Consider the following 54,779-nt stretch of genomic DNA (forward strand, 5'->3'; position numbering starts at 1 on the left):
ATGGCTATATCGTGGTCAACAGTGGGTTACAGGGTAATGCTACCCAGACCAGCGTAGAAGGTGTGTACGCCGCGGGTGACGTCAGCGACCACGTATACCGGCAGGCCATCACCTCAGCCGGCACCGGTTGTATGGCCGCACTGGATGCTGAAAAGTATCTTGACGGCCTGAAGATGGAACAATAAGTTTGGTTGGCGGGCCTAAGCCCGCCTTTTTATATCGTCAGTCATACCGTTTACTACCATGATCGAGTTGCCGTATCTTCACGAATCTACCCCCTTCCCCAATGTGAACACTGCGCTGGAAGAGCCCAATGGCTTATTGGCATTCGGAGGTACCCTCGATGTAAACCGGTTATTCAATGCTTACAGTAACGGTATTTTTCCCTGGTTTGGCGAAGACGAACCAATATTGTGGTGGTCTCCGGATCCACGGTCTATCATTCCCTTAGACGCGTTTTACGCAAGTCGCAGCCTGCGCAAGCTGGCAGCAAAACATCTTTATCGCATAACGCTTAACTACGATTTCTCGCAGGTCATCAGAGCCTGTGCGTCCATTCCCCGTAAACATCCGGGCAGTGACGAAATCAGCGCCGACACCTGGATCACAGACGATATGCAGCAAGCCTACACAAACCTGCACCATGCAGGCCTGGCCCACTCAGTGGAGGTGTGGGAAGACACCACCCTGGTGGGCGGCTTGTACGGCGTTGCCATTGGCGAGGTATTTTGTGGCGAGTCCATGTTTCACCGCAAAGCGAATACCTCCAAGCTGGCTATGCTGGCGTTGGTACAGCATATGCGTGCGCATAAACTGGCATTCATTGACTGTCAGTTACCCACGGACCACCTGGCATCACTGGGCGCCACTACTTTGCCTCGCAGCGAGTTTCTCGATCGCCTTCACCAGCATGACGAGACCCTGGACGAAACGGGTAGCCTGCGGGCGTCATACCAGGAGTGTTGGTCCAAACAGGACATTACCCCATGAGGTTTGGCATCACTCAGCCGGCAGCGTGCAGCTACCTCGCGGATCAACAGGAGCAGTTGCTGGTCTTTGCTGAAGAGGAGACGGAGCTGGGGCGACGTTACGCTCAGTTAATTCAGGCAGGATTCCGCCGCAGTGGCGACCAGATATACCGTCCCCACTGCCCGCTATGCCAGGCCTGTGAATCTATTCGACTGCCGGTATCTGAGTTTCAGCCTTCCCGAAGTCAGCGTAGATTATTAAAGAAAAATGCCGCGCTACGCTCGGTATTTACCCGCACGGCCGGTACTGATTATTATCCCTTGTATGCGCGCTATATTAACGAACGTCACGCCGACGGGACCATGTATCCGCCGTCACCAGAGCAATTTGAAGGCTTTATCCATTGCACCTGGAACCCCCCGGCTTTCGTTGAGGCATATGATGGCGAGACGTTGATCGCAGTGGCGGTTTGCGACGTATTAGACGACAGCACAAGCTGTGCAATGTCAGCGCTGTACACGTTTTTTAACCCCGACTACGGGCACGCGTCTCTGGGCACCTGGATGATACTGCAACAAATTCATCATGCGCAGGAACAAGGGATGAAATACGTTTACCTTGGTTATCAGGTCGACAGCTGCCAGAAAATGGCGTACAAGGCGGATTTTTTCCCACACGAGCGTTTTCGGCACCACCAATGGCATCGCGTTGACAAAAAAAATCGGTAATTGCTTTACACTGAGGTGTAGATTGGTTACTGTCTGCGCGGCAAAAATTTTGACTTATTTGAGGTAACTGCTTTACATGGCGAAAGAAGATTGTATTGAAATGGAAGGAACGGTACTGGATACCCTTCCTAACACGATGTTCCGCGTTGAGCTTGAGAACGGTCACGTGGTGACCGCACACATCTCCGGCAAAATGCGTAAAAACTACATCCGGATCTTGACCGGTGACAAAGTAACGGTAGAGATGACACCGTACGACCTGACTAAAGGCCGTATCGTGTACCGTGCAAGATAATTCGCCAGACAGCGGTCCCCGCTACAAAAAAAGCCCGATATAATATCGGGCTTTTTTGTGTCTTGCTGAAAGAGACGCAATCAGTTTGACTGCGTCTCTGCTTTTTCTGCATTTACTCCCGCGTAAGTAAACTTCAGCTTATCGTCCTTCATATGCACTTTCACGCTACCGCCTTTGTTAAGCTCACCAAAGAGCAGTTCGTTGGCCAGCTCCTTCTTGATTTCATGCTTAATAAGGCGAGCCATTGGACGTGCCCCCATGGCTTTGTCATAGCCTTTCTCGGCCAGATAAGCACGGGCGGCAGAGGTCACCTCCAGTGACACCCCTTTCACGTCCAGCTGAGCCTGGAGCTCGATAATGAACTTGTCCACAACTTGCAGAATAATCTCTGAGTCCAGGTGATTGAACCAAATGATACCGTCCAGCCGGTTGCGGAATTCCGGTGAAAACACCTTATTAATTTCACTCAGGGCATCATGGCTGTGATCCTGCTGCTTAAAGCCAATAGATTTACGCACCGTTTCCTGCACACCGGCATTGGTGGTCATTACCAGCACCACGTTACGGAAATCGACTTTACGGCCGTTATTATCGGTCAGCGTGCCGTGGTCCATCACCTGCAACAGAATGTTGTAGATATCGCTGTGCGCCTTTTCAATCTCATCAAGCAGCACCACCGAATACGGGTTTTTAATTACCGCATCGGTAAGCAAGCCCCCCTGATCGAAACCTACATAGCCCGGGGGCGCACCAATTAGGCGACTAACCGCATGCCTCTCCATGTACTCAGACATATCAAAGCGCACCAGCTCAACACCCATAATTTTTGCCAGTTGCTGGGTCACTTCGGTTTTACCTACCCCGGTAGGACCGGCAAACAGGAAGCTGCCAATAGGCTTTTCTTCCGCCCCCAGCCCTGAGCGGGACAAGTGAATTGAATCGGTCAGGTTCTCGATAGCATCATCCTGTCCGAACACCACCATTTTCAGGTTGCGAGACAGATTCTTCAGCACTTCTTTGTCTGACGCAGATACCGACTTCTCGGGGATGCGGGCCATCTTCGCAATGATTTGCTCAATATCGGTTACATTAATCGTTTTCTTACGCTTCGACTGCGGTAGCAGGCGCTGGCTGGCGCCAGCCTCGTCCATCACATCAATGGCTTTGTCTGGTAAGTGCCGTTCATTAATGTACTTGGCAGAAAGCTCTGCCGCTGCCTGCAAGGCTTTCTGTGTAAACCGGACACTGTGGTGTTCTTCATAGCGCGATTTCAGACCTTGCAGAATTTTGGTGGTATCGCTGACGCTGGGTTCTGTAATATCCACTTTCTGGAAGCGGCGCGCCAGGGCACGGTCCTTTTCAAAAATACCCTGATATTCCTGATACGTGGTCGAGCCAATGCAGCGCAATTCGCCACTGCTCAGCTTAGGCTTCAGCAGGTTAGACGCATCCATCACACCACCAGACGCTGCTCCGGCGCCTATGATGGTATGAATTTCATCAATAAACAGAATCGCATCTTTGTCTTTGCCCAGCTCACGTAAAATGGCTTTCAGGCGCTTCTCAAAATCACCCCGGTATTTGGTGCCGGCGAGTAGGCCGCCCAGATCTAAAGAGTAGACTGTACTGTCGGCTATTACATCAGGCACGTCGTTATTAACAATCCGGTAGGCTAACCCTTCTGCAATGGCAGTTTTACCCACGCCGGCTTCACCCACTAACAGCGGGTTATTTTTACGGCGCCGACACAGGATCTGAATAGTGCGCTCAAGCTCAGAATCCCGGCCAATGAGTGGATCGATCTTGCCATCCTGGGCCTGCTTATTTAAATCAGTGGCGTATTTGCTCAACGCCGAACTGTTTTCATCACCTTCGGCATTTTCTTCATTCACCTCAGGGGCAGCAGACTCTTCATCATCCACTTTACTGACACCGTGACTGATGTAATTCACTACATCCAGGCGGGTCACATCAGCTTTCTTAAGGATATAGACAGCCTGGGATTCCTGCTCGGAGAAAATGGCCACCAACACATTGGCACCGGTCACTTCGTCTTTACCCGATGATTGCACGTGAAAGACCGCCCGTTGCAACACACGCTGAAAACCTAGGGTGGGTTGTGTCTCACGCTCGTTCGCCTGGTCTTCCAGGATCAATGGTGTGGTGTCTTTGACGAACTCTATCAGTTCACTTTTAATGGCATCGATGTTCGCGCCACACGCTTTCAACGCATCCCGGGCAGCGGAGTTATCCAATAATGCCAGGAGCAGGTGCTCTACCGTCATAAACTCATGGCGGTGCTCACGGGCAAACACAAACGCCTCGTTCAATGTTTGCTCTAATTCTTTATTCAACATATCGCTCGCCCTCTACTGGTTGACTTACGCCTGCTCCATGGTGCACATAAGCGGATGATGATGCTTACGTGCGTACTGATTGACCTGCATCACTTTCGTCTCTGCAATCTCTGCAGTGAATATGCCGCAAACCGCTTTACCATGGTAATGTACGGTCAGCATGACTTGATTGGCCTTCTCAGCATCCAAATTAAAAAAATGCATGAGTACTTCGACCACGAAATCCATTGGCGTGTAGTCGTCATTATTCAGTAATACTTTGTACATCGGGGGCGGTTGCGCCTTCTTGCGAACCGCGTCTTTCTGTTTTTCCTTCTCTATACCGATCGCGTTGTCTTTACTCATAATTTAATGATAGTGCCTTCAGCAGCAATGTCGCGGAATTTTTACAATTTAAAGAAATTACGCAAAATGGCCTTGACATAAGGTGGTTAAAATATCTACAGTTTGATTATGGTCATGTGAAGTGACGCACATACCATTGTGCCCTAACCTTTATTGTGGGGGCATACAAGTGTGAGTTCAAGGATTAAGAGGAAGTCGAAGTATGGCGGTTGGCAAAGTTAAATGGTTTAACAACGCAAAGGGTTTCGGATTTATCGTTCCTGAAGATGGTGGCGAAGACATTTTCGCGCATTACTCTACAATCCAGATGGAAGGTTACCGGTCATTAAAAGCAGGTCAGGAGGTCACATTTGACGTCCAACAAGGCCCCAAAGGGCTACACGCAGAAAATATCGGTTTTATAGAAGAGCCAGAACGTTAATTCGATAATCTGTTATCGAGTCAACAAAAGGGTCTATTACTGCAGTACAGTCAGTAGTGGGCCTTTTTTATGCGGATAAGAATCCCGCCCGTCTCACACAAAAAAGCCCGGCACTTGGAATGCCGGGCTTTTTTAGTCAGTCACTAAGCGTTAGGCGCTAAGCACCTTATGCAGAGTTGCACTTGGTGACATCGCCTTAGCCAGTTTTTCAGTATCCGGGTAGTAGTAACCGCCGATATCCTGCGGCTTACCCTGAGTAGCATCGATTTCAGCCATAATGGTGTCGATGTTCTCAGACAACTGCTCGTACATAGGACGGAACAAATCAGCCAGTTCTTTATCTTCTGTCTGATCAATCACTTCTTTCGCCCAGTACATGGCCAGATACACGTGACTACCGCGGTTGTCCAGCTGCCCCGCTTTACGCTGTGGCGATTTGCCGTTATTCAGCAAGGTTTCCGTCGCCCGATCCAGCGCTTGTCCGATAATTCTCGCACGCGGGTTATCGTGCTTCAGCGCAGCATCTTCCAGCGACACTGCCAGCGCCAGGAACTCACCCAGTGAATCCCAACGCAGATGCCCTTCTTCAACAAACTGCTGTACGTGTTTAGGTGCAGATCCACCGGCACCGGTTTCATACAGACCACCACCGGCCATCAGTGGCACGATTGAAAGCATTTTCGCACTGGTACCCAGCTCCAGGATCGGGAACAGGTCAGTCAGGTAGTCACGCAGTACGTTACCGGTAACAGAAATTGTATCCAGGCCACGAATTGCCCGCTCCATGCTGTAGCGAATAGCGCGTACCGGCGACATGATTTCAATATCCAGGCCGTTAGTATCGTGGTCTTTCAGGTACTCATTCACTTTTTCAATCAGCTGACGGTCATGGGCACGTTCATCATCAAGCCAGAAGATAGCCGGCATACCCGACTGACGGGCACGGGTCACTGCCAGTTTCACCCAGTCCTGAATTGGCGCGTCCTTGGTCTGACACATGCGCCAGATATCGCCCTCTTCTACATCATGCTCAATCAGCACAGTGCCGTCCTGATCGACAATTTGTACGGTACCATCGGCTTCGATTTCAAAGGTTTTGTCGTGCGAGCCATACTCTTCCGCTTTTTGCGCCATCAGGCCCACGTTCGGTACTGTTCCCATCGTAGTCGGGTCAAAGGCACCGTGAGTTTTACAGAAGTTGATCGCTTCCTGGTAAATCGTCGCGTAGGTACTTTCCGGAATAACCGCTTTGGTGTCGTGTGGTTTTCCATCCGGTCCCCACATTTGCCCTGAATTACGGATCATGGCAGGCATCGAGGCATCAACGATAACGTCGCTGGGCACATGCAGATTTGAAATACCTTTATCAGAATTTACCATCGCGATGGGCGGACGGTCTGCATAACAAGCGTTAATATCACGTTGAATTTCAGAGCGTTGCGACTCCGGTAACGAGGCAATTTTATCGTAGACACTGCCCAGACCGTTATTCGGATTTACGCCCAGCTCTTCAAACAGCTCACCGTGCTTATCAAACAGTTGCTTATAAAATACTTTGACACAGTGACCAAATACGATGGGGTGCGACACCTTCATCATGGTGGCTTTTACGTGCAATGAGAACAATGTGCCCGTGTTCTTCGCATCTTCAATTTGTTCTTCGAAGAATTCACACAGCGCTTTTTTGCTCATGAACATGCCATCGATAACTTCACCCGCCAACAGGCTGACTTTCGGCTTCAGGGTCTTTTTGGAGCCGTCTTTACCGGTAAATTCAATGCTAACAGCAGTGTCGTTAGGCACGGTAGTAGACTTTTCGCTGGAGAAAAAGTCACCGCCACGCATGTGTGCTACGTGTGAGCGCGAGGCCTGGCTCCACTCGCCCATGCTATGAGGGTGTTTGCGGACATAATTTTTCACGGCAATGGGGGCGCGGCGATCTGAGTTACCTTCACGCAATACCGGATTTACCGCACTGCCGAGGATTTTGCCATAACGCTCGCGGATTTCTTTCTCTTCATCGGTTTGCGGGTCTTCCGGAAACGCGGGCACATCATACCCGGCGGCATTCAGTTCTTTAATAGCAGCACGTAATTGTGGAATTGACGCACTGATATTCGGTAATTTGATAATATTCGCATTTGGGTTTTGGGTGTAGTCACCCAGCTCGGTCAGCGCATCCGCGACTTTTTGGTCGTCTTTCAGGAAGTCGGGGAAATTTGCCAGAATACGACCGGCCAATGAGATATCACTGAGTTCTACGTCGATGTCAGCGGCACCAGCGAAGGTTTTGATAATCGGAAGAAACGAGTATGTCGCCAGCATGGGCGCTTCGTCAGTTTTGGTGTAGATGATTTTCGACTTGGCTTTGGTCATTATATACCTCAATGTTGTCGGTAGCTGACTACCTGAATTAAGTCCATTCGCGCGTTATCCAATAACTACGCCTGTGTGCCGGGTACCCGTTGTTAAGCCGGGTTGCCGGATCTGTGTAAGGTTCTCAAACGCCAGACTTACCGCGTATCAATGCCGTATTAACGAACCAGGGCAAAGAAAGACGAACAGCAGTCAGGCTGCGCATACACAAACGCGTCGCGCACAATAGTATAGGGTCGATTAGAGCAGTTACAAGTCATACCATTGCTGTAAGTGGAGGGATCACTTTACGTTTGCGTCAAGATTAGTCAGGAACGGTGCAAAATCCCGCCGCTTACTGCAAGCACGAACAGTGCAACCTTGTTATACTAGACTGCTCTATGAAGTAATCAGGTAAACACCATGGCATCTCCCTGTATCGTATTGTTCAACAAACCTTTTCAGGTATTGTCTCAGTTTACTGACGGCGAGGGCCGCCAAACACTGAAAGACTTTATTGATGTCCCGGACGTGTATGCTGCTGGCAGACTCGACCGTGACTCAGAAGGCCTGCTGGTGCTCACCAATGACGGCAAGCTACAACATAAACTCGCCCACCCGGAAGCCAAAACCAGTAAAACCTACTGGGTTCAGGTGGAAGGCGAGCCTAATTATGCGGCAGTGAACAGCCTTGCTCGGGGTGTGGAATTAAAAGACGGCATGACCCTGCCAGCCAAGGTGAAGCGTATCGACCCGCCACCGGTGTGGGATCGCTACCCGCCAGTCAGATTTCGCCAGTCTATTCCTACTTCCTGGCTGTCGATCACTATTACCGAAGGCAGAAACCGCCAGGTACGCCGCATGACGGCGAAAGTGGGTCACCCTACCCTGCGTTTAATTCGCTACCGGGTAGGCAGCTGGACCATTGATGGTATTGATAATGGTCAGTATCTCACCGTCCCGCTGTAAGGGTCTGAGCGACTTGTTAAGCTGCTCTGCTTCACATTGCTTACGACTGCAATGAGGTATAAGCCATAGCTGTATTGATCGTGAAACGGGCAAGGCTTTCTGATAAAATCCGCGGCCTTAACTACAGCAACCAGAGAGATTAGAGCAAACGGTGTCTGAATCAGCCTCCCCAGCCAGCAAAAAAGTGATCGTCGGCATGTCCGGCGGTGTGGATTCTTCCGTCTCAGCCTACCTGTTGAAAGAGCAGGGCTATCAGGTGGAAGGCCTGTTCATGAAGAACTGGGAAGAAGACGATAATGATGAATACTGTGCGGCTGCCGAAGATTTGCAGGATGCGCAGGCGGTAGCCGATAAACTGGGTATTGAGCTGCATACCATCAATTTTGCCGCGGAGTACTGGGACAACGTTTTCGAATATTTTCTGGCTGAATATAAAGCGGGCCGCACCCCAAACCCCGATATCATGTGTAACAAGGAAATTAAGTTTAAAGCATTCCTTGAATTTGCTGCCGAAGACCTGGGTGCTGACTACATCGCCACGGGCCATTACGTGCGTCGCCGGCATCAGGACGACCACTGGCAAATGCTGCGTGGCCTAGATAACAACAAAGACCAAAGTTATTTCCTTTATACGCTGGGTGAAGAGCACATCGCCAAAACGCTGTTTCCGGTAGGGGAACTTGAGAAGCCACTGGTACGCAAAATAGCTGAACAGCAAGACCTGGTGACTGCGGATAAAAAAGACTCTACCGGGATTTGCTTTATTGGTGAGCGCAAGTTTAAAGACTTTCTGTCGCAATACCTGCCCGCTCAGCCAGGCAAAATAGAAACCGCCGAAGGCGAAGAAATCGGTACCCATGAGGGTCTGATGTACCACACCCTGGGTCAGCGCAAAGGCCTGCATATCGGTGGACTGAAAGATTTCGGCGATGATCCCTGGTACGTGGTAGATAAAGACGTCGAGCGTAACGTACTGATTGTCGGTCAGGGCGCCGACCATCCTCGCCTGTATTCAGACGGTCTGGTGGCCAAGCAATTACACTGGGTGGACCGAACGCCACTGAATACCCCGGTTAAAGCCGTGGTAAAAACCCGTTATCGTCAACAGGACATCCCCTGCACTATCACCCCGCGTGGAAATGACGAGGTGGAAGTGATTTTTGATGAGCCGCAAAAAGCCGTGACCCCGGGCCAGTCAGCTGTATTCTACCAGGATGAAGTCTGCCTGGGCGGCGGCATTATTGAGAGTTATATCCGCTGATGCTAGAGCCAGAAATTGAACAAACCCTGGCGCTTGCCGGGGTGTGTCAGGCAGCCACACTGGTACAGCAGCTGGCACGCAAAGGTACGGTAGACAAAGAGGCGTGTGAAGCCTCGCTCTCCAGTATTCTGGTGACCGACCCGGAAACCCCGCAACATGTGTATGGGCAGCTGAGTAACCTGAAAGTAGGTTACCGCACCTTGGTTACTCAATTGTCAGACAAACCTGCGGCCAAAGACACCGAGCTTACCCGTTACATCGCCAGTATTCTGGGCCTGGAACGCAAACTTGCGAAAAAGCCTGCCGCGCTGAGTGAGCTGGGTGAACGTATTTCTCACGTGCAGCGGCAACTGGCTCATGTAGAGTTTGATAACGTGCAGATTGCCTCGTCGCTGGCCAGTATTTATTCTGATGTAATCAGTCCCCTTGCCCCCCGGATCCAGGTCGCCGGCAATCCCGATTACCTTGGCCAGCCGGTGCATCAGCACCGGGTGCGCGCACTGTTACTGGCCGGCGTGAGATCCGCTGTTATGTGGCGCCAGATGGGCGGCCGCCGCCGTCAGATCCTGTTTAAACGCAAACACATTTTACATAGCGCAACCCAAGCGCTCAGATTAATCAATTAGTTGAGGAGCTAAAGGTGGAACTGACTCAGTTGACCGCAATTTCCCCTGTCGATGGTCGCTACGCTGGCAAAAGTGAAGCATTACGCAGTATTTTCAGTGAGTACGGATTGCTGAAATACCGGGTGCAGGTAGAGGTACGCTGGCTGCAAATGCTGGCCGAACACGACCAGATTGCAGAAGTTCCTGCCTTCAGTAACCAGTCAAACCAGTTGCTCAATGATATCGTCGCCAACTTCTCGGTGGACGATGCCATGCGCATAAAAGAAATCGAGCGTACGACTAACCACGACGTCAAAGCCGTGGAATACTTCCTGAAAGAACAGGTCGCCGATAACAGCGAACTGAATGCCATCAGCGAATTTATTCACTTTGCCTGCACCTCAGAAGACATCAACAACCTATCCCATGGACTGATGTTACGAGAGGCCCGGGACGAGGTGTTACTCCGCTACTGTGATGAACTGATTGACGCTATTACGAACCTGGCCAGAAAATATAAAACTGTGCCTATGATGGCCCGTACCCACGGTCAGCCGGCCTCGCCCACTACCATGGGTAAAGAGATGGCCAACGTGGTAGTACGCTTACAACGTCAGCGCGAGCAAATTGCCGCAGTGCCTTTGCTGGGCAAAATTAACGGTGCGGTGGGTAATTACAATGCCCATTTATCGGCCTACCCAAACATCGACTGGCATGCGACCTCAGAAGCGTTCGTCAGCAGCCTGGGACTGACCTGGAACGCTTACACCACGCAAATTGAGCCCCATGACTACATTGCCGAGTTATTCGACGCCGTGGCGCGCTTTAATACTATCCTGATTGATTTTGACCGGGATATCTGGGGCTACATTGCGCTGGGCCACTTTAAGCAGAAAACCGTCGCCGGTGAAATTGGTTCATCCACCATGCCGCACAAGGTGAACCCCATAGACTTTGAGAATTCCGAAGGTAACCTGGGGCTGGCCAATGCGATTTTTGATCATCTGGCTGCCAAACTGCCTGTTTCACGGTGGCAGCGCGACCTGACCGACTCAACTGTACTACGTAACCTGGGTGTGGGCGTGGGCTACGCCGTCATTGCCTATCAGGCCACTCTGAAAGGCGTGAGCAAGCTGGAAGTCAACGAGCAAAGCCTGTTAAACGAGCTGGACAGCAACTGGGAGTTGCTTGCCGAGCCTATTCAGACAGTGATGCGCCGTTACGGCATTGAAAAGCCTTACGAGAAGCTGAAGGAATTAACCCGGGGCAAACGCGTCAATGCCCAGGCTATTGCCGCCTTCATCGATGCGCTCGATATGCCAGAAGCAGCGAAAGACGAGCTCAAAGCTTTGTCGCCAGCCACCTATATCGGCCAGGCAATCCGGCTGGTAGATCAGTTATTAGCTGACTAACTTCCCGGTACACTTCCGGTAGATGTCCAGCCTGGGCACTACCGGAGCTATCATGTACCAATCACCGGCACGCAGTGCCACCGAACGCCATATTCTCAATCAGATACAGGCCACTACCCGACTGGTGCTGATTTGTTTGTTCCTGCAACTCCCCTTTGCCGTTTACCTGCTACTCGCCAGTACCCCTTTAGCGCTCTTCAATTTATCTGTGCATTGTGCCGCTCTGGGGGTGACATACTGGCTCTGCGTCAGACAGCTGTGGCGTCCTGCTCGTGACTTGCTGCTAACTGGTTTTCTCACCTTCATAACATGGGCCACGCTTATCTGGCCGGCGGGATTGGCCATCCCATACTTTTTACTGTTAGGCAGCGTAACCTGCGGCTTCTTTTTTCGAAATTCAGAGCGTCTGCCCCAGCGGGTGTGGGCAGTAACGTTTGCTAGCGTGTTTGTGGCGCTGAGGATACGCCACATTGAGACCTCCCACGGGCTTTACCACATAGTTACTATTAGCAATACGGTGTTGCTGGCTGTAGCCAGCCTGCTCATCTTACATTGTCTGCAAACCCACACGTCGCGACGCTGGCAAAGTATGGCTAGCCGGCAGCAAGCCCTGCAGGCGCAGCTGTCCGCGCTGTTACCCCCTTTTTTAACCACCCGGGGCAACACCTGTGAACCAGGACAGTCCCGGCCGATGGACTCGTGTGTGGTGTTGTTTGCCGATCTTACCGGTTTCCGGCAACTCACCGATCAGCTCGGTGATGAAGGCGTGTTTGCTTTATTACATACCCTATACCGACGCTTCGATGAACGGGCACTACATGCCGGCATAAGACGAATAAAAACCAATGGCGACGAGTACATGGCCGCCATTTCTCCTGAGCTTACAGGCTTGCCCGAAGAACAAACGACGACACTTACCCGACAAATGCTTAGCTTTGCGCGGGGACTGCTACATGACTGTGAATACGTGGCAGCGAATACAGACATTCCGGTCAATATTCGTATAGGCGTTGCAGCAGGACCAGTAAGGGCAGGAGTCATTGGAAATCAGCGCTCTTCTTTCGATATCTGGGGGCGCACCGTCAACCTGGCGTCCATGCTGGAACAGCTCTGTGAACCCAACCGGGTATTATTAAGTGACAGCGCCTACCACACGTTACCGCCCCTGCCCTTTAACCTGAAACGGCGGGCGGTATTCCTGCCCAACGGGCCGGCGAGAGCATGGCAATTCACCGCGGCTGCCATTGATGCACTGGGCAATTGCCGCCATAATGCAGCCTGATTTCTCCAGATATTTTTTTATGACTTTTTCTGCTGACCAATTCCTTCAGGATCACTGGCAAAAATCGCCGGTGGTACTACGTAATTTCTACCCTGATTTTGACGACCCTTTAGATGAGCATGATTTAGCGGGCTTAGCACAGGAAGACGACGTTGACAGCCGAATAATCCGCGAAGTGAATGGTAACTGGCATCTTGACCAAGGGCCGTTTGATGACTTTAGTGAACCCTGCCAGGGTCACTGGACGCTGCTTGTGCAGGACGTGGACAAGTATATTGCCGAGGTGGACGGGCTGACAGAGGCATTCCGGTTTATTCCCAACTGGCGCGTTGACGATGTCATGGTGAGCTTTGCGGTGGCGGGCGCCGGAGTCGGCTCGCATGTGGATCAATATGATGTTTTTCTGGTGCAGGGCAAAGGCAAGCGTCGCTGGCGGGTTGGTCCGCCTGGCAACTACCAGGAAGTGTTTCCCCACCCTTCGTTACGACAGTTAAGCAGCTTTCCCACACACTTTGAGGTAGAGCTGCAGCCAGGTGATGTGTTGTATATTCCCCCCGGCTGGCCTCACGAAGGCGTAACCATTAAAGATAGTCTCACCTACTCGGTGGGCTTTCGTGCGCCTACTACCGCCGACATTACTCAATGCCTAACCGACGCCCTGGATAGCTGCCAGCTGCCAGTAACACGTTACACAGACCCGACACTCGCCCGTGCTGTGCATCCGGCCAGCGTGCCACTGCACACCTTAACCGTGTTGAAAGAGCAACTTATCGACGCCATTCACAGCGAAGCTTTCGATGAGGCTTTGTTACGACTGCTGTCAGATCAACATCTGCCAGTGGATGTACCCGATGAACTTTTGACGGTGGATACGCTACGTCAACATCTGGATGCCGGTACCAGCTTCGGGTTAGCCGCGGGGTGCCGACCTTTATTCTGCGATGAAGACTCAGCTTCCGAGTTTTCGTTTTACGTAAATGGTGAGCGCTTTGCCGTTTCACGCCAATATGATTGTGTATTTAAAGAGCTTCTGGATGGAGCCTTGCTCGATCTTGCCATGTACCAGCGAATAAAATCTTTTGCAGAACTGGAAATCCTGACTACACTGATAAATAAGAGATATTGGGTTTTATGGGATCACGATGACTAAACCGGCCCCTTTTAGCACCACAATCACGGGCCATCAGGTACAGGATAACGGTGAGATTCATGACGTTTCGAGTAGAAAACGTCGATTGGTTGAGAGGTAAAGATCGACTAGCAAAGTTACGCGAGCACGTTTTCGTGCTGGAATGGCGCCTCCCGCGGGAGGCCGAATTTGACGAGCACGACGCCACGGCATTTCACATCCTCATTGTAGACAATGAGGATAACCCCATTGCGACAGGCCGATTAACCCAAAGCGGTGAAATTGGCCGTATTGCGGTTAAACGAAAATTCCGCACTTTACCCGTGTACCGACAGCTATTCACCGCGCTGGTAACGCTGGCAAAGCAACATAATGTGCCATTAGTGCACGTAAGTTGCGACCTTGATAGCGTGAACTATCATCAGAAGCTGGGATTCACGCCGAACGGGCCGGTTTTTATGGAGGCCGGCATTCCCCGCCAGAAAATGGCCTGCTCCGTAAACCAGTTCACCCTACCCGACGTGACCCATATGCATTAAGCAGTGAGATTTCTCACTGCTGCCATAACTGGTCTTCCGCTTGCATACTGAAGAGACTCTCAGCCCGGCTTTGCAATAAGTTGGCAAACGCCAGTTGCGTGTCGTCGCTCCCCTGCCCCTGACGGATATTTTCTGCTTTGAGCTGCCAGTGCATGGCAAAAAACTTGATTGCATCCCGGGCAGTCGCTGCATTGTCCGACAAAGTAAAATCGACAGGCAAGTCGCCGCTCATTACCCAGTATTGCTTGTTATCCAGCGCTTTAATTTTCCATAACGCCACATAGGGAACCAGATAACGGCTTTCAGAGGTTATGACCGAGTCGTATAACACGCCGTTTTCAGCCAGGTGTTTGTTCGCCCGTTGAAATTGCTCTCGCACCCAGGCGGTGCGCTCTTCCTGCGTCATAGGTTCAGGTACTTGTTGTTCACTCATGCTTTTCTCTTATTATTTTGTAGTTATGATTGTTAATAAAGCCTGGAGCGGGTGGCGAGGCTTAAATGCTTCAATTCGCGCCACCTGACTGCGACACGAGTAGCCTGTAGCCAGAATTTGCTCTGGTTTGAACTTACCTACTGCCTGCTCCCAGCTCAAGGAATATATTCCCAGCGACTTGGCCTTTTGATCGGCTTCGTGCCCATAGGTGCCTGCCATGCCACAACAGCCCACGCTGATAATCTCTAACGGCTGGTTAACATTAGCGAAAATCTGCTGCCATTGCTTTTCTGATGTAGGCAAGGCGGTTTTTTCCGTGCAATGGCTGAACAATGCCAGCGGTGCTTGCTGTTCTCTTTTAGTCAGGCCCTGCCAGACAGACTCGGGAATAAGCGCCAGCCATTCGTGTACCGTCAGTACGTTAAAGCTGCCGCGTCGCTCGCCCAGGGCTTTCTTATATTCGTCACGATAACATAATACCAGCGAGGCGTCGGCGCCCACCATGGGAATGTCCGTAGTGGCGATGTCATTAAGAAAAGCAGATGTGGACGAGGCGGTTTGAGCAAACCGGGACAGAAACCCTTTTACGTGCTCAGGCTTACCATTAGGCTTGAACGGCAGCAACACCGGCGTTTTACCCAGGGCGCGAGCCAGACGGGCCAGGTCAGCCACAACCTGTGCGTCGTAATAGCTGGTAAAAGGGTCCTGCACTATCAGCACATAGTTTTGCCGTTGCTCTGCCGACAACCCTTTCAGCTTCTCTAAATCGAACGATTCGGTGACGCTGGCGGCTTGCTGTTTGAGTGTGGGCGTAGACAGCAGCGGCGTATCCACATATCCGAGCGCCTTTTCAATAAACTTCGCCATTAACGGCTGCTTTAAAAAGAAGTTGGTGACCCGGGGCATAGTTGCCAGCCAGGGCGCTAACCGCTCAATATTGGCCACCATATAATCTTTGGCCGGTCGCAGGTAGCGCTGGTAATAAATAGACAAAAATGTCGCCCGAAATTCCGGGACATCCACCTTTACCGGACACTGACTCGAACACGATTTACATGCAAGACACCCATTCATTGCCTCCAACACTTCATGAGAAAAGTCCGCTTCAGATGACCGGCTATTTTTAAACCGTTGCCACCAGGACGTGCGAAACTGCTCGGCGCTGAGCTTATCGGTTCGAATGCCAGACTCACCCAGCAAGCGAATCCATTCCCGTATCAGGCCCGCCCGCCCTTTCGGGCTATGACGCCGATCCCGGGTTATTTTACTGGAGGGGCACATGGGTGACGTAGTGTCATAATTAAAACACAGGCCGTTACCATTACACTCCATGGCCGGAGCGAAGGCTGTTTTAAATGCCACTGGAATTGTTCTGTCATAGGTAGCCCGTTTGGTATCACTGACTTTCACCAATTGCGCGTTGCTTTCCAGCGGCGTACAGATTTTTCCCGGGTTCATTTTGTTGTGCGGATCGAAAGCCGTCTTAATCTTGCGCAGTTCAGTAAACAGTGACTGTCCAAAAAACTCCGGACCATACTCACTGCGGAAGCCTTTGCCATGCTCGCCCCACATTAAACCGCCGTATTTCGCCACCAGCGCCACTACCTGATCAGACAGTGTGTGCATGAGCTGCTCCTGCTCCACATCACATAAATCCAATGCAGGCCTTACATGGAGAACTCCCGCGTCTACATGACCGAACATGCCGTACTGTAATCCATGGCTGTCCAGTAAATCACGAAACGCCATAATAAAATCAGCCAGATTTTCAGGCGGTACTGCCGTATCTTCCGCAAAGGCGATAGGCTTTTTACTTCCTTCCGTTTTGCCCAGCAATCCCACGGCTTTCTTACGCATAGCGTAAATGCGGCTAATGTCTTGTTTATCGAACGTTACCTGATAGCCGATGACACCACTGTCTCCAGATTTTGCAGCAGCCGTTAACTCGTCCTCCAGCTGCGCAATCCGCGATTTAATTTCGTTTTCGTCATTGCTGTTGTACTCCACCATATTCAAACCCAACAGGGTTTTGTCAGGCACGTCGGTGATGAGATCAGCGATGGAGTGCCAGATGATGTCGGTTTTTGCCAGGTTGAGTACTTTGCTATCAACGGTTTCAACGGAGGTGGCGTTTGCCGCTACCATGGCGGGCGCATGCCGCAGTGCCGCTTCGAAAGAGTCGTATTTAATATTCACCAGCGCTTTATGGGTGGCGATAGGGGTGAGAGACAGCTTCGCTTCTGCCACCATCGCTAAGGATCCTTCTGACCCAGCTATCAGGCGGCTGATATCAATGGTCTGGTTATCTGCGTTAAACGCATGCTCTAGATCGTAGCCGGTGAGAAAGCGGTTCATACGAGGGAACTTAGCCAGAATTTCTTCCCGTTTGCCTACGGCTGTGGCGATGACCTGCTTTAATATGGCGCTCAGCGTATCGTCCTGCGCGCTAAGCGCTTGTGCTTCATCCAGTGACAACGGGTGGGTGTCTAACACTTCGCCGTTTGCCAGTACAGAAGTAAGCCCCAGAACATGATCACTGGTTTTGCCATATACCAACGAGCCCTGACCGGATGCATCGGTACTTATCATACCGCCAATCGTGGCCCGGTTGCTGGTAGACAAGTCAGGCGAAAAGAAATAACCGTGGGGACGCAACGCATCATTAAGCTGATCTTTAACCACCCCGGACTGCACCCTCACCCACCGCTCTTCCAGGTTAATCTCAAGGATCTGGTTCATGTAGCGAGATGTATCTACCACGATACCATCGGTAAGACTTTGTCCGTTCGTGCCCGTACCGCCACCACGCGCCGAAAATTTTACCTCAGGATGGTTATTCGCCAGTCTGGTCAGACATTGTAAGTCTTCTGTGGAGCGCGGAAATACTACCGCCTGTGGCAGTTTCTGATACACCGAGTTATCTGTGGCCACTGCCAACCGGCTTCCGTAGCTGTACTCAATATCACCGGTAAATGAGGCAGCGTTTACGTCCTCAAGATAGCGCTGATACTGCGAAGATACACTTTGTTGGGGAGCGACTCGGGGAAGACTCAATGGACACACACCTACTGAAATATTGTGCGCCCAGTATACCTAGCCAGACAGCCAGTCTCTAGTTTCGCTTTCAAAAATCCCATGAAATTGCTGTTAACCGCGTTTGGAGAAATTTGGTTACACACGGAAGCTGGCATTGTAGCCAGGCATTTGCCATAGTAAGCAAGGTATCAATACACAGATGAGTTCTTTAATGAAAACTATTCGGCTCGCTTTCGGAGCCTTGCTATTGGGAATTGGTATTGTTTTTACGCTACTGCCGGGCTCTATTTTGCTCGTGCTTAGCGGATTGGTACTGCTAAGCTACGACTGGCCACGAGCGCGTGGTTGGTTGAAACGCTGTCAGACCGGCATGGCACGATCTGCACGGAAAATTGACCGCGCCCTCCTCGCCAGAAAGCTACGCTAAAAAATTAAGACACCCATGTTTTCTCCCCCTAAAGCTATTCAGACACCCATGGCTGACTAACTCTAGTTTAGCTTTAGTAGGTTGCAGTAGATTTTTCACCGCCCAGACTGAGCTGGGCCCATTCTATTTCACACAGCACACAGGCCAAATATCTCCAGGCGGTAGGCTCATGAAACACAGGTGAGCCCTCAGTTGCAACTACAAATCGAGCATATCTCCTTCATTCAAAACCACCAGCGGAATAGTAGCCTCCATCTTTTTGTGCATATGAAGGAGCCTCACCAGCGCCGAATGAGAAGAGTGATCGCCCATTTTCCAACTGTTGTTGCCGTATCCCCAGGGGACCATCACTTTACACTTTAGGTCTTCAGCTGCAGTTAAAGCATCTTCGGGCGTGGTATGTACATACCGATACCAGTCACCGTTATCTGGACGATAGTACGACGCTATCGGCATCAGGCAGACATCCATAGATCCGTAGCGTGTGTGGATGTCTTTAAAATGCGCCGAGTACCCGGTATCACCTGCATAAAACAAGCGTTTACCATTGTGTTCTAGTATCCACCCGCCCCACAGAGTTTTATCATTATCTTCGTACAAGTAAGGCACCCATATTCGGCTACTAAAATGGTGAGCTGGGACAAAGTGTAGCTTGGTATTACCCAGTTTCGTTTCAGAAAACCAGGCCATTTCCGTTATGCGATAACCTTGCTCGGGGAAGTGACTGGCAAAATTCAACGGCGTGAAGTAGCCAGGCGTAGTTCCCAGCTTTTTAATATCGGCTTTACTGAAATGATCGTAATGAATATGGGAATATAAAACACCATCAAGTTCTTCCAGTTGCGTGCTGCTAAGCCAGCCAGGCTCTTTACGGTAAAACCCGCTATCCAGCCTGAAGGCCCAGTCCACCGGCCAGTCAAACTGTTCACTTACCGGGTCAATCAGGACGCTTGTGCCGTCATCGGTAGTGACGTAAAAACTCGCATGTCCCAACCATGTTACCGAAAATCCGGACTTTTGAGCAGGTACGGTCTGCTGCGCCACATATTGACAGTCTTCAAATTTACTTTGGTTGATACAATTCAGCGCATCCGTATCCGGATAACAGTCACTCTCGCACGTTTCCGGATACTTCTGACGTTCTTTATAAAGATTGGCAAATCGAGAAGTGGTGCCTGTCTTTTCTTTTATTGTCACAGTACCCTGCCCCTGAATTTGCGTTACGCTATTCGGGGTAGCACAGCCGCCAAACACTAAGATTGCTGCAAAAAACAGCATGCTACTGTTATTCTGAGACACCCACCCATTTAAGTCACGCAACGCAATTCCCTTCCATTATTTTTAAAGGATTATAAATCAATGTAAATATATCATGGGGGGCTTGCTATGTAGTCACAGCTTGAAATTGAGAGTGTAAGAAATAATTGCGATAACAGTGAGTTGCTATCCGTTGTATTAGCGAGTCAGTGTAAAGCTTTCATTTCACACCTGACTGAGTAAGTGCTAAAAAACGGCTATCGCCAGACAACCTTTGGGAGCTAACCTCTGCTCCTACTAGTATGGATTTAATGCGTTGTTATCGACTGCTTTAAACGCCTTATCGCGATATCGCGGCTAATCTTTGTCCCAAACCGGTTTTCTATATTTACCGCTAATGAATGCCAGGTTTGCTTCGGTATTGCAGAGCTCTTTATCAGAGCTGCCGGCACGGAAGTACTTAGCGATGCTTTTCCCTGAACTTTGTTGACTGAACTCTGCATAACCGCTTCGTGGTAGTCTTCAAACGTAAACGGAAGAGGGCTCCCGTGAGAGGTAAATGTGTCACGCGCAAACCGCATTAACTGGAGGTATTTACGACCGGAATCGTTACAATGTAGTCTTCTTTTTATACTGGTATACGACGATGTTGCCAGCGATGTAGCTACTCCCGCCCGGATAGGGTTTAAATCAACGTACGCCATGCATGCTGCCAGAGCTGTTTCATCCAGTAACGCCTGGGACTTAAACCGGCCTTCCCAGAAGCGTCCCGTACACTCATCTTCGGCATTTGCTTTGCGTGCTATAGGCTCGTTAAGTAAACGCATAAACCAGCTAATATCATGTAACCGCCGCCGGTAAACACCGACTAGCTCGCGTAAAGTTTTAAGTTCCGCTTCAGTGAGTAACCCACGCTTCTCGACATCAAGATAGCGATGACCAATAGCCATTCCTTTATGAAGCTTATGCCAGCGATGCAGAACTTCTTCGGTAGACCAGCCTTCCACCCGCTTGCGATCGACGTGCAATACCAAATGAGTGTGGTTACTCATCACAGCATATGCGCAGATGTCTATGCCAAATACCTTGCCGAGGAAAAGCAGGCGACTTTCTACCCACCGCCGGCGGTGTTGGTAAGACTTACCGGTAAGCGCATCTTTACCACATAGATACGCACGCCTGACGCATCGTGAAATACAGTGGTAATAGGGTGTGGCTGAAAGGTTTACAATATTCTTCCGCGCTTGGGGCATGATTTTTCCTGTTAGGCAATTTATCACTAAATCTATATCGCCTGAGGATCCATTATAACCGTACTTTGTGTCTGAATAGTGCCAACCTATTACACCGCCGTACTACTCAATAAAGCCTAACCGCTCTATTGAGACACCCATGTTTAGCCAGCGTGAATGTAGCTATACATTGGGCGATCTGGTAGGACACCCATCAAAGGCCGCGCTAATAGCTCTGTATATTGTCGCCCTCGTGACCGTTACCAGAGGAATACCTGCTCCTACCGAACCGCATGTACGCTATGCGACGCTACTCATACTTGGTGTGTAGTGGGCATGCGACTAAGCGCTTACAAGTTACCAGCTAACAGGCAGATCTTTTAAAATCTGGGTGTCTTATTTTTGATTTAGAAAGCGCTAATAGTATGGATGTCTCAAAGAAACAGTATGGCTACGTATATTCTTCACCCAATGTATGGGTGTCTCATTTATGCGGGATGGTTGCGTAACCACACTCTTATCAGGGAAGATACAACAACAACTTATCTTCAGGACGAACCGATGAACATTATAAAAATCCTGGCATTCTTACTATTGGCGACTGGGTTACTCATCTTCCATGCGCTGTATTTTAAAACTAAACCGCTGGCCGACGCGGTATTGCTGGTGATGAATACTGGCTTGGGAGCTCTCGTGGGTGGTTTTGCTGTGCATTTGTACTACCACTACAAACGCGTTAAACAGTAATAGGCAGACAATGCGGTTTCATCAACCACCAGACCAGCTAAGGGTTCGCGTAAAAAAGAAAAAGCCGCATAAGCGGCTTTTATCAGAATAGTACGTGCGCAGGGCGACTGCGCTATTTATCAGCCGTGGTTTTCCGCCAGGTATAACCAGGTTTCCACCACAGTATCCGGGTTAAGTGACACTGAATCAATCCCTTCTTTTACCAACCAACCGGCAAAGTCTTCATGATCCGATGGGCCCTGACCACAGATCCCTACATACTTACCCCGTGCTTTGGCGGCGCGGATTGCCATCGACAACAATGCTTTAACCGCTTCGTTGCGTTCTTCAAACAGGTGAGCAATCAGGCCTGAGTCACGATCCAGTCCTAACGTCAGCTGAGTCAAGTCGTTTGAACCAATTGAGAATCCATCAAAGATATCCAGGAACTGATCTGCCAGTAAGGCGTTGGAGGGCAGTTCACACATCATGATCACCCGCAGGCCATCTTTACCCTGCTCCAGTCCTTGTTCTCTAAGCAGTTCAATGACCTGCTTGCCTTCTTCCAGAGTCCGCACGAACGGGATCATAATTTCGACGTTGGTTAACCCCATCTTATTACGTACCCGTTTAATGGCTTCGCATTCCAGCGCAAAACAGTCACGGAAGTCTTCTGAAATGTACCGGCTGGCACCCCGGAAGCCCAGCATTGGGTTTTCTTCATCCGGCTCGTACTGGTAACCACCTACCAGGTTAAAGTACTCGTTAGACTTAAAGTCTGACATACGCACGATGACTTTCTTGGGCGAAAACGCCGCGCCGATCGTCCCGATCCCCTCAACCAGTTTTTCAATGTAAAACTCAGTGGGTGAATCATAACCTGCGATAATGTCGTTGATTTCGTCTTTCAGTTCTTCTGGCTGGTCATCGAAATTCAGCAGTGCTTTAGGATGCACACCAATCATGCGGTTGATAATGAATTCTAACCGGGCCAGGCCAACCCCTTCGTTCGGTAGCCGGGCAAAATCAAATGCGCGATCGGGGTTGCCTACGTTCATCATCACACTTAACGGCAAGTCCGGCATGGCATCAATGCGCGATGTTACAACGTCAAATTCCAGTTGCGCACCATAAATGTAGCCGGTATCGCCCTCTGCACACGAGACAGTCACTTTGTCGCCATTGGCTATGGAGTCGGTAGCATTGCCACAGCCAACCACTGCAGGAATGCCCAGTTCACGCGCAATAATGGCGGCATGGCAGGTTCGGCCTCCCCGGTTGGTAACGATAGCGGAGGCTTTCTTCATGATCGGCTCCCAGTCGGGGTCCGTCATATCGGTAACCAGCACGTCACCGGCCTGGATCTTGTCCATCTCTTCAATGGAGCCAAGCACCTTAGCTTCACCGGCGCCAATCTTATGTCCAATAGCCCGCCCTTCACAGACGATATTGCTCTCCCCTTTTAGCTGGAAGCGTTCAATACTTTGGCTATCTTCGCGACTGCGAACCGTTTCCGGTCTCGCCTGTACAATGTAAAGTTTGCCGTCAACGCCATCTTTCGCCCATTCAATATCCATTGGACGCTGGTAATGTTTTTCGATGATCATGGCCTGTTTAGCCAGTTCCATTACCTCTTCATCATTTAACGAAAAGCGCATAGAATCCTGACGTTCAATATCAACTATTGAGACCTGTTTACCGTGGCTGGCATCGTCGGAATAAATCATCTTCGTGAGTTTACTGCCCAGATTGCGGCGTACGATCCCGGGCAGGCCTTTATCAATAGTAGGTTTGTGGACATAAAACTCATCTGGGTTTACTGCGCCCTGTACCACCATTTCGCCCAGTCCAAACGAACTGGTGATAAAGACCACATCCTCGAAACCTGATTCGGTATCGATAGTAAACATGACCCCAGAGGACGCAATATCACTGCGCACCATACGCTGGACCCCGGCAGACAGCGCCACACCTTTATGGTCATAGCCCTGGTGAACCCGGTATGAGATAGCCCGGTCATTAAACAACGAAGCAAAAACATGTTTTATAGCCACCAGAACTGACTCATAGCCTTTGACGTTCAGAAACGTCTCTTGCTGTCCGGCGAACGACGCATCAGGCATATCTTCTGCTGTGGCTGAAGAACGCACCGCAAATGACGCTTCATCACTGGCATCACCTTGCAACGTTTCAAACGCGTCTTTGATCGCGGCTTCAAACTCGGGCTGAAACGGCGTATCAATAATCCACTGACGAATATTTTTCCCGGCTTCCGTAAGAGCACTGACGCTGTCGACATCGAGTGAGTCCAGAACGTCATGGATCCTGGCGTCCAGTCCACTTTGCTCAAGAAACAGATTAAATGCGTCTGCGGTAGTTGCGAATCCGCCTGGCACTTGCACACCGGCATTCGCAAGATTGGAAATCATTTCTCCTAACGATGCGTTTTTACCGCCAACTCGTCCGACATCATGCATGCCCAACTCTTGATACCAAAGTACGTAATCTTGCACTGCCAAGCCTCCAGCTTTTTATAAATATGGTGACGTCCACTTGCGTGGACGTGTAGGGTACGGTGAGAAACCAGATTTAAATACGAAGCCGCATTACTGGCTTTTCAACGATTCCATCTTAGAATGGGCAAAATTGGAATGTAAAACTTTTTATCATTCCGTAATAAATTTACAACAAAGTTAAGGAAATGTTGTGCGTACAGCTTTTTATATTTCTGATGGAACGGCCATTACTGCAGAGGTGTTTGGCCATGCCCTGCTGTCCCTGTTCCCGGTTCAGTTCAATCACAACACCATCCCGTTCGTAGAAACTGAAGAGCATGCATACCGGGTGCTCGAAAAAATATCTGAAAGTTTTCAAGACACCGGCGAGAGACCGCTCGTTTTTTATACAATTGTGAATGTAGATGTACGCCGGGTTATCTCCCGTTCAGTGGGCATTAACTACAATTTTCTCGACCAATTTGTGGCACCCCTGGAAAAAGTACTCGGCGTGCCCTCTAAGCCAGAGAAGCACAGAACCCATAGTATTCATGAAACCACGTACGATATTCGTATTGAAGCTGTGAACTATGCCCTGGCCAATGATGATGGCTCTAATCTGAAAAACTATCATGAAGCCGACATCATCCTGGTGGGTGTCTCACGTTCAGGCAAAACCCCAACCAGCCTGTATCTGGCGCTGCAGTACGGCATTAAGGCGGCGAACTACCCGTTCACCGAAGAGGATATGGGCGATATGCTCAAGCTTCCGCCCGCGTTACGACGCTATAAAGATAAACTGTTCGGGCTTACTATTCACCCCGAACGCCTCAGCCAGATCCGCTCAGAGCGCCGGGCTAACAGCCGCTACGCGTCCATCCAACAATGCCGGATGGAACTTCGTGAGGTAGACAACCTGTACAGAAAAGAAAAGATCCCTTTTTTGAACAGTACCAAGTATTCGGTAGAAGAAATTTCGGCAAAAATTCTCGCCGAAACCGGGTTGCAGCGACGTAAATATTAACCCTGCTCTTAGCGGTCAGTGGCATGTGTGGCAATTGCAGAAAGCTTCGATGTGTTTTGGGTGGGTGTCTCACTTTTAAGAAGGCACGGTATCTGAGGTCGCGACGTTTAGGTTAGTGGGTGTCTTGTTTTAATCACTTTTAGAAAGCCACAGTTTCTGATGTCGCCACGTTTAGTTTCGTGGGTGTGTTGCTTTATTGATATGTGGGTGTCTCATTCAAAACAGGCAGAGAGCTAACGACTCTTCGCGTGTAAACAGGGGAGCAAAAGCTCCCCCGATGGGTTTAACGGTCTACCGGCTACTTTCTGGGAACTGGTCTAATGCAGTAAAAAGCGTAGTCAGGTATTCGGTAAACGGTAGCCACTGCTTTGTACCGCTGCGGTTAATTGGCTGTCTTACCTGCTCAGAACTGGGGGTTTTAATCACCCGTTTGGTCTCATGGAAAGACAAACATTCAGCCTCAAACGGCAAACCACAAAAATCCAGCATACGTTTGACCTGCCCTTCTAAATCGTCCAGGACACTTTCATGTTGTACGGTCAGTACTTCCCCGGGAAGCACTGTGTGCCAGTGATCCATCAAGTTTTCGTATGCTCGGTAGTAACGCCCAATGTCACTCAGGCTGTAACTAAATTCCTGACCGTCCCCAAATAGTTGCTTGTACCCGCTGAAACAGCACGCAAAGGGCTCCCGACGTGCATCAATAATTTTCGCGTTTGGCAGTATTCGTTTAATAAGGCCAATATGAATGAAGTTATTGGGCATTTTATCGATGAAGAAAGGCGCACCCTGCCGGTAGGCTTGCGTTTGCTCTATATACAACTCACCCAGGCGACGACATTGGTCGTCAGTAAGTGATGCCAGGTTAAACGGATATGGGGTTTGTTGACCACTCAGGCGTGACGCGATAGTTAATATATCGTGCAGCTCCATGGTGCCGTCCACCTGCGAGTGGGACGCCAATATTTGCTCCAGTAGCGTCGAGCCTGCCCGGGGTAATCCAACCACGAATATGGGAGCCGGATCGTCGCAACCTGCTTTACGGGCAAAGAGGTCTTTCTGGCATGCCTCCTGCTGCGCCGCCATCGCCGCCTCGGTTCGCGCAATATCAAAGTCTATAGTGGCACGCTTTAACGTATTCCCCCGATGATAATGCTCAAATGCAGCCGGGTAGTCTTGTCTGTCTTCATATGCCTTACCCAGCGCAAAACACAAGTGGATTGTGTCCTCCAGTCCAACATCATCACGAGCCGCTTGCTCTGCCATAGTTTCGAGCATCGCATCGCTAAATGGATAGGTTTTGGTGTTGGCCAGACTCCAATAAGCGTCGCCAAATTCAGGCATCAATTGAGCTGCCGTTTCATAGCACTCTATAGCGGCCTTGCGATCACCTTCGGCTTTATAAGCATGCCCCAAAGATAACCACACAGCTGGCCGGTCGTTGTTAGACTCAAGTAATGACCTATAGATATCAATTGCCTGCGCCAGCTCGCCTACGCCAACCAGTGCATTTGCGTAAGCTACCTGCAGCGTGAAGTTATCAGGCTGGTTTTGCAGACGCTTCTCGGCGAACGTTTTCGCCTGCGGGTACTTACCCAATCGCGCCAGCAACCCCTGATATGAAACTGCCGCCCGTTCGTGCTCGGGGTGGAGCGCTACACAGCTTTCCAATAAAAACTCGGCTTCGTGATAGGCCTTCAATTTCATACCAATCTCAGCCAGTAACACCATCGCCTCTGCATCGTGGTTGTGCTGCTGCAGGTAGCGACGACAAACTGAATCAGCTGCAGCCAGTTGGCCGTCATACATTAAGTCATACGCGCCCAATACCGGTTTCGGTAGCGAAGTTAAAAAGCTGATATGTTGCTGGGCAAGTGATTCTGCGCGCGCGTTATTTTGTTGCTGATAAATAGCCAGCAACTGTTGCCAGCTTGCCAGTAATGCCGGGTTAAAGCGTGTTGCCTGATAAAAGGCGGATGCCGCCTGACGGTGTTGATTAAGTGCCTTGTAGCTATAAGCCTGCTCTTGGAAAGCGCGTCCGTGGTCCGGGCGTAGCGATAAAATGGTATGGGTGTCTTCGATTGCCTGGGTGAAATGTTGCGATAAGCGCAGCGCCACCGCACGCAGGTAAAGCAACTCGACTTTAGCTTTTACATTTAGATGGGTGTCTTGTTGTAAATCGTTAGCTTGTTCAGAAACGTGGGTGTCTTGTTTTGGTTCGTTGGAAGACGCCGCGTCTTCGTGCGTGCCCGGCAAGGCATTATTTATCGTGTCGATAGCACTGGCGAACTGCCCCTGCTGCACTGCTTGCCGGGCGCTTTTTAAAATCGCATTTATATCTTGATGAGTATTTTGCATAGTGGTTTAGCTTGCCCAATCATACAAAAAACGGCAAGCCATTCCTGACTTGCCGTTTTTTCCTACATGTACCCGTTATCGATTAATAATAATCGTACGAGAAACGTACACCTACAGTCCGGGGACGATTGGTGACGACTTTCGGTGTAAACTGCTGAGTATCGATGTTCAGAATTGCGCTTTCATCGAACAGGTTGTCGATAAACAGCTCCGCTTTCCATGCATCGTTAGTAACACCCACAGCAACGTTGGCAATTACATAAGACTCTTGCACATAACGGCCGCCGCGGAACGTCTCACCGTTACGGTCCGTGTATGTTACGCCATCGTAGACAGCAGCTTCATCCTGAATCTTCAGGCCCGATCCCGTGCCATAGATAAGTTGCGTCGCATCTTCCATAACGTAGGCGTCCATTACCATGCCGGCCATACGGTCGCCGGTATAGCTTACTGAGCCGTTTACGTAACCGGTTTTACCGCCATCCAGCTCGAAGAAGTAACGGGCATTAATGTTACCGGAGAAGCTGGCTGAATAAGGCAATTCTGAGCCAACACCAGCTGAAATTCCCACTAACTCGTCGTTAACCCGGGTAAGCTCAGTATCCAGTAAGCTGAATGCCGCGTTGATGACCAGGTCATCGGTAGCAAGCCAGGTCACATCTGCATCCAACCCTTTAATTTCTGCATCACCTACGTTGTCAGTGAAAACCAGGAAGCTGATGTTAGTCGGGTCGAAACGGGATGTTTGTAGCTCACTGATCTCTGAGTAATAAGCCGTTGCATTAACCCGCACGATACCGTCCAGGAAGTCAGCCTTCATACCCAGTTCATAGTTATCCAGCGTATCGGTAGTCGAATAAACCGGAATGCGGAAGTTGTCGAATTTACCTGACTGGTTACTCGCTAATCCGCCACCCACACGGTTAGTTACTGGCGGACGGAAGCCTTCTGAGTAGTTTGCGAATAACAGTGTGTCTTCGTTTACTTTCCAGTCCAGCGAGAACTTGTAAATAGTATCACTAACCGAGAGTACGCCATCAGGCCCCAGTTCAGACACATCCAGCTGACCACTTTCAACCGCAGCCAGGACAGCGTCCGGATCTTCGCCCACGGCTGCCAGCTCATCAGGGTCCAGCGAACCGAATGCTTTCACTCGGCGACTCACGTCAACGGTAGTGGTCGAGCCTTTATACTCGTCATCAATCTCGTACCAGCGCGCCCCAATGCTGGCGGTCAGTGTATCGGTTATGTCGTACTCCAGCTGACCAAATACTGCCACCTGATCAATGGTGTGCGTAATGTCATTAACAAAGCTCACTTCACCCGGGAACGGGCCACCATCACTGTTAATGTCTTCATTACCCACCGTGGTGCGCGCCAGATTCGGAAACAGCTCAGTGGAGGCAATTTTAAACTGACCAATGGTGGCAACTTCCTGCGCGTCATAGAACAGACCCGCAGTCACGCGCCATGGGGTATCCATGGTGGTGTTAAAGCGCAGCTCATGGGTATTACGGGTAGTGGTAGTGTCTTCATCATAGTACTTGGTAGGATCAAGACAGCGTTCATCATCCGGATTGTCCGGCGTGTCGTAGTGGTTACACACGTAATATGCAGAGAATAAACCGCCGTTGGTATACCCGGTGTAATCCGCCAGGGTATCGATTTCGCGATCCAGGTAGCCACCTGTATATACTACGTCAAGCTTGTCCAGACGTCCTTCCAGAGTCCAGGTGGTCAGGCCGAATTCATCGCTGTTCTCTTCAGGCTGGAAACGGTTAGTTGAGCTCTCACCTTCCAGGTTCGGATCGTAGGCAAATACACCTTCGGTTTCCAGTGTTTGCTGAGTATGCTGTACCACAATATCCCAACGGTCGTTGAAGATGTACGACAGACCGAAGCGCGCACCGGAGTAAACCGCGTCGTTGAAGTTTTCTTCAACCAGGGCATCGTTCTGTGGTGACACTACCGCAGCCTCACCCATCGTATTAATGTCTGGGTTGGTGATGCGGTTGGCGTCCATTCCTTCAGGGTCGGCCAACACACCGCCAGAAATACGGCTAATGACCTGCGCACTGCCGATATAGCCACCATTGCCCGGATCGTTTTCGATGTTATCAATCCAGCCACCCTGGCGATCATTATAAGCCGCCACGCGGAAGGCCAGGTCGTCGGTCACCGCCATATTAAAGTAAGCCTCAACAGCGTTGCTCATATCACCGCCTTTGGTGAACGACACCGACGTGTCCATCCCGGCACTAAAGCCGGTATGATCGGGCTTGTTGGTGATCAAACGCACGGTACCGGCCTGTGAGCTGGCACCGAATAAGGTACCCTGTGGTCCCGGCAGCACTTCGACGCGACGAACATCGGTGGCATAGACATCAAGGTTACGACCGGCCATGGATACTGGCTGCTCGTCTACATAAAACGCTACTGAAGGCTGAAGGGCCTGTACTGACGACAGCATAATGTTCGACTGAGTAGTCGCCGCGCCTCGAATGTAAATTTCGTTTTGCCCAGGGCCTGTACCCTGGAACACTACGTTTGGCAGGAACTCAACGTAGTCCTGAAAATTATCGATACCTAAGTTTTCCAGCGCTTTTCCATCCAGCGCGGTAACAGAGACGGGCACATCCTGTATGGACTCTGTTCGTTTGGTTGCCGTAACTTCAATAGTTTCAATTTTGGCTTTAGCAGAATCTGCTTGCTGGGCAGAGAGCGACGTTGATGCCAGCGCAGCAACGATGGCACAGCTTAACTGTGTTTTTCGCATGGTCGGTGTGTTCCTCTGTTATTAAGAAAATCTTGTTATCAGATGGCTTTTATCGAACGATAATTACTACCGTAATAAATAATAGATCATATATTTTGTGAAACAATTTCACGTTATACTTGAACTCTAATTATTGTTTCATTTTTAACTTGTTATTTTCCCTGTATAATCTCATAAAAACCTGTTTTTTTCTACCCCGTAAAGGACACTGCTCTAATAATTTAGGTTAAAATTGATTCACAGTGCACCTTTCGTTTTAGTCGTGCGTATGCACTTTTACTTAAAATTTATGTAACGAGAAGGAAACCAGCCGCGTGAGCCAGACATCATCTACTTCGCCGCTCAATAAACCTGTATTTATCTCCTCCTCTGTACTGATTGTGTTGCTGTTGCTTTTCGCTGCCGGCGCACCCGAAGTCGCAGACTCTATTTTCAACACCATGCAATCTGCCATTGTTACAAACGGCAGTTGGTTTTATGTGCTTACTGTAGCCATCATTCTGGTGTTTGTGATTTTCCTCGGCGTGAGCCGCTATGGGGAAATAAAACTCGGCCCTGACCATGCCACTCCGCAGTTTGGGTTTTCTACCTGGCTGTCTATGTTGTTTGCAGCAGGGATGGGTATCGGACTAATGTTTTTCGGTGTGGCCGAGCCCTTGATGCACTACCTGGCCCCGCCAACTGCAGAGCCAGGCAGTGTCGAAGCCGTCCGCGAAGCCATGAAAACTACGTTTTTCCATTGGGGCGTACACGCCTGGGGGATCTATGCCGTAGTGGCCTTGGTGCTGGGTTACTTTGCCTACCGCCACAATTTACCGCTGACCTTGCGCTCAGCGCTGTACCCGTTAATCGGTAACAAAATATATGGCTGGCCGGGCCACGTCGTCGACATCTTCGCGGTGACATCAACCATTTTCGGTGTCTCAACTTCGCTAGGCTTCGGCGCTTCACAAATTAACGCAGGCCTGAATTACCTGTTCGGACTACCCGCCAACACCACAGTGCAAATTTGGTTGATGGTGGGCGTAGTAGGATTGGCTATCATCTCGGTGGCAACAGGCCTGGAAAAAGGCATTCGCCGGTTATCCGAAACCAACATGATCCTGGCTATCCTGTTGCTGCTCTTTGTGCTGGTACTCGGTCCCACGGTGTTCCTGTTGCAGGCATATCTGCAAAATACCGGCGCTTACGTGTCTGATATAGTCCGAAACACCTTTAATCTGTTCGCGTACGAAAAGACCGACTGGATTGGTGGCTGGACCATCTTCTATTGGGGCTGGTGGTTAGCGTGGGCGCCGTTTGTTGGGCTGTTCATCGCTCGTATCTCCTATGGCCGCACTATTCGCGAATTTGTAACCGGCGTGCTACTCATCCCGTCTGCGTTTACGCTATTGTGGATGACGGTGTTCGGTAATGCTGCTATCGACCTGGTGTTTGCCCAGGGACAGGAGGTACTGGCCCAAATGGTGCAAGAAGACACCTCGGTGGCCTTGTTTGTGTTCCTCGAGCAGTTCCCCTTCTCCAGCGTACTGAGCTTTGTGGCAGTCATCATGGTAGTCATTTTCTTTGTGACCTCCTGTGACTCCGGCGCCATGGTAGTAGATATGTTGTGCTCTCACGGGGAAAACAATACGCCCATCTGGCAGCGAATTTACTGGGCGGTAGGCGTCGGCGTGGTTGCGGCTATTTTGTTGTATGCCGGCGGCTTAAGTGCCCTTCAAACCATGACCATCGTCTCGGCGCTGCCGTTCTCTGTGGTGCTGCTCATCGCTCTCACCGGCTTGTTAAAAGCCTTACGGGTTGAAGGATATAAACGGGAAAGCTTGCAGGTTGTTGCAGGACAGCCACCACATTCCGACTCAGATAAGAACTGGAAGGAGCGCCTGGAAAATATTACCAGCTTCCCTGACGAACAGGTCGTGGCGCGCTTTATGGCCAGGATTGTGAAGCCAGCGTTAGATGAAGTAGGTAAAGAGTTCGAGTCCCAGGGCTTTGGTGTCGAAATCAAAGAAGACGACACCATCAAGACCCTTACCGTGACCATGGGCACTGATCCTGACTTCATATACTCGGTCTATATGACCAAAACAGCGCAACCGGAGTTCGTCACTCCCGGTAATGAGTCAGTGGACGCCGACGATAAGCACACGTACTATCGCGCAGAAGTTCACTTAAGTGAGGGTGGCCAGAACTACGATATTATGGGCTGGTCAAAAATGGCAGTGATTAACGACGTCATCGACCATTATCAGAAACACCAACATTTCATTCATCTGTTGAAATAACAGATAAGCAGAACGTGTATTAAAGAGATAAGCATGCGAAAAGAAGAAGAACTATTAGTGGCACTGCGACGGGTTATTCGTGCGGTAGACCTTCGCAGCAAACAACTCAGTAAGTCTGTGGGCCTCACCGGCCCCCAGCTACTGGTTATGCAAAATATCCAGGAAAAACCCGGGATCATGGTGCGGGAAATTGCCGAGAACATTAATCTGAGCCCGGCGACCATCACTAATATCCTGGACAGACTGGAAGCCAGGGATCTGGCGAAACGCATTCGAAGTACCACTGATAAACGTAAGGTAGGTGTATTTGTGACAGAACGTGGTAGCGTGGCCCTGCAAGACGCCCCACGGCCATTACAGGAACACTTTATCGATCGTTTTAATCAGCTAAAGGAATGGGAGCAAAGTCAGATGGTGGCCACTATGCAACGTATTGCCACCATGATGGATGCAGAAGACATTGACGCGTCTCCTTTTCTGGAAGTGGGCAACTTGTCAGATAAAAACGTTTAGAACGATTTTGATTTTAGCGGATTAGGGCGCCCGCCGGTGACCTTGTCCGCCCGTCCTTCTTCTTTCGCTTTCTCTGCCCGCCGTTTACGGACTTCTTTCGGATCTGCAATCAAAGGCCGGTAAATTTCAATACGGTCGCCATCTTTCACTTCGTCTTTCAGCTTTACCACCCGACTCCATATGCCGACTTTGCTCGCACTTAAATCGATATCCGGGTAGAGGGTAAGAATATTAGAGGCTTCTATGGCTTCTTCCACCGTGGTGCCTGACTGCACGGCCAGTTCAATAATAGACTGCTTAGTGGGTAGCGCATACGCCACCTCAATGCTCAGCATATTTTGATTCATGAATAAATGTTCCGTGCCCGTTCGGTAAACGCATTGACCATGCTGGTCGCCAGCGAATTAAACACCTTACCGAATGCCATTTCTGCCAACTTACTGCTGAATTCAAACTCCAGATGCAGTTCTATTTTACAGGCATCGTCTGACAGTGCAGAGAATCGCCAGCCGCCGGTTAAGCGCTTAAAGGGGCCTTCGACCAACTGCATATCTATCCGGGTAGCGGGAAACAGCGTGTTGTGCGTGGTAAACCACTGGCGGATGCCTGCTTTTGCCACCATCAGCGACGCTTTCATTCCTTGCTGACTGGATTCCAGAACTTTACTGTCATGACACCCTGGCAAAAATTCTGGGTACGACTCAACGTCATTCACTAAATCGTACATGGCTTGTGCACTGTGAGCCACCAATGCACTGCGTTGAATACTCGGCATTTATTCTCTACTGCTGGAAAATCAAAAACCGCATTTTAGCATGAGATTTGCGCCCCGACTAACCTTCCCTTTTCGCTTAGTGCCCCCACATTAAAGTTGTACCACAAGCCACGAAACTAAAGACTTTCATAACACAATCAGTATAATAGCGGGCATGAAAAAGAACAAAGCCAACAAAAACTCCACCGGAACCATCGCGCTGAATAAAAAAGCGCGTCATGACTATTTCCTCGAAGACAAATTTGAGGCCGGTATGTCCCTGCAAGGCTGGGAAATTAAAAGTATCCGCGAAGGCAAAGTGAATATTACCGATGCGTATGTGATTATTCAGAATGGTGAGGCCTATCTGGTCGGCGGACGCATCACGCCACTAAGTCAGGCATCCACTCACGTCATCTGCGAGCCTGAACGTAGCCGTAAGCTACTTCTTAACAAACGTGAGATTGATCGTTTAATGGGCGCCCGGGATCGTCAGGGTTACTCTATTATTGCTACCGCCATGTACTGGAAAAAATGCTGGGTGAAACTGGAAATATACCTGGCGAAAGGTAAGCACAGCCATGATAAGCGCGACACAGTGAAAGATCGCGATTGGCAGCGCCAGAAAGAGCGGGTAATGAAGCACAGTGTGTAACAGGTGCTAATCAGTGATACGAAAAAGGCATATCAGTTGATATGCCTTTTTTATTGTCATTCGCTGCTTAGTTCACGCCGATAGCGTCGTGTCATCCGTTTGCGATGATGCAAGTCTAACAGCAGGCTTAATAGTGGTGAAGGCGTGCGTAACGTAGTCAGGTCGTTACCCAGGCGGCGCAGCTGGCGGCGCACCATCGCCATCCCGGCCAGGCTGGCGAGCGCTTTGTCACGCCACCCACACTTCAGTATCACCCCCGCGTAAGCAGGATATTGCTGCCATTTTTTCACCAGATCCGGGGTTACAGCCAGCGCACTGGCCATGCCCACCAGCGTACAACCTGAGTCCACTACCTGTTGCGCGACTTCCGCGCGCTTGATGCCACCGGTAGTCATGACAGGAATAGTGGTGGCACTGGCAATTTGCCGGGCAAATTCAAGAAAATAAGCTTCTCTGGCTAACTGAGTGTCATCAGCCGTGCGCCGCTGCATGGCAGGCGCTTCATAACTCCCCCCTGATACTTCGACAACGTGCACACCCAGTGACTCCAGCCTTCGGATAACTGTGATGGCGTCGTCGATGCCAAAACCGCCACGCTGAAAATCGGCGGAGTTAATTTTAACCATCAATAAGAAGTCTTGGGGACAGTGGGCTTTCACCTGACTGACGATATTTAATAGTAGGCGGGCACGATTTTCCAGGGAGCCGCCCCACTCATCCTGCCTTTGATTGGTCAGCGGCGATAAAAACTGGGTAAGCAGATAACCGTGGGCGGCATGAATTTCGACACCATCAAATCCGGCCTCTACTGCACGGCGGGCGGTGGTAACGAAGCGCTGACAGACATCATGAATATCATCGCAGGTCATCTGTCGGGGAGTTGCAAACATTTTCGAATGCTTGCCAACATTTACTGGGATGGGCGAAGGCGCCAGCGCCTTACCCTGCATGGCTTTTAATACCTGCCTGCCAGGGTGGTTGATTTGCATAATGGCTTTTGCACCATTCGACTGGATGATTTTCGCCCATTGCGTGAAGGGTGCCAGTGGGGTCTTTGCCTCCAGCGCGACACCGCCCGGCCCGGTCATGGCCTGCTTGTCAATCATCACGTTGCCGGTAATGATCATGCCGAGTTCGCCATGCGCCCAGTAGCGGTACAAAGAGTACAATGCTTCCCCGGGCAAGCTTTGATAACTGGCCATATTTTCTTCCATCGCAGCTTTTACCACACGGTTTTTCAGGGTAATGCCATTAGAGAGGGTAACGGGAGAAAACACAGAAGACGACATGCACAGGCCTCGGACAACAAAAAAGCGCGCATACTGTAAAGGTAATCGGCGATAAATGCACCTGCTGTGGCGCATTTTTGAAAATCAGTGATTTATCATCAATATGGTTGTGTTATACTTAGTATTCTCCTCGGGGCTGATTAGGATTCGACAGGATCTAGGAAGCTGGAGGTGCATGCAGAGGTGCGGATTGCCTCTTAAAAAATCCGCTTTAAATAGTCGCAAACGACGAAAACTACGCACTAGCCGCTTAATAACCGGTATAGGCCCTTCCACCACAGCTTTGTTTGCTAGCGTGGATTCGGAAGGTCATATAAGCAAACTAGCGAGGGAAACTCTCCTGAGGTTGAACCGCGAAATAGTATCAGGACCGCTACGAGGAATCCTGTTTGCCGGAGTCCGAAGTAGTTAAATAAAAGACAAACTAAGCATGTAGTACCAAAAGTAGACATTTTCTGGACGCGGGTTCAAATCCCGCCAGCTCCACCAACATCGAGAAAACCCCGCTAGGCCACGCCAAATAAGCCTTCGGGGTTTTTTTTGCCTGCCATTTCGGGGAACCTTTTCGGGGAACTGCACTAATGATATATTGCAATTTCATTAGAAGGAGACTCAATATGCAGGATAGTCACAAAGAACAACTCAAAAATATGGCTTTTGGATGCGTAAAATCCGCGATGCCACCAGAACAAACATACATTGACGAAGACCGAGGGACTTTAACGGTTAATACATTCCTCAAAATAAATGATTCGATGCATAACGTTTATATTTATGCTCGACTTGAAAGTAATCATAAAGACGGAGCGTTCATTATAATCGTCGATCCTTCAGAGGATCTCGATAACTCGGCCTTTAAAACTTGCGGCCATTGGGGAGACTCTTTCAACGTCATGTATAAGGGGAAGTGTCTTTATGCTGCCGACTATGAGTTCGGCCTCGCGTTTGAAAGTCACCAAGAATTTGTAAATTTGCAGCATGAATATCATTCGAAATAATGGCTAAATGGAAAAAGCCCGTCGGAAGGCCGTTCCTTGCGCTGCGCGGCCACACTTATTACGCACGTTTAACTGTCCCCGAGGACGTCCGTGAGTTCTTCGGTAAGACTGAGCTTTGGCAGACGCTAAAAACCAAAAACCTAAAAGACGCTGAATACAGAGCAAGTCGAATTGTCACCGAATGGAAAGCTCAGATCGAGACCTACCGAGGAAATGTTGGTGTGGCTCATCGTGCGCTCGAGTGGCGAAAAATACTCGAAGATGAGCGACGCAAAGACGCAGTTCTAATCGAGAAGTACAAACGACAACACGGTAAAAAGCCGACCTACGCACATGAGTTCGACGAGCTTGGAGTTGGTACACAACGTCTGGCTTACACTGACGAACTCGACAGGATTTACCTCGAGGAAGGTCCCGACGCAATGGCTCGTTTTGCTAATATAGTCGAAGGACATCTTCTCCCGACCCCAACCTATGTCGAGGAATATTTATTCAGCCTTTCGGTTGAACCACGGACGAAACAGCAAAGGGAGCATCATCTCGACTTATTAAACAAACGGTTCCCCGCGCTCCCGGTGAAGCGCTCTGATGTGACCAAGTGGATCATGGAGATGGAACAACAGAATCTCGCTGAAAACACGATTAAAGCCAGAATCGGAACGTGTCGAGGATACTTTGAGTTCCTGCAACGGCTCGACTACTTGAACCCTGACGAGGCGAACCCTTTCGAAGGCCACAAGTTCACCAGCAAGCGAAAAGCATCAAAGCAAGACCTTAGGCAAGCCTTCGAGGTTTCCGACGTTCCTCGGCTCATAGATGCAGCAAAAAACAAGCGTCGCAAAGATCCCAACCTCGTCGCAGCCATTACTATCGCCGCTTACACAGGAATGAGACGGGAGGAGATCGCACGTCTGAAGGTCGAGCACGTACGAGAGCGAGACGGCATTCGATTCTTCGACATAATAGATGCTAAAACAAAAGCAGGACTTCGAAACGTACCCGTCCATAGCGAAATCATGGAACTGGTGGTTCGCCTCATCGAAAAGAGTACCGACGGTTATCTGTTGCCCGGTGAGTCAGTAACTAAGAACGGTGAGCGAGGCGACGCAATCGGTAAACGGTTCAAGACGCTACGCGATGGCCTTGGCTTCGACGGCCGTTACGTGTTCCACTCGATTCGCAAGACGGTGTCCACGTTGTTTGAACGAGCAGGTGTAAGTCACAACGAGGCCGCAGAGATTGTTGGACATGAGAAGACTGGGATGACTTATGGTCTGTATTCAGCGGGTCTAGATTTAGCCAACAAGAGAAAGATCATTGAGAAGCTGTGCTATTTCAAAAGCGACTAAAAATCACGAACTGATAACTTCTCGATACTGATTGATATGCCTGAAGCTGGAGAGTTGCCCCCATACAATGATGATTGCAAGTATCAAACAAGTCACCCTGAATGCCTGTAAGCCAGCGAATGCGTATTGAGAGTTCTCAAAAGTAAGCAGCTTTAACTCATCCATGCCCACGGAGGCAATTTTTTCGACCACTAGCAATACAACAAGAGCTATAACGTTGGAGATAACTTCGTTTTTCAACTCTCTGAATTTCGCTTGTAGCTTTTTTTTATTTTCTCTAGTTAGTTCATCGTTTTCTCCGACTTCCTTTGCGATACCATCGATGTGACTAAGTAAGTACCAGGAGCCAGCCCCAGTTAAAAGCACCAAAGGAACAAAAACTCCCATACTCGAGGAAATCACGTTCTCGAAGTTGCTCCCAGCCCAAAAAATCAGTCCAAAAACTAAACAAAAGGTCAGGAGAAACAACGTCAAGAACTTAATCATTTTGCTCCTTTCTGATAAGAGCGCGAGTCTTTTCGAAGAGCTCTGCGACCAATCTAGTATCAGACGACTGACGTTCGGGTGCTATCTGTCCAGTAGAAAGCTCCAACTGCCCTTCACTTTGCAACTCGCCCTCTTCGTGACTTACAGATTCAATATCTAGTGTTACCGGAGCAGATAAACTAGAGTGTTTCTTCTTGCCTCCATGTGCCCCCTCAGTCATCAATGCCCATTGGCCTTCGCCCTCAGAGATATAATCGATGTAATCTTCAACGACATCCTTGGGAACGTCCAAAGAACCCGACTCGCTCTCTAACGTCATCGAGACCTCGTCTTGACCATAGATATCTTGTAACTCCTCAAGAAGTTCTCTCGCTTTCTTGTTCGTATTGAGAATGTTTGGTGATATCAGCTTGAGTTCCAATCGATAAATTTTATTGTGTGACTCGACAAGTGACCAAAACTCTGACTGCTCGGTTTTCACCTCGACAAATATTCTGTAGTTATATTTTGCAAGAATCGGAGAGCGTAGACCCTGTTGTAGTGCATTTTTTATCAAAGACTCTCCGCCAAACTTCCAGCTTTTTTGAACGAAAATAAATTGCTCTTGGGTGTCGAATACGACGACTATAGGGAGCCAATCGTCAGCAATCCTTTCGATGATATCTCCGGGAACTTTCTCCCCGACGTGCGCTTCTCTGAGTTTGGCGAGTTTACCAACGATATATCGAGACTCTTCTTCTTTAGTTGATGAGAGATAAGGAACATCACTGAAACCAACGAAGGAGTACCGAGTCCCCCTCAATGAGAACTCGGCATCATTAAAAATAGCTTCGCGAACGATGCTCCCCTTTGTACTTGGCAGATCATGTATAAAAAGATCAGTTTGGCTCTCTTTTATTAAAGAGTAGCGGTATACGTAAAAATTGTCGGTAGACGACTCCATACAACAGTTCCTTCTTTTTGCTGGAGTTTAATTGGAACTACAAAATAACCACTGGCAGATGGTGGGTCAAGAAAACTACCAGCATTCAAATAGGTTCATTGTCGCTTTATACTACGATACGGCTGTGGCTCTCGGTGCTTCAGTGACCAAACTGCACGTGTCTCGAAGCTGACGTGATGCCTCATCGAATTTTTGCCTAATCAGGGTAAACGACTCAGGATCTGTTAGCTCGACAAAAGAGCCGTCGATAGATTCAATAAGATCGCCGCGACTGGGCTTCTCTATTTCCTTACACTCGTTCTCGACTTTCGGGTGTACGAGATCGTTGCGAAGCTTGACTATTCTCATAACTGTCTGCAATGGCTCCTCGCCCAGTTGTGCTGTCGCTCCAGAAAATTGATACAAGGCCTTGAGTCGTTCTTTTGTGGGCCTAAAGAGCAACGCTTCAAACTCCTCTTCGGAGTAGTCGTCAGGTTTTTTCTGCAAAAGACCGAAAGTCACCAAACCATCGAACTCTAAAATGGTCAGTATTACCGAAGCTATACGAATATTGCCAACTCCATCCGTAGGAGCCTCCTCACCACTAAGTAATAGTTCGGACAACTCGCCTCGTCCAATGCTGCTAATCTGATGGAGAGTATGTGCTGCATTCCCAATTGTTAGAAAAACCGGATTTATCACCTCAAATTTCGCCACTGTTACCTCCTTTATACTGACTGTTGCCCCCCTTGACGAGACTACTACGTAGTGACCTTTGAAGGATAGACTATCTCGTCTTTTGAGCTAAAGATACTCCATATAAGTTTTTCAGGGTATAACCCGAAGGACAGCAGGGTACACCTAAACGTCCAGTCGGAATGTCCGTCTTTTTGGTGGACATTAACGTTGACATTTAAGTTATTTTCCGGATAATACGTCAACTCTAGACTTTAATGTCCACATGAGGGAAATATGACTGACATTGCGTACATCCGAGTTAGCACCACCGAGCAAAACACCGAACGCCAGCTCGACGGTGTCAAAGTCAACAAGACGTTCACCGACAAGTGTTCAGGTGGTTCGACCGCTCGACCTGCTCTAACTGACCTTCTCGATTATGTTCGCGAAGGAGACACCGTTCACGTCCATTCAATCGACCGTCTCGCTCGTAATCTTCAAGACCTTCTCTCGCTGGTGGAAGAGTTCAAGTCGAAAGGCGTTACCCTGAAGTTCCACAAAGAAAGCCTCACTTTCGAGGGGGCTGTAACCAACGCCATGCAGGACTTGATGCTCTCCATGATCGGCGCGGTGGCTCAGTTCGAGAAGGCGATGATTAACGAACGCCAACGTGAAGGTATCGAGAAGGCAAAAGCGAGAGGCGTCTACAGCCAAGAACGCGCAAAACGGGTCGACAGGGAAGAAGTCAAAGCACTGCTCGCAGATGGACTTCCAATGGCTCAAATCGCCAAGAAGCTCGGTTGCAGCAGTAAAACGATCCAGCGCATCAAGAACGAATCATAAAACTCAATTTCCGGTATTTTGGCGATCCACGTTCGGTAGGATACCCCCCTCGGGAATCTCGATAAATAAAGGTCTCATTCCTCTCGGGATGCCCTACTCTTGTTCACTGCCGTACGGGTTCGCCTTTTCGTCACAACAGGTAGTAACGATGAACGAAAAGATAACGTACCTCGACCCCAATGACGTGGAGACAGACCCCCGCCTTCAGGTTCGCTCAGTCGCAGTCTATGGCGAAGACTCCCGTATAGATGAGGGCGAAAGACTCAAAGCCTTGCAGAGTAGCCTTCACTCCGTCGTATCAGCAGGTGAACATTCAGAGCCGATCGAGGTATTCCGACACGACGAACAATGGCTCGTTTTCGATGGGCATAACCGATTGGAGGTCTATCAGAAGGTCGCCAAGAAGACGCCCGTTAAGATCCCCGCGATAATTCGATCATACAACTTCAAGGAGGCCCTGAGTCTCGCTTACATGGTCAATACTCGACACGGAGTCAGCGTCTCAAGAAGTGACGCCACAAAGGCTGCATTCCGTTCCTGTGTTTTTTCCAACGACGGCATAACAGTCAAAGAGTTGATCAAACAAGGCCTTAGTGAGAGGGTCGCACAGAAGGTTCGACAGGCAGCTAGAAAGCTCATCGAGGAAGCAGAGATAACCTCGTCTGACGACGAGAACGAGATTACCGGCAAAGTCACACGTTGGTGTAAGCGGATGGCGAAGGAAGGGTTTGCGAGAGCGGGACTCGATAGCATCTCGACCGATCATCTCGGGTTTCCCTCTTATCGGTTCGTGCTCGACAGAAAGCCAATCGAAGACCGCAGCGAAGCAGCTCGAATTGAACAAATGGCAAGGTCTATCGAGAAACTGGTTGAACAAGACGCGGATGTGTTCCTTGCGGCACTAAAACGAGTCAGTCGAAAAACCCGCATGGATCTTCCTATCACAGTTAAGCGGCAACAGAAAAGTAAACTGCAACTGGATGAAGAGTTTGAGTTCTGACTCATCGGGTAGCCTCATAGCTGGCCATAAAGTACATTAACCAATCGGACACTTAACGGAGAAAACAGTGGCAAATGAATGGACAAAGGAAGAACTAAAGGCATCAGTCGAAGCGTACGTCGAAATGAGAGACAAACAGACCATTGGTGAGCCTTTCATTAAGAAAGAGGTCTATCGGCGTCTCGCGGAGCGTTACGACAGAACCGAGAAGTCCTTCGAGTTCAGGATGCAGAACATCTCACATGTATTGGCACAGCAAGGTCGAGAGTGGATCAAAGGGTTGCGACCCGCGAGAAACGTCGGAGCGAACGTAACGAGGGAGATTGAACTCTTACTGGCTGAAGTCGAGAAGAAAGCCCCGACTGACGTAGCGACATTCAATACACAGGTAGAAGCGCTCCGTAAGAAGCAGCCCCCCTTGCCTCCTTCTGGTAACAAGACCCCGTCTAAAAGCGAGACTACCTCCACGTCGTACGAGCGAGACCCGTCGGTTGTCGCTTGGGTACTAAACGAAGCTGGCGACAAGTGCGAGTCATGTGGCTGCTCCTCTCCGTTTGTTAAAGATGACGGTTCGCCGTACCTGGAAGTACATCATGTTGTGCGACTCGCAGACAATGGGCCGGATACAATCGACAACGCAGTAGCGCTATGCCCAAACTGCCATAGAGCGCTTCACCATGCAGCCGACAAGCACGACCGAAGGGAATCGCTTTATGAAAAAACATCTCGACTGAGGAAGCCGCACAGAGCGTCATAGCGACAGCACAGCGGGTCCTTCCTGGAGGGTATCTCGAGGGTAATTCGCGCCGCGTCTTTTCATTTCTGCGTGGCGATTTCACTTTGGTTTATTATTTCCGTCGGGGAACCTTTTCGGGGAACAAAAGTGACGACAAGACCAAAATAACCAATGTATATACGGTCTCGGAAGCCATTAACCGGAAACTCCCGCCAGCTCCACCAAATAAAAAAACCCTGTGCCGAAAGGCATAGGGTTTTTTGTTATATATTCACTGACAATGTTTAAACGCAGGCCCAGCCAGGTAAGCTGAGCCTGCGCTACGCTAGAAGCTTCCGCTCGAATTTACTGTGCCACTGGCCGGTGTGGTCACTGTGTTATTGGCGCCACCCTGCCAGACCACCGCACCTGAATCCCGCTTGATACATTTCCATTCAACCGGGGTGTTGGCAGGCAGGCCATTCGCCGTACCTGTCCACGTGGGGTACGCTGTTGCGCTTAAAGGCACCGCCTTACTGGTGTCCCAATTGCCCAATTCGGCAATGTTCCCCACTACGTATACGTTCTGGCCCCACGTTGTAGTGCCGTTGTTACAGGTAAAGTTGATCGCTGCGCTGGTGCTGGCCCGCGCGAGCACCACAGCACCGTAGGCAGGAATATGAACATCACTGATTGCGGTAGCCACACCTTCGCCACGCGTGGCTTCGGGCACGCCGCCGAGATTAAACCGGCTCCAGCTGGTGTTGGCAACTTCCAGATACGTCCCGCTAATTCCGACATCATAGTTGTACCATGTGGTAGGTCCGAAATTCATTACCACAACGTATTTTCCACCGTCGCGGCTGAACGCTGCAACCCGGTTGTTATTATGGATATGTGTAACAACGCTGTCGGCTGTCGCAAACGTCTGAGAATCGGCTGACCGGATATCATTCATTTTACGATACCAGGCGAGAATTTTAGCGCGGCCGGCATTCGTTTCATACGCGTTTAGAGGTAGGCGATCATCCCACCAGTCAATGTGAAATTGCGTAGTTTCTCCGCCTTCCTGGCCCATGAATATCATGGGTGTCCCACGGGCCAAGATGGTGCCGGTTAATGAAAGCTGGTTCATCTCCCAGCCTTTACCGTCGCGACCACGCTTGGCAATGCGATCATCCGTATTGCCAACTTCGTCGTGAGACTCAGTGTAAACCGTGGCATCCTGCCACCCGTCGCCAAAATGACCAAACACGGGCCATAAATCGTCCAGGTGACCGCCAGTAAGCACCGCTTTAAAATTATCGTGAAAGGTATCAGTCCACTGGCTATCCATCGGTGCATGAGCAGTGCCTGCCACTACCGAGCCGGTATCATCTGCGGTGATCCCCCACCAGTCTGGTAATTCTTCGGCGGTAAACCAGATATTGGGATCTTCGCTTTTTAAATTGCCGTAAAGCTCGCGCAGGAACTCCCAGCCGCCACCGTCGCCCGACTGCGTAATATACCCGCTGAAATCGTTGTGAATGGTGTTGGTATGGTCGAACCGAAATCCGTCGATGTTAAATTCACGCGCCAGATACAACACGTTCTGAATAAGGAAGTGTTTCGCCACATCGTTATTAAAGTTATATAACGGGCCCCACACCGTGTCCCCGTCGGCGTAGGTCGTATTATTCACGGTATACAGAATGTTGTCGCCAATGCCCAGGTGGTTAAACTCTAAATCCAGAATGACTGCCATGCCCTGCTGGTGCGCTTCGTCAACCAGCGCTTTAAGTGCGTCAGGGCCGCCATAGGATGACTCCACCGCATAGAAAAACGAGGGGTTGTAGCCCCAGCTCAGTTCACCAGCGAATTCATTTACCGGCAGCAGTTGAATGGCGGTGGCACCGGTGTCACTCAGATAGTCATTAGTACCGTCGTTATCGAGCTCTTCAGTTACCTCGTCCAGCGGCGACTTGCCGTTTCTGTCGGTAAACCGTAGCGGGTGAAGCTGATAAATATTCAACTCGCTCTGATCGGGGCGCGACCAGTTCGTGGTATTCCATTGATAAGCATCACTGAGGTATATCCGTGACATGCCGGTAGATAGGTTTGAATTAGTCACCCAGCGCGCTGCGGGATCCTGAAACGTTTGCTGCTCTCCGTCACGGGTAAGCATAAAACGGTAATGATCACCGTGGGCAGGCGCCCGAGAAAAACTGCTATCAGTGCCTTTGAACCACCAGAATTTGCCGTCGGGGGTACGCGTCATTGCTACTGCGCCCGACTGCCCGTTGGTAAAATCACCGTACAGTTTTACCTGCGTGTCACCGGGCTTAGTATGTAAAATGGCATACCAATGGTTGCCTTCCTTGTACACGCCAGGCGCTCTCTCCCATATAGCATCAGGATCACCGTCCAGCCACGCGTCGGCCTGCGCCGTCATCGCTACCACCAGTAAACATGCCGTAAGCAACACTCGCCAGCTACCTACGAGAGCTTGAGCTGTAAACTTGCCCTTTATCTGTAAAATAATTTTCATACGTTTTCCTGTTAAACACGTTTCGCCCTAACAAGGCATTAACCAAACATTAACAATTAACGTAGCAGGGTTGGCTCAATCGTCCGGTGAATACGTATGCAACTGGTCATACTTGAAAGTAAAATATGATGTCAGGGGGGGAGTCTGAAAATTTTCCTTCGCGGCATTGGCTAATGCTGCAGATACGGATGGGAAGGTTTAGTGCGGTCGGGTGATCAGGCGCTGGCTATGCGGTTACGCCCTTCTGTTTTCGCCTTATACAGCGCTTGGTCTGCACTGCTGAGTAACGACGTTACCAGCAGTTCATTACTACAGCGGCGGGTCGCAATACCGATACTCACTGTAAGCACGCCATTAGCAGGTGATTTTTTAAATGGAATGCCGAGGCTCTCGATGGCTTCCATAATTTGTTCGGCCACATAATGCCCTTGCTCGAAGTTGGTGTCAGGCAGAATAACTGCAAACTCTTCACCGCCGTAACGGGCGGCAAGGTCGTCAGTACGCTTACAGCACTGCGTCAGCGCATGGGCTACTGCCCGCAATGCCTCATCCCCCACACCATGGCCGTAGCTATCATTGAATTGTTTGAACAAGTCCACATCAACCATCAGTAAAGAAATAAACTTGCCGCGACGAATACCACTTTTTACCGCTTTTTCCAGACAGCCGTCGAATTGCCGCCGGTTGGCTATGCCGGTCAGGCCGTCGGAATTAGCCTGATAGACCAATTGTTTGTTGGCGTCTTCAAGTTGTTGGGTCAGTTGTTGCAGTGTCAGGCGGTTGGCGACACTTTGCAGCGTGTTTGAGAGCATTTCGCCTATGAGCTTCAGGTAGCGTATATCATGGTCGCGCCATTCATAGGTGCTGCCGACACTGTCGCAGCCTACAAATCCATACAGATCATCACCCAGGTGCACTGCCACACATAATACAGAGCGAATACGTTCACGCTGAAACTCCGCTTTTTCAGACGCAGCTTCACCTGGTAACTCATCCACATTACTCACACAGAACACATGTTGCTGTTTAATTGCCGCGGTAAAATAAGGAAGGTCCCCTACCGCCATATTTTGAAGCTCATCTTTATAGGGCGTGACCCCCGGCGCTACCCATTCATGGGTATTACTCATTCTTAATTTGTCTGGTGAAAACCGAAACAGATAACAGCGGTCGACACCACTGAACTCGCCAAACGCCCCCAGACTGCGCTCAATCAGCGTATCGAGCTGGCGGGTACTGACATTAATAAGTTGGGAGGAGATGGCCGACAACAAATGATTAAAGGCCAGATGATTAGCCAGCGGTGAAAAATCAGCTTGCGCGGACGGCAGATCGTTATCCTGTGCATTTATGACATGCAGAACCACCCACCTTGCGCCGCCGATTTCTGCGCGGCGGCCCTCTACCAGACAGTTGAGGTTACGATTCTGACTGTTGATGCGTAGCCGAAGGCGGGTAATATCCGAGGTCGCGCACCGAGTGAACGGGTCAAGATCCCCCGTATCCGGCTGCTTTGAGGAACCGTCATAAAATGTGAGCGATGCCACAAACTCATCGTGCTGCAATTGAGCACCAAAGAGCATTAAACATGCGCTATTTGCAATTACATGATGGTTATCTTCGCGTTTGGCCAGAAAAGCTGCGGGTAACTGGCTTAACCACTCGCGACACTCATTATCGCTCACCTATTCGACCTGCCATTCCGTTAATGTAAGTAAAGCTTATCACCACCGGCAGAAAAGCCAACCCTCTAAATTACTATTATTATCAGCGTCTTTCGATAGCGGGAATGGCGTAATACCGATCAGGCTCTGACTCTTTCAGCGACTCTAAACTGGCTTTGCGTTCCTTGCGTTCTGCCACAGTTTCACCAAACACCTGGTAATGCGCGCGCTCAATGAGTTCTCGTACTTCTGCCTGGGTCACGACCCCTATCACCTGACCGGCATTCATGAAACCTTCCATTCGGTGGCGGGCGGCGTCATCGGGCGTGCCCGCTTTTGTGGCCTGATAAACGACCACGATGCGTTTATGACATAACGCCAGAAAGTCAGTTTTATCCATTTCAGTTCTTCTCCCTTTGCAATCAGCTTAACAGTGGCTTCAGCCAACATTAACAAAAAGTAATCTCAATGCGTAATTTGCAGGTATGTATTTTATCTTCCCAACAAAGCAGGATTACCCATGGCAAACGAAAGGATCTCGTCCTTACTGGTAAAGTTGAAAGAAGACACTGATGGTAAGAATGCCTCGGTAGGAGAAGTAGTAGAAGCATTTGAACACCGCGGTTTTGGGCCATTGTTGCTTATCCCCGCGTTGATCGCGATGCTGCCTACCGGGGCCATTCCGGGTGTGCCCTCTATTTGCGGCATTACGTTATTTCTTATCTGCATTCAAATCGCGTTTGGAAAGGATCACCCCTGGCTGCCAGACTCTCTGCGCGAGCGATCTATTTCCCGGGATAAACTCACTCAGGCGGTGGATAAAGCCAAACCGTACGTTGAAAGAGTCGAGAAGGTTTTTACCCCGCGTCTCACCCCTATAACGAAAGGCCTTGTGGTCCGTTTTATCGCCATTTATTGTGGCGTTGTGGCGCTAACCATGATCCCGCTGGAAGCGTTACCGTTTGCCGTTATGCTTCCCGCCTTCGCCATTGTGCTAACAGCCATTGGGCTTACTACACGGGATGGCATAATGGTAATACTGGGGCTTATTTTACAAGCCTCTACCGCATTTCTGCTGATGAAAGTTATGCCTGGGGGTTAACCCGAGGCTGCCGCGTACAGGATATCCCATTCAGTCTTTGTGACTGGCATGATCGACAGTCGGTGGCCTTTTTTCACTACGCCTAACTCAGTGACCTGGGGCGTTGCTTTGATATCTTTGAGTAGCAGCGTTTTAGCAAACGCTTCTTTAAAGGTGACATCCACACAAAACCAACGCGGCGCGTCCGGGGTGGCCTTAGGATCATAATAGCGTGACTCTGGGTTAAACTGGCTGGGATCCGGATAGGCTTCCCTGCTTACTTCAGCCACCCCCGCTATGCCTACCTGCTTGCAACTTGAGTGATAAATAAATACGTTGTCACCGAGTTTCACTTCATCACGAAGGAAATTGCGCGCCTGGTAGTTGCGCACGCCATCCCACGGCTCAGTTTGTCCGGGGCGCTCTTTTAAATCCTGAATTCCAAACGCATCAGGTTCTGTCTTAAATAACCAGTACGCCATGTGTCCTCCCGTCAGTTCACTGGCCATTATTCTGCGCTTTGCTGATAAGTGCAACGCCCGCTTACGAACATGCCGTACATACCCCTAATTTTAGCCGCATACAGGGGTGTCTTAGTTTGATTATGTTGCCAGGTAATTTTAGAAGGTGGCTGTCCAGTTAGTATCGGTTCCCTCTCTCATGGGGCGTGTTCTGTTAGTAATAGTGGAATATGGGTGTCTTGCTTTCTGCTGCATTCGGCTCTCTGTTAGGGTCCGGTGGATGTCCTGCTGATGGCATTGACTTATAGGTGTCTTATTTTTGGTTGCGGTAGATGGGTGTCTGATTTTTGGTTGCATTACATTTTCGGTGCGGGCTATCTGTGAGTGTATGGACGGTGGTATACTCGCCGGCTACTATTTGTATCGTTACTGAGTGTTATGCAAGCCACCATCAAAGCCGACCGCGGTCTCTTTTCTTATCCTAAATACTGGCCGCACTGTCTGGGTACAGCGCCTTTTTTACCCATGTCGAAAGAAGAGATGGATGCGCTTGGCTGGGACAGCTGTGACGTTATCCTGGTCACCGGCGATGCCTATGTCGACCACCCCAGTTTCGGTATGGCCGTTATCGGCCGGGTTCTGGAAGCCCACGGTTTCCGGGTTGGGATCATCTCCCAGCCCGACTGGACCAGCAAAGACGACTTTATGAAGCTCGGCAAGCCGAACCTGTATTTCGGGGTGACGGCCGGCAATATGGACTCCATGATTAACCGGTACACCGCCGATAAAAAACTGCGTCATGACGACGCCTATACGCCGAATAATGAGGGTGGTAAGCGGCCCGATCGTGCTGTCACAGTGTATGCACAGCGTTGCCGGGAAGCGTTTAAAGGCGTACCTGTGATTGCCGGTGGTATCGAGGCGAGCTTGCGACGCATTGCACATTACGATTACTGGAGTGAAAAGGTCCGCCGCTCCGTGCTGTTTGACTCGAAAGCCGACATGCTGTTTTTCGGCAATGCTGAACGGCCTCTGGTGGAAGTGACCCATCGGCTGGCGGCCGGGGAGGATATTGCTGATATTCGCGATGTCCGCGGAACGGCCATTATCGTCAAGGAAGCCCTACCTGAATGGCAGGGTGTCGACTCTACTTCATTAGACCGCCCCGGAAAAATAGATCCCATCAGTAGTCCGTATCAGATGGAACCGGAGTGTGACAGCCAGACCAAAGGCAACCCGGAAGCCACTGACAGCGCCCCTATCGTAGTTCAGCCTGCCAAGCGCCGTAAACCCTGGGAAAATGTTTACGTGAAGCTTCCGGCTTTTGAAACGGTAAAAGACAATAAAGTACTGTACGCCCACACGTCCCGTATCCTTCACCAGGAAACCAACCCGGGTTGTGCACGGGCATTGATGCAGCGTCATGGCGACCGGCATATCTGGATCAACCCACCGGCCATGCCGCTGGAAACCGAAGAGATGGACGCTGTCTTCGACTTGCCTTACCAACGGGTGCCCCACCCCGTCTATGGGGATGCCAAGATCCCGGCTTACGATATGATCCGCTTCAGCGTAAATATTATGCGTGGCTGCTACGGCGGGTGCACCTTCTGTTCTATTACTGAACACGAAGGGCGTATTATTCAAAGCCGCTCCGAAGACTCGATTATTCGTGAGATTGAGCAAATTAGAGATACGGTGCCAGGATTTACCGGCGTGATCTCCGATTTGGGCGGCCCCACCGCCAATATGTACCGTTTGCGCTGTCAAAGCCCCAAAGCCGAAGCCACCTGTCGCCGGCCCTCTTGTGTGTATCCGACTATCTGTGCCCACATGGATACCGATCACAAACCGACCATTGACCTTTATCGCCGCGCGCGGAACTTGCCAGGCATAAAGAAAATTCTGATCGCCTCCGGCGTTCGTTATGACCTGGCGGTAGAAGATCCCGAGTATGTGAAGGAACTCGCTCTCCATCATGTAGGCGGCTATCTGAAGATTGCCCCAGAGCACACTGAAGATGGTCCGCTCTCGAAAATGCTGAAACCCGGTATGGGCAGTTACTATCAGTTTAAGCAGCTTTTCGATAAATACTCAGAGGAAGCCGGCAAGAAGCAGTATCTGATACCGTACTTTATTGCTTCACACCCGGGTACTACTGACGAAGATATGCTTAACCTGGCAATTTGGTTGAAGGAAAACAAGTTCCGGCTGGATCAGGTACAGAACTTTTATCCGTCGCCTTTGGCCACGGCCACCACTATGTACCATACGGAAGTCAACAGTACCCGCAAGGTCACTAAAGACAGCGAACACGTGCCGTCGGCTAAAGGAGAAATCCATCGCCGTCTGCATAAAGCCATGCTGCGCTACCATGATCCAAAAAACTTTGCGCAAATTCGTGAAGCGCTGGCAAAAATGGGGCGTGGAGATTTGATTGGACGGGGTCCTCAGCACCTGGTGCCGCCAGAAACCGCGGATGAAAAGCGGCAGAAAATGCGCAAGGCCAAGCGCGGTGAAAGAGCCCTGACTAAACACACCGGGTTACCACCGAAATTCCAGGGCAAAAATAAAGCGGGCAAAGCAGGCGCTCGTCAGCGCCCGGCAAGTAAGGGCGCCGTCGCAGGCAAGCGCTAAGGGTTTATTGGTTCACGGGTTTACAGTTCACAGTTTTCTGATGTTACCCATCTGGCCAAACGCCCAGACTTTAGTAACCCCCTTAAGACGTATGCCTGCTTGGCTGCGTTCATAAAAAAGCCGGCGTAATCGCCGGCTTTTGGTGTCTATGCAGGGCGCTTATGCCGCCTGCGTTTCCTTTTCTTCTTCGGTGTCAGCCACTTCGTGGCTAAGCAAATATTCAAATGCTGCCAGAGACGCTTTGGCCCCCTCGCCCATTGAGATAACAATTTGCTTATAGGGCACCGTAGTCACGTCACCGGCTGCAAAAATGCCTGTCTCAGAGGTATGGCACTTATCGTCGATGACCACCTCGCCATATTGCGTCAAGTCCACCACACCTTTTAAAAACTGGCTGTTAGGAACTAAGCCAATCTGCACGAATACGCCAGCCAGAGATTGTGTATGCACGTCGTTGGTGGCGCGATCCTGATATTCGATGGCCGTTACCTTGCCGTTTTCCGACAGGATCTGGCGTGTTGCCGCGTTTTTCACAATAGTAATATTGTCACGCTTTTGCGCCTGCTCAATAAGCACCTGGTCGGCTTTCAGTTCAGGCATAAATTCGTATACCGTGACGGATTTCACCAGCCCAGCTAAGTCCAGCGCGGCTTCAATGCCTGAATTACCGCCACCGATTACCGCAACGTCTTTTCCTTTGAAGAACGGGCCATCGCAGTGCGGGCAGTAGGCTACGCCGTTACCGACATTTTCGCGCTCGCCGGGTACGCCAAGCTCTCTCCAGCGCGCTCCCGTGGCGACAATAATTGACCGGGTGCGGATTTCCTCCCCCGATGACAAGGTAATTGTCTTCACATTACCCTGCTCTACCGACTCAACTCTCACGTGCTCTTTCAGCGTAATGTCATAGTCGTTCACGTGCTCCATCAGATTACCGACGAGCTCGGGACCAGTGGTCTTTGATACTGAAATCAGGTTTTCAATGCCCATGGTATCTTTCACCTGGCCGCCAAAACGATCTGCCACTACAGCCACCTTCAGGCCTTTACGGGCACTGTAAATTGCCGATGCTACGCCTGCCGGACCACCGCCAATTACGGTCACATCCTGCAGCGGCAGTGACTGCCCCTTGTTCGCATCTTTTAGCGACGGATCCCGTGCCAGCAATTTATCTATCAGTACCGAGGCATCCACTTTGCCGTTCGCAAAAAGCTCACCATTCAGGTATACACTGGGAACGCCCTGAATATCGCGCTCTTCAACCAGACTCTGATATAGCCCGCCGTCAATCATCTCTGCTTCAATATGCGGATTCAGCAGCGCAAACTGATTTACAGCCTGCACAACATCAGGACAGTTTTGGCAACTTAAGCTAATAAATACTTCAAATTTTAACGGCTCTTTCACCGCTTTGACGATGCTCTGCAGGCTTTCGTCAACTTTCAGTTCGGTACCGGAGGCATGTAAAATGGCCAGTACCAAAGAATTAAATTCGTGTCCGCCGGGGATCCCGGAGAACCGGATGCCGGTGTCTTCACCGTCAGCTTCTAGCAGAAAACTTATTGCACTGCGAAGCGCACCCTGCGTGTTGCGTTCGTCTACTTTAATGTGTTCGCTTACCTCAGCAATGTCGGACAGAAACTTCACCAGTTCCTCACGCTTGCTGTGTTCACCGGTTTGCACGACGAACGTCACGGTCTTCTGCATGGAGGCAAAATAGCCTTCCAATGCCTGTAATATATCTTTAGTTAACATGGTTATTTTGCCCTTTCATTGTCAGTTGAGGTAGGGAGTGGAAACCCACTCCCTCGCGAATGCTGGTAGCAGCTTAAATCTTGCCTACCAGGTCCAGTGAAGGTGCCAGTGTTTCTTCACCTTCCTTCCACTTCGCAGGACATACTTCACCCGGGTGAGACGCTACATATTGCGCAGCCTTCACTTTACGCACCAGGTCGTCGGCGTCACGGCCAATACCTTCTGCGGTGATCTCCATTGCCTGAACGATGCCATCTGGGTCAACCACAAACGTTGCCCGGTCAGCCAGACCCATGTTTTCACGCATGCAGTCGAAATTGCGGGTAATTTCGCCAGTCGGATCGCCAATCATCGCAAACTTAATTTTGTTGATTGTTTCCGACGCTTCGTGCCACGCCGCGTGAGTGAAGTGTGTATCAGTAGACACTGAGAAAACTTCTACGCCACGAGACTGCAGCTCTTCGTATTTATCAGCTACATCGCCGAGCTCTGTCGGACATACAAAGGTAAAGTCAGCTGGGTAGAATACAAACACTGCCCATTTGCCTTTAATGTCTTCGCTGCTTACTTCTACGAATTCGCCCTCTTTAAATGCATTCGCTTTGAATGGTTTAATTGCTGTGTTAATTAATGCCATGCTTATATTCTCCGTTGGTTTAGTTATCGCGACTTTTTAGTTAAACGAAAAAGCCACTAACAGTACGAAACATTCTCCTGCACGGTTTTGATGTCATCGAATCTGCCCGTGCTGGAATGATTGTTAGAATAGCGGGGGCGGTGAGGAATTGATAATTGGTAAAGTTGAAAGAGCCAATCAACTTTTCCAATCAAACATTAAAACTCTTAACACAAAAACCAATCAAACATATCCTCAGGTTTCTTGCTATGGTGCAAATAGTAACGAGAAGACCGCGGCCGGGTGCAGTAGCGCCGACGGCTAAGGCAGATGGGAGCGACCCGCACTAATGAAAAGAGAAAAATTCGTACGAAAGCAAATTGAAGCCACTGATGGTCCGATAAGCACGTTATCGGAGACCAAACATGCCAAAATGCGGGAAAGTCCGTTTGTCTTTTTTCGAGGCACTGCGCCGTTGTTCTATGCAGACCTGGCCAGCGGCCTTATTTCCTTGCCAGACCCCGTCGCCCGACTCCCCAGAGTTTGTGTGGTGGGCGACTGTCACGTCTCAAACTTCGGTTTTCTCACGGAAGAAGGCTCACACGGCGACACTGTCATATTTGCACCTAATGATTTTGACGACGCCTGTGTCGGTTTTGCAGGCTGGGATATTCTGCGGTTAATGGTATCTATGCTGTTAACCGCGGAGCATTGTCAGGGGGTCAAATCGGGTAAGTATTCCGACCCGGATATCAATCGGGCAAAGTCAGCCATTACGCTGGACGAGGCGAAAAGTGCCATGCAGGCTTGCCTCACCGCTTACACGGCCACCTGCGACAGGGTTGTTTACCGTCCAGGTGAAATTTACGAGGCTATAGATTATCCACCGCCAGGCAAACTCACTAAACTGTTCGAAAAGGCCCGCCGCCGGGCTGCCCTGGGCGAGGCATTCACCTCGAAGAGCGCGCTGGCGAAAGCCGTACATACCGTCAATGATAAGCTGCAATTCAGGCACCTCCCCGAAAAATTTAGCCGGCTGGATCCCTAATGCCGATCAGTTAAGAATTTAATGATCGGTTGACCGATCTTTTGAAGGGTTCAAAATCCGATATCAGTTTCT

The 54,779-nt window shown here is 50.1% G+C and carries 46 protein-coding genes, 1 other RNA gene and 1 pseudogene (1 of these 48 running past the window's edge); 26 read left to right on the plus strand and 22 right to left on the minus strand.

What is annotated here, in order from left to right:
- From trxB to infA, 4 genes are all read left to right on the plus strand, one after another.
- A protein-coding gene (gene trxB, locus OCL06_RS07210; protein WP_262993057.1) for a thioredoxin-disulfide reductase crosses the window boundary here: on the plus strand, positions 1-185 show its 3' end. 778 nt of this gene lie to the left of the window's left edge; 185 of the gene's 963 nt are visible here — the last part of the coding sequence; its start codon lies off the left edge, out of view; the stop codon is at positions 183-185.
- A 58-nt stretch (positions 186-243) separates the two neighbouring features.
- Positions 244-990: a leucyl/phenylalanyl-tRNA--protein transferase gene (gene aat, locus OCL06_RS07215; RefSeq protein ID WP_262993058.1), complete on the plus strand. Its 747-nt coding sequence runs from the start codon at positions 244-246 to the stop codon at positions 988-990.
- Entirely contained in the window at positions 987-1,697 is a 711-nt protein-coding gene (locus OCL06_RS07220) for an arginyltransferase (RefSeq protein ID WP_262993059.1), read from the plus strand. The genes aat and OCL06_RS07220 overlap by 4 nt, the downstream gene beginning before the upstream one ends.
- Before the next feature lie 76 nt (positions 1,698-1,773).
- Positions 1,774-1,992 carry a translation initiation factor IF-1 gene (infA, locus tag OCL06_RS07225; RefSeq protein WP_014949333.1) on the plus strand — a complete coding sequence of 73 codons (219 nt, stop codon included), beginning with the start codon at positions 1,774-1,776 and terminating at the stop codon, positions 1,990-1,992.
- An 80-nt stretch (positions 1,993-2,072) separates the two neighbouring features.
- Here infA and clpA read toward each other — a convergent pair whose 3' ends face one another.
- A complete protein-coding gene (gene clpA / locus OCL06_RS07230) occupies positions 2,073-4,349 on the minus strand; it encodes an ATP-dependent Clp protease ATP-binding subunit ClpA (protein ID WP_262993060.1) in 2,277 nt (758 codons plus the stop codon).
- A 24-nt stretch (positions 4,350-4,373) separates the two neighbouring features.
- Entirely contained in the window at positions 4,374-4,694 is a 321-nt protein-coding gene (clpS, locus tag OCL06_RS07235; protein ID WP_262993061.1) for an ATP-dependent Clp protease adapter ClpS, read from the minus strand.
- Between the two features lie 202 nt (positions 4,695-4,896).
- On the opposite strand from clpS, the gene cspD reads away from it, so the two are divergent.
- Positions 4,897-5,115, plus strand: a complete 219-nt coding sequence (gene cspD / locus OCL06_RS07240; RefSeq protein ID WP_262993062.1) for a cold shock domain-containing protein CspD — start codon at positions 4,897-4,899, stop codon at positions 5,113-5,115.
- A 150-nt stretch (positions 5,116-5,265) separates the two neighbouring features.
- Here cspD and OCL06_RS07245 read toward each other — a convergent pair whose 3' ends face one another.
- Entirely contained in the window at positions 5,266-7,491 is a 2,226-nt protein-coding gene (locus OCL06_RS07245) for an NADP-dependent isocitrate dehydrogenase (RefSeq protein WP_262993063.1), read from the minus strand.
- 402 nt (positions 7,492-7,893) lie between these two features.
- Between OCL06_RS07245 and OCL06_RS07250 the strand changes: the two genes are divergently transcribed.
- The 7 genes and pseudogenes from OCL06_RS07250 (at position 7,894) to OCL06_RS07280 (ending at position 14,667) form a co-directional block, all read left to right on the plus strand.
- Positions 7,894-8,439 carry a pseudouridine synthase gene (locus OCL06_RS07250; RefSeq protein ID WP_262993064.1) on the plus strand — a complete coding sequence of 182 codons (546 nt, stop codon included), beginning with the start codon at positions 7,894-7,896 and terminating at the stop codon, positions 8,437-8,439.
- A 148-nt stretch (positions 8,440-8,587) separates the two neighbouring features.
- A pseudogene (gene mnmA, locus OCL06_RS07255) lies at positions 8,588-9,700 on the plus strand (tRNA 2-thiouridine(34) synthase MnmA); the annotation flags it as partial.
- A complete protein-coding gene (gene hflD / locus OCL06_RS07260) occupies positions 9,700-10,326 on the plus strand; it encodes a high frequency lysogenization protein HflD (RefSeq protein ID WP_262993065.1) in 627 nt (208 codons plus the stop codon). The pseudogene mnmA and the gene hflD, both read left to right, overlap by 1 nt.
- Positions 10,327-10,340: 14 nt before the next feature.
- A complete protein-coding gene (gene purB, locus OCL06_RS07265; protein WP_262993066.1) occupies positions 10,341-11,717 on the plus strand; it encodes an adenylosuccinate lyase in 1,377 nt (458 codons plus the stop codon).
- 52 nt (positions 11,718-11,769) lie between these two features.
- Positions 11,770-12,999, plus strand: a complete 1,230-nt coding sequence (locus OCL06_RS07270; protein ID WP_262993067.1) for an adenylate/guanylate cyclase domain-containing protein — start codon at positions 11,770-11,772, stop codon at positions 12,997-12,999.
- 19 nt (positions 13,000-13,018) lie between these two features.
- Positions 13,019-14,149, plus strand: coding sequence for a cupin domain-containing protein (locus tag OCL06_RS07275; protein ID WP_262993068.1), 1,131 nt, complete (start codon positions 13,019-13,021; stop codon positions 14,147-14,149).
- A 59-nt stretch (positions 14,150-14,208) separates the two neighbouring features.
- A complete protein-coding gene (locus tag OCL06_RS07280; RefSeq protein WP_262993069.1) occupies positions 14,209-14,667 on the plus strand; it encodes a GNAT family N-acetyltransferase in 459 nt (152 codons plus the stop codon).
- Positions 14,668-14,680: 13 nt separating this feature from the next.
- Here OCL06_RS07280 and OCL06_RS07285 read toward each other — a convergent pair whose 3' ends face one another.
- The 4 genes from OCL06_RS07285 to OCL06_RS07305 form a co-directional block, all read right to left on the minus strand.
- Entirely contained in the window at positions 14,681-15,100 is a 420-nt protein-coding gene (locus tag OCL06_RS07285; protein WP_262993070.1) for a DUF4826 family protein, read from the minus strand.
- Positions 15,101-15,112: 12 nt separating this feature from the next.
- Positions 15,113-18,154 (minus strand): D-2-hydroxyglutarate dehydrogenase YdiJ, encoded by a 3,042-nt coding sequence (ydiJ, locus tag OCL06_RS07290; RefSeq protein ID WP_262993071.1) that lies wholly within the window; start codon positions 18,152-18,154, stop codon positions 15,113-15,115.
- Between the two features lie 607 nt (positions 18,155-18,761).
- A complete protein-coding gene (locus tag OCL06_RS07300) occupies positions 18,762-19,841 on the minus strand; it encodes an MBL fold metallo-hydrolase (protein WP_262993073.1) in 1,080 nt (359 codons plus the stop codon).
- Between the two features lie 287 nt (positions 19,842-20,128).
- The gene (locus tag OCL06_RS07305; protein ID WP_262993074.1) at positions 20,129-21,073 is read right to left on the minus strand and encodes a transposase; all 945 of its coding nucleotides are present in this window, start codon (positions 21,071-21,073) and stop codon (positions 20,129-20,131) included.
- A 426-nt stretch (positions 21,074-21,499) separates the two neighbouring features.
- Between OCL06_RS07305 and OCL06_RS07310 the strand changes: the two genes are divergently transcribed.
- Positions 21,500-21,799, plus strand: a complete 300-nt coding sequence (locus OCL06_RS07310) for a hypothetical protein (protein WP_262993075.1) — start codon at positions 21,500-21,502, stop codon at positions 21,797-21,799.
- A 119-nt stretch (positions 21,800-21,918) separates the two neighbouring features.
- Here the strand turns inward: OCL06_RS07310 and ppsA are convergent, their stop codons facing one another.
- A complete protein-coding gene (gene ppsA, locus OCL06_RS07315; protein ID WP_262993076.1) occupies positions 21,919-24,291 on the minus strand; it encodes a phosphoenolpyruvate synthase in 2,373 nt (790 codons plus the stop codon).
- Between the two features lie 193 nt (positions 24,292-24,484).
- On the opposite strand from ppsA, the gene ppsR reads away from it, so the two are divergent.
- The gene (ppsR, locus tag OCL06_RS07320) at positions 24,485-25,297 is read left to right on the plus strand and encodes a posphoenolpyruvate synthetase regulatory kinase/phosphorylase PpsR (RefSeq protein ID WP_262993077.1); all 813 of its coding nucleotides are present in this window, start codon (positions 24,485-24,487) and stop codon (positions 25,295-25,297) included.
- Positions 25,298-25,588: 291 nt separating this feature from the next.
- On the opposite strand, the gene OCL06_RS07325 is transcribed toward ppsR, so the two are convergent.
- Both OCL06_RS07325 and OCL06_RS07330 read right to left on the minus strand, forming a co-directional pair.
- Positions 25,589-27,655 carry a tetratricopeptide repeat-containing sulfotransferase family protein gene (locus OCL06_RS07325; protein ID WP_262993078.1) on the minus strand — a complete coding sequence of 689 codons (2,067 nt, stop codon included), beginning with the start codon at positions 27,653-27,655 and terminating at the stop codon, positions 25,589-25,591.
- 82 nt (positions 27,656-27,737) lie between these two features.
- Complete coding sequence (locus tag OCL06_RS07330; RefSeq protein WP_262993079.1) at positions 27,738-30,431, minus strand: TonB-dependent receptor; 2,694 nt, start codon at positions 30,429-30,431, stop codon at positions 27,738-27,740.
- 314 nt (positions 30,432-30,745) lie between these two features.
- Between OCL06_RS07330 and OCL06_RS07335 the strand changes: the two genes are divergently transcribed.
- A complete protein-coding gene (locus OCL06_RS07335; RefSeq protein WP_262993080.1) occupies positions 30,746-32,716 on the plus strand; it encodes a BCCT family transporter in 1,971 nt (656 codons plus the stop codon).
- 33 nt (positions 32,717-32,749) lie between these two features.
- Complete coding sequence (locus OCL06_RS07340) at positions 32,750-33,229, plus strand: MarR family winged helix-turn-helix transcriptional regulator (RefSeq protein ID WP_262993081.1); 480 nt, start codon at positions 32,750-32,752, stop codon at positions 33,227-33,229.
- On the opposite strand, the gene OCL06_RS07345 is transcribed toward OCL06_RS07340, so the two are convergent.
- Both OCL06_RS07345 and OCL06_RS07350 read right to left on the minus strand, forming a co-directional pair.
- Positions 33,226-33,576 carry an RnfH family protein gene (locus tag OCL06_RS07345; RefSeq protein WP_262993082.1) on the minus strand — a complete coding sequence of 117 codons (351 nt, stop codon included), beginning with the start codon at positions 33,574-33,576 and terminating at the stop codon, positions 33,226-33,228. The two genes, OCL06_RS07340 and OCL06_RS07345, sit on opposite strands and share 4 nt — an antisense overlap.
- Entirely contained in the window at positions 33,573-34,004 is a 432-nt protein-coding gene (locus tag OCL06_RS07350; RefSeq protein WP_262993083.1) for a type II toxin-antitoxin system RatA family toxin, read from the minus strand. The genes OCL06_RS07345 and OCL06_RS07350 overlap by 4 nt, the downstream gene beginning before the upstream one ends.
- Positions 34,005-34,158: 154 nt before the next feature.
- Here OCL06_RS07350 and smpB point away from each other — a divergent pair, with 154 nt between their 5' ends.
- Positions 34,159-34,638, plus strand: coding sequence for an SsrA-binding protein SmpB (gene smpB, locus OCL06_RS07355; protein WP_262993084.1), 480 nt, complete (start codon positions 34,159-34,161; stop codon positions 34,636-34,638).
- Between the two features lie 56 nt (positions 34,639-34,694).
- Here smpB and OCL06_RS07360 read toward each other — a convergent pair whose 3' ends face one another.
- Complete coding sequence (locus tag OCL06_RS07360; protein WP_373318452.1) at positions 34,695-35,927, minus strand: NADH:flavin oxidoreductase/NADH oxidase family protein; 1,233 nt, start codon at positions 35,925-35,927, stop codon at positions 34,695-34,697.
- A gap of 132 nt (positions 35,928-36,059) precedes the next feature.
- Between OCL06_RS07360 and ssrA the strand changes: the two genes are divergently transcribed.
- The 3 genes from ssrA to OCL06_RS07375 all read left to right on the plus strand — a co-directional run bounded on the left by ssrA (position 36,060) and on the right by OCL06_RS07375 (position 38,274).
- Positions 36,060-36,416: a transfer-messenger RNA gene (gene ssrA / locus OCL06_RS07365) on the plus strand.
- Positions 36,417-36,544: 128 nt separating this feature from the next.
- Complete coding sequence (locus OCL06_RS07370) at positions 36,545-36,925, plus strand: hypothetical protein (protein ID WP_262993085.1); 381 nt, start codon at positions 36,545-36,547, stop codon at positions 36,923-36,925.
- Positions 36,925-38,274, plus strand: coding sequence for a tyrosine-type recombinase/integrase (locus OCL06_RS07375; RefSeq protein WP_262993086.1), 1,350 nt, complete (start codon positions 36,925-36,927; stop codon positions 38,272-38,274). Before OCL06_RS07370 ends, OCL06_RS07375 begins: the two co-directional genes overlap by 1 nt.
- Before the next feature lie 3 nt (positions 38,275-38,277).
- Here OCL06_RS07375 and OCL06_RS07380 read toward each other — a convergent pair whose 3' ends face one another.
- The 3 genes from OCL06_RS07380 to OCL06_RS07390 form a co-directional block, all read right to left on the minus strand.
- Positions 38,278-38,760: a hypothetical protein gene (locus OCL06_RS07380; RefSeq protein ID WP_262993087.1), complete on the minus strand. Its 483-nt coding sequence runs from the start codon at positions 38,758-38,760 to the stop codon at positions 38,278-38,280.
- Positions 38,753-39,703 (minus strand): DUF4747 family protein, encoded by a 951-nt coding sequence (locus tag OCL06_RS07385; protein ID WP_262993088.1) that lies wholly within the window; start codon positions 39,701-39,703, stop codon positions 38,753-38,755. Before OCL06_RS07385 ends, OCL06_RS07380 begins: the two co-directional genes overlap by 8 nt.
- 111 nt (positions 39,704-39,814) lie before the next feature.
- On the minus strand, positions 39,815-40,399 hold the full coding sequence (locus tag OCL06_RS07390) for a hypothetical protein (RefSeq protein WP_262993089.1): 585 nt from the start codon (positions 40,397-40,399) through the stop codon (positions 39,815-39,817).
- A gap of 255 nt (positions 40,400-40,654) precedes the next feature.
- On the opposite strand from OCL06_RS07390, the gene OCL06_RS07395 reads away from it, so the two are divergent.
- From OCL06_RS07395 to OCL06_RS16200, 3 genes are all read left to right on the plus strand, one after another.
- Positions 40,655-41,203, plus strand: coding sequence for a recombinase family protein (locus OCL06_RS07395; protein WP_262993090.1), 549 nt, complete (start codon positions 40,655-40,657; stop codon positions 41,201-41,203).
- A gap of 148 nt (positions 41,204-41,351) precedes the next feature.
- Positions 41,352-42,203 carry a hypothetical protein gene (locus OCL06_RS07400; RefSeq protein WP_262993091.1) on the plus strand — a complete coding sequence of 284 codons (852 nt, stop codon included), beginning with the start codon at positions 41,352-41,354 and terminating at the stop codon, positions 42,201-42,203.
- 226 nt (positions 42,204-42,429) lie between these two features.
- Entirely contained in the window at positions 42,430-42,960 is a 531-nt protein-coding gene (locus tag OCL06_RS16200; protein WP_373318457.1) for an HNH endonuclease, read from the plus strand.
- A gap of 304 nt (positions 42,961-43,264) precedes the next feature.
- Here OCL06_RS16200 and OCL06_RS07405 read toward each other — a convergent pair whose 3' ends face one another.
- The 3 genes from OCL06_RS07405 to OCL06_RS07415 form a co-directional block, all read right to left on the minus strand.
- Positions 43,265-45,445, minus strand: a complete 2,181-nt coding sequence (locus tag OCL06_RS07405) for a carbohydrate-binding module family 20 domain-containing protein (protein WP_262993092.1) — start codon at positions 45,443-45,445, stop codon at positions 43,265-43,267.
- 215 nt (positions 45,446-45,660) lie between these two features.
- Positions 45,661-47,130, minus strand: coding sequence for a sensor domain-containing diguanylate cyclase (locus OCL06_RS07410; protein WP_262993093.1), 1,470 nt, complete (start codon positions 47,128-47,130; stop codon positions 45,661-45,663).
- Between the two features lie 82 nt (positions 47,131-47,212).
- Positions 47,213-47,509, minus strand: a complete 297-nt coding sequence (locus OCL06_RS07415; protein WP_262993094.1) for a hypothetical protein — start codon at positions 47,507-47,509, stop codon at positions 47,213-47,215.
- A 120-nt stretch (positions 47,510-47,629) separates the two neighbouring features.
- Between OCL06_RS07415 and OCL06_RS07420 the strand changes: the two genes are divergently transcribed.
- Positions 47,630-48,211: an exopolysaccharide biosynthesis protein gene (locus OCL06_RS07420; protein ID WP_262993095.1), complete on the plus strand. Its 582-nt coding sequence runs from the start codon at positions 47,630-47,632 to the stop codon at positions 48,209-48,211.
- Here OCL06_RS07420 and OCL06_RS07425 read toward each other — a convergent pair.
- Positions 48,208-48,672, minus strand: a complete 465-nt coding sequence (locus OCL06_RS07425; RefSeq protein ID WP_262993096.1) for an EVE domain-containing protein — start codon at positions 48,670-48,672, stop codon at positions 48,208-48,210. The two genes, OCL06_RS07420 and OCL06_RS07425, sit on opposite strands and share 4 nt — an antisense overlap.
- 417 nt (positions 48,673-49,089) lie before the next feature.
- Here OCL06_RS07425 and OCL06_RS07430 point away from each other — a divergent pair, with 417 nt between their 5' ends.
- Positions 49,090-51,288, plus strand: a complete 2,199-nt coding sequence (locus tag OCL06_RS07430) for a YgiQ family radical SAM protein (RefSeq protein WP_262993097.1) — start codon at positions 49,090-49,092, stop codon at positions 51,286-51,288.
- A gap of 159 nt (positions 51,289-51,447) precedes the next feature.
- Here OCL06_RS07430 and ahpF read toward each other — a convergent pair whose 3' ends face one another.
- Positions 51,448-53,043: an alkyl hydroperoxide reductase subunit F gene (gene ahpF, locus OCL06_RS07435; RefSeq protein ID WP_262993098.1), complete on the minus strand. Its 1,596-nt coding sequence runs from the start codon at positions 53,041-53,043 to the stop codon at positions 51,448-51,450.
- A 73-nt stretch (positions 53,044-53,116) separates the two neighbouring features.
- On the minus strand, positions 53,117-53,680 hold the full coding sequence (gene ahpC / locus OCL06_RS07440; protein ID WP_262993099.1) for an alkyl hydroperoxide reductase subunit C: 564 nt from the start codon (positions 53,678-53,680) through the stop codon (positions 53,117-53,119).
- Between the two features lie 328 nt (positions 53,681-54,008).
- Here ahpC and OCL06_RS07445 point away from each other — a divergent pair, with 328 nt between their 5' ends.
- A complete protein-coding gene (locus OCL06_RS07445; RefSeq protein ID WP_262993100.1) occupies positions 54,009-54,707 on the plus strand; it encodes a DUF2252 family protein in 699 nt (232 codons plus the stop codon).
- Positions 54,708-54,779: the final 72 nt, after the last annotated feature.

This window comes from Alteromonas salexigens, from assembly GCF_025628895.1.
Lineage (GTDB): Bacteria > Pseudomonadota > Gammaproteobacteria > Enterobacterales > Alteromonadaceae > Alteromonas > Alteromonas salexigens.

Excerpts from the sequence above, each read along its gene's own strand:
- aat (WP_262993058.1), top strand. The coding sequence starts at position 244 with ATGATCGAGTTGCCGTATCTTCACGAATCTACCCCCTTCCCCAATGTG.
- OCL06_RS07220 (WP_262993059.1), top strand. The coding sequence starts at position 987 with ATGAGGTTTGGCATCACTCAGCCGGCAGCGTGCAGCTACCTCGCGGAT.
- infA (WP_014949333.1), top strand. The coding sequence starts at position 1,774 with ATGGCGAAAGAAGATTGTATTGAAATGGAAGGAACGGTACTGGATACC.
- clpA (WP_262993060.1), bottom strand. The coding sequence starts at position 4,349 with ATGTTGAATAAAGAATTAGAGCAAACATTGAACGAGGCGTTTGTGTTT.
- clpS (WP_262993061.1), bottom strand. The coding sequence starts at position 4,694 with ATGAGTAAAGACAACGCGATCGGTATAGAGAAGGAAAAACAGAAAGAC.
- cspD (WP_262993062.1), top strand. The coding sequence starts at position 4,897 with ATGGCGGTTGGCAAAGTTAAATGGTTTAACAACGCAAAGGGTTTCGGA.
- OCL06_RS07245 (WP_262993063.1), bottom strand. The coding sequence starts at position 7,491 with ATGACCAAAGCCAAGTCGAAAATCATCTACACCAAAACTGACGAAGCG.
- OCL06_RS07250 (WP_262993064.1), top strand. The coding sequence starts at position 7,894 with ATGGCATCTCCCTGTATCGTATTGTTCAACAAACCTTTTCAGGTATTG.
- hflD (WP_262993065.1), top strand. The coding sequence starts at position 9,700 with ATGCTAGAGCCAGAAATTGAACAAACCCTGGCGCTTGCCGGGGTGTGT.
- OCL06_RS07270 (WP_262993067.1), top strand. The coding sequence starts at position 11,770 with ATGTACCAATCACCGGCACGCAGTGCCACCGAACGCCATATTCTCAAT.
- OCL06_RS07275 (WP_262993068.1), top strand. The coding sequence starts at position 13,019 with ATGACTTTTTCTGCTGACCAATTCCTTCAGGATCACTGGCAAAAATCG.
- OCL06_RS07280 (WP_262993069.1), top strand. The coding sequence starts at position 14,209 with ATGACGTTTCGAGTAGAAAACGTCGATTGGTTGAGAGGTAAAGATCGA.
- OCL06_RS07285 (WP_262993070.1), bottom strand. The coding sequence starts at position 15,100 with ATGAGTGAACAACAAGTACCTGAACCTATGACGCAGGAAGAGCGCACC.
- OCL06_RS07300 (WP_262993073.1), bottom strand. The coding sequence starts at position 19,841 with ATGCTGTTTTTTGCAGCAATCTTAGTGTTTGGCGGCTGTGCTACCCCG.
- OCL06_RS07305 (WP_262993074.1), bottom strand. The coding sequence starts at position 21,073 with ATGCCCCAAGCGCGGAAGAATATTGTAAACCTTTCAGCCACACCCTAT.
- OCL06_RS07310 (WP_262993075.1), top strand. The coding sequence starts at position 21,500 with ATGGCTACGTATATTCTTCACCCAATGTATGGGTGTCTCATTTATGCG.
- OCL06_RS07325 (WP_262993078.1), bottom strand. The coding sequence starts at position 27,655 with ATGCAAAATACTCATCAAGATATAAATGCGATTTTAAAAAGCGCCCGG.
- OCL06_RS07330 (WP_262993079.1), bottom strand. The coding sequence starts at position 30,431 with ATGCGAAAAACACAGTTAAGCTGTGCCATCGTTGCTGCGCTGGCATCA.
- OCL06_RS07340 (WP_262993081.1), top strand. The coding sequence starts at position 32,750 with ATGCGAAAAGAAGAAGAACTATTAGTGGCACTGCGACGGGTTATTCGT.
- OCL06_RS07345 (WP_262993082.1), bottom strand. The coding sequence starts at position 33,576 with ATGAATCAAAATATGCTGAGCATTGAGGTGGCGTATGCGCTACCCACT.
- OCL06_RS07350 (WP_262993083.1), bottom strand. The coding sequence starts at position 34,004 with ATGCCGAGTATTCAACGCAGTGCATTGGTGGCTCACAGTGCACAAGCC.
- smpB (WP_262993084.1), top strand. The coding sequence starts at position 34,159 with ATGAAAAAGAACAAAGCCAACAAAAACTCCACCGGAACCATCGCGCTG.
- OCL06_RS07360 (WP_373318452.1), bottom strand. The coding sequence starts at position 35,927 with ATGTCGTCTTCTGTGTTTTCTCCCGTTACCCTCTCTAATGGCATTACC.
- OCL06_RS07370 (WP_262993085.1), top strand. The coding sequence starts at position 36,545 with ATGCAGGATAGTCACAAAGAACAACTCAAAAATATGGCTTTTGGATGC.
- OCL06_RS07375 (WP_262993086.1), top strand. The coding sequence starts at position 36,925 with ATGGCTAAATGGAAAAAGCCCGTCGGAAGGCCGTTCCTTGCGCTGCGC.
- OCL06_RS07380 (WP_262993087.1), bottom strand. The coding sequence starts at position 38,760 with ATGATTAAGTTCTTGACGTTGTTTCTCCTGACCTTTTGTTTAGTTTTT.
- OCL06_RS07385 (WP_262993088.1), bottom strand. The coding sequence starts at position 39,703 with ATGGAGTCGTCTACCGACAATTTTTACGTATACCGCTACTCTTTAATA.
- OCL06_RS07395 (WP_262993090.1), top strand. The coding sequence starts at position 40,655 with ATGACTGACATTGCGTACATCCGAGTTAGCACCACCGAGCAAAACACC.
- OCL06_RS07400 (WP_262993091.1), top strand. The coding sequence starts at position 41,352 with ATGAACGAAAAGATAACGTACCTCGACCCCAATGACGTGGAGACAGAC.
- OCL06_RS16200 (WP_373318457.1), top strand. The coding sequence starts at position 42,430 with ATGCAGAACATCTCACATGTATTGGCACAGCAAGGTCGAGAGTGGATC.
- OCL06_RS07405 (WP_262993092.1), bottom strand. The coding sequence starts at position 45,445 with ATGAAAATTATTTTACAGATAAAGGGCAAGTTTACAGCTCAAGCTCTC.
- OCL06_RS07415 (WP_262993094.1), bottom strand. The coding sequence starts at position 47,509 with ATGGATAAAACTGACTTTCTGGCGTTATGTCATAAACGCATCGTGGTC.
- OCL06_RS07420 (WP_262993095.1), top strand. The coding sequence starts at position 47,630 with ATGGCAAACGAAAGGATCTCGTCCTTACTGGTAAAGTTGAAAGAAGAC.
- OCL06_RS07425 (WP_262993096.1), bottom strand. The coding sequence starts at position 48,672 with ATGGCGTACTGGTTATTTAAGACAGAACCTGATGCGTTTGGAATTCAG.
- OCL06_RS07430 (WP_262993097.1), top strand. The coding sequence starts at position 49,090 with ATGCAAGCCACCATCAAAGCCGACCGCGGTCTCTTTTCTTATCCTAAA.
- ahpF (WP_262993098.1), bottom strand. The coding sequence starts at position 53,043 with ATGTTAACTAAAGATATATTACAGGCATTGGAAGGCTATTTTGCCTCC.
- ahpC (WP_262993099.1), bottom strand. The coding sequence starts at position 53,680 with ATGGCATTAATTAACACAGCAATTAAACCATTCAAAGCGAATGCATTT.
- OCL06_RS07445 (WP_262993100.1), top strand. The coding sequence starts at position 54,009 with ATGAAAAGAGAAAAATTCGTACGAAAGCAAATTGAAGCCACTGATGGT.